This is a genomic window from Leucobacter celer subsp. astrifaciens (assembly GCF_001273835.1).
Lineage (GTDB): Bacteria > Actinomycetota > Actinomycetes > Actinomycetales > Microbacteriaceae > Leucobacter > Leucobacter celer.
Genome location: NZ_JHEI01000136.1, coordinates 454,580 through 509,734, shown reverse-complemented (window position 1 = coordinate 509,734; position 55,155 = coordinate 454,580). Strand labels below are relative to the sequence as shown.

The window sequence follows — 55,155 nt, the reverse complement described above, 5'->3', positions numbered from 1 at the left end:
GTCGTTCGGCCGAGCACGGCGAGACCGCGCGCCGTTGCCGGGCGGATGAGGCACGCGAGCGAGAACGCCAGCGTTCCGAGCGCGAGCCCTCCGAACACATCGCTGGGACGGTGCCAACCGTAGGCGAGCAGTTGCCAGCCGGCTGCCGCCAGGAGTGCGGCTCCCCCGAGCGTCACGAAGGAGCGCACGCGCGTGGGCACCGCCCAGATCAGCGCCGCTGTGAGCACCGTGAACACTGTCATATGTCCGCTCGGGAATGTGTTCGGGAGATCGAGCTCGAACAGCTGCGGCCGCGTGAGCAGCTGCTGCTTGAGCAGCTGCGACGCGACGATCGCGAGTGCCGGCACCACGGTCACCACGAGGGCTCGCCGGATCCCGTGCACGAAGAACGCGATGATCCCCACGACCAGCAGTGCGATCGCGACCGACGGGATCGAGACGAGATTGAGTGGCGGCGGCGGGCTGTAGGTGAACTCCGCGGCGTCGAGCACGCTGTTCTCGGCGCGCTGGCCGAGCGCGTTCTGCACGCCGAGCACGTAGGATCCGACCCCTACGACTGCCCAGAAGATCGCGAACCAGAGCGCGCGCAGTCTCCCCGACCGGCCGCTCATGCGTCGCTCCCCCGCGCGCTCCGGCGGTCGGCGGTGCGCACGGCCCACAGCGCCACCGCCGCCGCGGTCGCGACGTTGAGCGAGTCGACGCCGTGCTCCATCGGGATCACCACGGAGCGCGCAGCCGAGGCCAGCGCCTTGCGGCTGAGTCCGGCTCCCTCGGTGCCGAAGAGCAGCGCCAGCCGGTCGGGCAGCTCCTCGACGTACTCGGCGAGATCCTCGGCGTCGTCGCGCAGTGCGAACGCCGTCAGCTCGTAGCCCTCCTCGCGGAAGAGCGGCCCGGCTTCGCGCCAGTCCGGCAGCCGGGCCCAGGGCACCTGCAGCACGGCGCCCATGCTCACGCGCACGGCACGGCGGTACAGCGGATCCGCGCACGCGGGCGACAGCAGCACCGCATCGGCGCCGAGCGCCGCCACCGAGCGGAAGATCGCGCCGACGTTGGTGTGATCCGCGAGATCCTCGAGCACCACCACGCGCTTCGAAGCGCGCAGCAGTTCGACGGGATCGCGGGGCGCCGGCCGGTGCATCGACGCCAGGGCGCCGCGGTGCAGGTGGAACCCCGTGAGCGCCTCGAGCTGCCCCGACTCCCCCACGTACACGGGCACGTCCGGGTGGGCCTCCAGCAGCGGTTCCACCCGTGGCAGCCACTCCTCGAGCAGCAGTACCGAGCGGGGCCGGTGCCCGGCGCGCAGCGCCCGCTCGATCACCTTCGGAGACTCCGCGAGGTACAGCCCCTCCTCCGGTTCGCGCACCCGCCGCAGCGCAACGTCGGTGAGCTGCGTGTAGTCGGCGAGTGCGGGAGCGGAGAGATCATCGATCCTCTCGAGCCTCACGCGGCCGCCTCGTCCACGGTGCGCCGCGCCTCGGCTGTAACGAACTCGCCGATGAACGCCACCGCATCGGGCACGGTCTCGTAGTGCACCAGGTGCCCGGTATCGGGGATGATGCGCAGCCGGGATCCCGGCACCCGATGGTGCAGCTCCAGCTGCCTGGGGAGCGGCGTGATGTCGTCCCGCTCCCCCGCGATCAGCAGCGTCGGCATGGTGAAGGCGCTCGCGAACTCGGGAACGGTGTGCGACACCGAGGCGCGAAACGCCTGCAGCAGCGTCGAGGGGTCGGAGAACGTGCTGAAGTAGGAGGCGTGCTGGCCGTGGATCCACGAGCGCAGCTCGGGATCGCCGGTCTTCGCCATGACCTCGCTCATCACGCGCACGATCGCGGGATTGCCGAGAAGACCGCGAGCGGCGCGTTCCGGCAGCAGATCCGCGGCGCGGTAGTAGCCGATGGCGAGCTGTGTGAGCACGGCCTGCGGGCCCTGGAGCGCCGGTGCCGAGATCGGATTGATGAGGATCAGCCGGCTCGGCGCCAGGCCGCCGGCGATCGCGGCGCCGACGACGAGCGACCCGAAGGAGTGGCCGAGGATCGCGAAGCCCTGCGGGGCGGCAGCGGCGGCGAACTCGCGCAGCCACTCGCCGTACAGTTCGATGTCGTGCTCACGGCCGGGGATCGCGGGCGTCTCGCCGAAACCGGGCAGATCCGGCACGATCATCCGCGTGCCGGGCAGCGCCTCCGCGAGGCCTCGGGCCAGGCCCTCGAGGCCGTGGTGATCGCCGCGGAATCCGTGCACGAGGATCATGGCGGTGCCGTCGGGCCCGCCGTACTGCCAGGCCCGGGTATCGATCCCGAGCGTCGGCACGGCGAGCACCGTTGGGGATGCGGTGGGAGGCGCGGCGGCCGGAGCGGAGGTCACCCAGCGATCCTAACCGGGCGTCCTGGGCGGCTGCTGCGACGGCGCGCTTCGCGGTGGATTCCGCGTGGCCGTCGGCACTGGCTGTCGGCACTGGTCGGCGGCTGTCGGCGGCACTCGGTAGCATCGTTGCAGACGAAAGGAACCGCCATGAGCATTGTGAGGAAATCCTGGTGACCGATCAACTCCCCCTCTGGGCCTCCGACCTCGCGGTGTTCGACACCGAGACCACCGGGGTCGACACCTCCAGTGCCCGCATCGTGAGTGCGACGATCGCGCTCCTGGGACCCTCGGGAGAGGTGGCGGAGCGCTATGACTGGCTGTTGGATCCCGGCATCGAGATCCCGCTCGCGGCGGTGCAGGTGCACGGCATCTCCACCGAGATCGCGCGCACCAGCGGCATCGAGGCCGCGGTCGGCGTACAGCAGATCGTGACGCAGCTGCTCGAGATGATCGAGCGGGGCTTCCCCGTCGTCGCCTACAACGCGCCCTTCGACCTCAGCCTGCTCGCGGCCGAGGCGGCCAGGCACGGCATCGCCCTGCCGGCCGAGCTCTCCCCCGTCATCGATCCGCTGATCCTCGACAAGCAGTTCGACCGCTACCGCAAGGGCAAGCGCACGCTCGAGGCCGTCGCCGCGCATCACGGGGTCGAGATCGGCAACGCGCACGACGCTGGTGACGACGCCATCGCCGCGGGGAGGGTGCTGCAGCGCATCGCCCGCAAGTACGCCGATGTCATCCCGCAGGAGCTGGAGGAGCTGCACCGGTCGCAGGTGGAGTGGGCCGCCGCGCAGGCGGCGAGCTTCCAGGAGTACATGCGCCGCGTGCGCGACCCCTCCTTCATCGCCGACGGCCGCTGGCCGGTGCGCGCGGGCTGAGCGTCCCCGCGGACAGCGAAAGGGCGGTCGATCCGATTCGGATCGACCGCCCTTTCGCGCTGTGGCGGCTTCGCTTACGCGCCGAAGCCCTTGAAGCGCTGGTTGAACTTCTCGACGCGACCGGCCGAGTCCATGATGCGCTGCTTGCCCGTGTAGAACGGGTGCGAGGCGCTCGAGATCTCGACATCGATGACGGGGTAGGTCTCGCCGTCGAGCTCGATGGTCTTCTCGCTGGTCAGCGTGGAGCGGGTGAGGAACGTCTCTCCCGACGCGAGGTCGCGGAAAACGATGGCGTTGTACTCCGGGTGGATGTCGGTCTTCATGAGTGTTCCTTCAGATTCGTGCCTGGATCGGGCGTGTAACAGCACGCCCAGAGGTCTTTGGAATGGCGCGGGGCTACCCGCACCAAGGATCTATGCTACCACGAGGAAGCCCCGGAGCCGAGGTGTTCGCAGGGGCGTTTCGCTCTACGGCCTGGCGACCGCCGCGTAGCGCCCATCCGAGACCGTCAGGTCGAACGGCATGCCGAAGGTCCCCTCGAGATTTTCCGCGGTGAGGGTCTCCCCGATCGGTCCTGCGGCCTGCACCCGGCCGTCTCGCAGCATGAGCACGTGGGTGAACCCCGGAGGCACCTCTTCGACGTGGTGCGTCACCATGATCATCGCGGGCGAGTACGGCGACTGCGCGAATCCCGAGAGCATCTGCAGCAGCCGCTCGCGGGCGCCGAGATCCAGGCTCGCGCTGGGCTCGTCGAGCAGCAGCAGCTCGGGATCGGTCATCACCGCTCGGGCGATGAGTGCGCGCTTGCGCTCACCGTCGCTGAGCGTGCCGTAGCTGTGGTCGGCGAAGCCGCCCAGATCCCACTCCGCGAGAATGCGTTCGGCCTGGCGCACGTCGACGTCGTCGTAGTGCTCGTTCCAGCGGCCCTCGACGGAGTAGGCCGCGGTGAGGACGAGGTCGCGCACGAGCTCGCCCGCGGGGATGCGTCGGCCCGTGGCCGAGGAGACGAAGCCGATGCGGTTGCGCAGCTCGAAGATGTCGACGCGCCCCAGGCGCTTGTCGAGCACGTCCACGGTGCCGGCGGTCGGGTAGTCGTTCGCGGTGGCGAGCTTCAGCAGGGTGGTCTTGCCGGCGCCGTTCGGGCCGAGGATCACCCACCGCTCGGAGTCCTCCACCGACCAGTCGATTCCATCGAGGATCGAGCGCCCGTCGCGCACATAGGTGACGTCGGAGAGTCGCAGCACATTGACCATGGAGACCAGCTTAACGACTGGCGATACCCCTTCGGGCACGGCACGCTGGTGAGGCCCGCCGCTTCGCAACTCCTAGACTGGAGCGCATGACCGTCTCCCCCCTTGTTGTGCTCGACTGCGATTCCACCACGATCCAGGACGAGGTGATCGAACTGCTGGCGGAGGCGGCCGGCAGCCGCGAGCAGGTGGCCGAGGTCACCGAGCGGGCGATGCGGGGCGAACTCGATTTCGCCGAGAGCCTGCGCGAGCGCGTGGCCACTCTCGCGGGCACCCCCGAGAGCGTATTCCGCGATGCCTACGAGCGGGTGCGGCCCACGCCCGGGATCCACGAGCTGATCGATGCGGTGCACGGACGCGGCGGCAAGGTGGGTGTCGTCTCGGGCGGCTTCCACGAGGTGCTCGACCCGCTGGCCGGGGACCTTCGCCTCGACCTCTGGCGCGCGAACCGGCTCGAGGTGCTGGACGGGGTGCTCACGGGTCGCACCGTCGGCCCGATCATCGACGCGGCCGCCAAGGCGGCGTCGCTGCGGGAATGGGCCGAGGCCACGGGCACACCGCTGTCGGCGACCGTCGCGATCGGCGACGGCGCGAACGATCTCGAGATGATGGCGGTGGCCGCGATCGGCGTCGCCTTCAACGGCAAGCCGCTCGTGCGAGAGCGTGCCGACGTCTCGATCGAGGGGGATCTCTCGCTCGCGATTCCCCTGCTCGAACGCCTGAGCTGAGCTGAGCGAGTCCGGGGCCGGGCCGGGCGCATCAGGCTCGCCGGACTGGCCCGGCTCACCAGGCTCGCCGGACTGGCCCGGCATGCCGACGCGGATGTCGCGTTAGAAGCAGACCTCGGGGTGGTTGTCGCCCCCGAACCGCACGGATCGTCGTCGGCCGGGCGGCTCCGCCTCGCCGAGGCGCTTCGCGCTCCCCTGCTCCGTACGCGCTCCCCGCGGCCGGTCGAGGTACTGTCGGCCGGTCGGGCTGGTCCAGCGGAGCGTTCCACCCGATTCCTGCGCGACCCGCCACTCGCTGTGATGCTTGAGCACGTGGTGCCCGCGGCACAGATGTGCGAGATTGTCGGTCGATGTCGGGCCGCCATGCGCCGCGTCGACCGTGTGGTCGATGTCGCATCGTGATGCGGGGACGCGACAACCGGGAAAGCGGCAGTGCCGGTCCCGCGCGCCGAGCAGGCGCCGCATCTGCTCGCTCGGACGGTAGCGGTCCACGGCGATCACCTCGCCCGTCCCCTGCCGTACCGTCACCCGATCCCACTGCGCGGTCTCGGCTGCGATGCTCCGCGCGACATCGTCTCCGATCGGACCGGAACCGACGAGCTCGCAGATGCCGCGCGAATCGATCGGCACGATCACCTGCACGCGCGCCTGCACCGCTTCCGCCGTCGACCCGGCGAACAGGGTGCGCTCGTCGGCGGAGAGCAGCAGATCCGCGAACGCATCGGCGCGAAGCTGGTCGCGCGAGCGAGCCGCAGGGGCACCCGTGCGAATCACCCGCTCCCCGCGTTCGGCCGCTCGTGCGATACCGGAGAGCCGGTCATGGACCGCATACGCCTCGACCGCGGGAAGACGCGCGATCAGATCCGCCATGCCGTCTTCAGCCTCGACGACGACGACACGGCGCTCGAGCACCGCCTCGCGATGCCGCTCCTCGAGCGGGCGCTCGGCCCACTGCTCGGCGATGCGCCGAGCGATCGGCCGCAAGCGATTCGGCGTCTCCCGTTTCGCGACCGCGAGCACCTCGCGCTCGTAGTTCGCGCGTCGTCGTGCCGGATCCGGTGCATCGCCGGGGCCGATCACGACACCCGCGTCCGCGATCACACGGGTGTGCGCGTATCCGATCTCTCCGCGTTCGAGCGCGGCGAGCGTCGCCGCATACTGGTGACTGAGACGGTGAGCGAGATCCATCTGCACATCGACCTGATGCTCGCTCAGGGCGAACGCCGTTGCGAGCTCCGCCCGCAGCGAGCGGTACGCAAGATCCTGCTTCGCTCCGCTGCGGTTCCCGGGAACACCGTCAAGCCCCGATGCCGTCGGGATGCTCACGCCGAGCACCTGATCCATCGCCGCGGCGATCAACCGCACCCTCGTCGCATCGAGCCCGCGCTGCTGGGACTCCATTCGCTCCAACCAGCACACCATCTCCTCGAGGGGATGCGGATCGGCGTCCCCCGCGGCGCGCGTTCCGTCGGGTGATGCCGGCATCTCGCCGCCGCCGAGCCGCGAGCGGGGAACCGCCCGGAGCTCGGGTTCTGCGCTGCGCTGATCGGCCATGAGCCCATGAGATCACGGACCACTGACATTGTCGGCCGCTCGCGGCTCGGCGGCAGTCCGGACTCAGAAGTTGTTGAGCTGCTCCGTGTCGTCGGGGATCACGCCGTCGCCCCCGAGCGACTCGCCGAGCCGCTTGAGCGCGGTGAGCGCGACGTTCTGCGGCATCGGTCCGTAGGAGATGCGGGCCACGCCGAGCGCCTCGTACTCGGCAGCAGTGAGGGCTCCGGGAAGCCCGATCACGCTCACCCGGCGCTCCCCGATCCCGTCGACCAGCGCGCGCGTCTCGTCGGCGTCGAGCACACCGGGCACGAAGACGCACTGCGCGCCCACGTCGAGATAGGCCCTGCCGCGCTCGATCGCATCGGCGATCGATGCCTCGCGGGGGCGATCGCCGCCCCTCACGATCGCGTCGGTGCGTGCATTGAGCACGAAGGCCACGCCCTCGCGGCGCCCGGCGTCGACCGCGGCGCGCATCACCTCCACGGACTCCTGCAGCGGGCGCAGCTGATCCTCGATGTTCGCGCCGGAGACGCCGACGCCGATGGCCTTCCGCACCGCCTCGCCGGGGTCGCCGAACCCTCCGTCGAGGTCGGCGGTGACCGGAAGATCCGTCACCGCGGAGATGCGTTCGACCGTCGAGAGCATGAGATCGAGCGGGATCCGCTCGCCATCGGGGTAGCCGTGCGAAGCGGCGATGCCGTGGCCGGCCGTCGCGATCGCCCGGCTGCCGGGCAGTTCCGCCACGACGCGAGCGCTCGCGGCGTCCCACACGTTGACGACGCGCAGGATCTCGGGCGCCCGGTAGAGCTCGGACAGTGTCTGTGCGTCGACCACGACGCGCGTGTGGGATCGGCGGTGCTCGCTGGTGCTCATGCGCCCAGGCTACGCCGGGCCTCCGGCAAGCGGAAGGCTCTCGCAGGGGCTTGACAGCTCCGGGCGGCCCGTGCGACAGCCGGGGTTCCGTGCGGGGTCAGTGCCCCATGCCCAGACCGCCGTCGACGGGGATCACCGCGCCCGAGATGTAGGCCGCGTCGTCGCCCGCGAGGAACGACGCGGCGCCGGCGATCTCGGCGACCTGCCCGAAGCGATTCGCGGGGATGGACGACAGGTACTGCTGCTGCTGCTCCTCGGGCAGGGCGGCGGTCATATCGGTCTCGATGAAGCCGGGGGCGATCACGTTGGCGGTGATGTTGCGAGCGCCGAGCTCGCGGGTGAGCGAGCGGGCGAAACCGACGAGCGCGGCCTTCGACGAGGAGTAGTTGATCTGACCGGGCGAGCCGTACAGGCCTACGACGGAGGAGATCAGGATGACCCGGCCGAAGCGGCCCTTGAGCAGGCCCTTGGCCGCTCGCTTCACGACGCGGAAGGTGCCGGTGAGGTTCGTGTCGATGACGCTGGTGAACTCCTCCTCCGTCATGCGCAGCAGCAGCGTGTCCTTGGTGATGCCGGCGTTGGCGACGACCACCTCGACCGGACCGAGCTGAGCCTCGATCTCGGTGAAGGCCGCGTCGATGGAGGCCGCGTCGGTCATCTCCGCGCGCACGGTCAGCGATCCCTCGGGCCCCTCCCCGGAGCGGGCGGTGACGGCGACGCGATGACCGTCGGCGATCATGCGCTCGGCGATGGCGTAACCGATGCCGCGGTTGCCTCCGGTGACGAGAACGGTACGCGAGGTGGTCATGGGGGTCCTTCCGTCGAAACAGCTGGGATCCACCCTATGCGACGTCGGAGCGCCGAACGGGCTGACGCGCGGTGCGGTTCTGGGCGAGGGCACAGCGAGGCCCGGGCGACACGGCGTAGGCTGGAGCGGTACGAAGAAGGGACGCATGGCGAAGAGTTACAGCGTGACATCGGCTGGCGTGAATCCGGCCGAGGATCGCGCGCACCGTATGCGCATGTACTTCATCGCGATGAGCCTGCGCGTGGCCTGCGTCGCCTCCCTCTTCTGGGTGCGCGGCTGGTGGGTGCTGCTCGCCGCCGCGGGGGCGGTGCTCCTGCCGTGGTTCGCCGTGATGGTGGGCAACGCGGTCGCCCACGGCGGGGGCGACGCGCCCGACGCGCCCGCTCCGCTGCAGCTCGAGGGCGGCGCGGGCGCCGAGACGGACGGACCGGGAGCCGAATCGCTGATCGTGATCGATGTCGATCCCGAGCGCCGGGCACGCCCGGCGGGAGGGCCGCCTCCGGGCAGCCCTCCCGCTGCTCCCGCGGATGCTGTTCGGACGGACCCGGCCGTTCCGGGTGCGGACGAGACGATTCCGGGAGACGCCCCGTGAGCGCCGCCGCGTCCTCGCCGCTGACCCTCGGCGGCACGCCCGAGCACCGTTTCGCGTGCTCCCGGGCCGGGTGCCGGGAGGCCGCCCGCTGGGCGATCCTCTGGCGGAACCCGCGGATCCACGACGCGGACCGGCGCAAGACCTGGCTGGCCTGCCCGGAGCATCTGGAGACGCTGCGCGAGTTCCTCGCAGCACGCGATTTTCCCCTGGAGGTACGGACGGTGGGTGAGCTCGATGACTGAGACGCGCGCACCGGAGACCGCTGAAGTCGCGGAGGATGCGGGCCGGGTCGGGTGGAGCTTCCTGCGTTCCGCCCGCTGGGCCGGATACTTCGCGATGCTGCTCATCTTCGCGATCGCCTGCGTGCTGCTGGGCAACTGGCAGTTCGATCGGCGCGCCGAGGCGCGGGCGGAGATCGCCCGCATCGACGCGAACTACGACGGCGCCCCTGTGGCGCTCTCCGAGGAGCTGCCGCACCGCGAGGCGTTCGACGAGGACGCGCAGAAGTGGCGCACCGTCTCGATCGAGGGCGAGTACTTCGGCGAGGCGTACCTCGCCCGCAACCGGCCCGGACCGCAGGGGGTCGGCTCGAACGTGATCCAGCCGCTCAGAACGGCCGACGGCGGCGTGTTCTTCGTCGATCGCGGCTGGGTGCCGGTCGACGGGGGCGCCTCGGAGCGCGGCGAGGTCGAGGAGGCCGATCTGCCGCAGCCCCCCGCGGGTCCGGTGCACGTCGTGGCCCGGCTGCGCGCCTCCGAGCCCGCGATCCCGGGTCGCACCACCGCCGGTCGCACCGTCGCGAGCATCCAGCTGTCCGAGCTGGCCCGCCTCAGCTCCTCGGAGGACACCGCCTACACCGGCGCCTACGGCATGCTCGTGTCGGAGGATCCCGCGGGCGAGCACGGCGTGCTGCCCGCGAAGCCCGAGCGCGACGAGGGCCCCCATCTCTCGTACGCGCTGCAGTGGTACGTGTTCATCCTGATCGCGGCGATCGGCGTGGCCTACGCGGCGCGACGGGAGTATCGGACGTTCAACGCGGGCAGCGCGGTGGTGCGCGAGCAGGATCGCCGCAGCGCCGAGCGCCGGAGTCGTCGGGGGCCGAGCGACGCGGAGGAAGAGGACGCGCTGCTCGATGCGTAGGCCGCTGCTGCTCGCACTGCTGGTGGGGTTCGCCCTGCTGCTCTCGGCGTGCGCGCCGCCCATCGACGCGACGGCCGCCCGGGAGTCGCTGTCCGAGGTGACCGAGGGTCCGGCGCCGCCCGAGGCGGCCGAGGAGCTCGACGCGGATCGCGAGCCCGAGCCGATCGTCGAGCCGCTCGAGTGCCTCCCCTATCTCGTGATCACCGCGCGCGGCACGGCGGAGCCCTCGCGCGGCCAGCTCCTCTCCCCCGTCTCCCGCGCGATCTCCGAGGCCCGGCCGGGCGAGGTGCTGCAGCTCGACCTCGCTTACCCCGCCGACACCGACGTGAAGGAGGGCGGCACCATCGGTGCTCGCACGCTCGTCGACACGCTCAACGTGCAGACGGAGGCCTGCGAGGATCAGCGCTTCGTGCTGCTCGGCTACTCCCAGGGCGCGCTCGTGATCGGCGACGCGCTCGCGGCACCCGGGGCGAGGCTCATCGGCGAGACCGTCGGCGAGGTGAGCGAGGCTGCGGCCGAGCGCGTGCTCGCGATCGTGTTCTACGGCAATCCCCGCTTCGTGGGCAGCGAGTCGTTCGACTACGGCAGCTACGACCCGCGGATGAACGGCATCCTGCCCCGTCCCCCCGGCAGCCTCGACGCCTATGCGGACCGCCTGCGCGATTACTGCGTCGCCGGCGACTTCGTCTGCCAGAGCAGCCTCGACCTCGACGAGGCGCCGCACGTCGACTACTACAGCAACGGCATGCAGCAGGACGGCGCGGCATTCGCGATCACCCGGCTGGATCCGCCGCGGAATGTCGATGGCCGTGACGACAGCGGCGATGCCACCGACAGCAGCGATGCCGCTGCGGGAGGCGACGCCACCGAGCAGCAGGAGACGGGCGGGCAGCGCACCGCGGACTAGCCGAGCGGTCGGACTACTCGAGGGCGCGCAGCATCCGCTGCAGCGCCTCGCGCAGTTCGCCGCGATGCGGCTCGGCGAGGTCGGTCGTGTACTCGACGCCGGGCGGGATGTAGAGCATCCCGTACATCGCCTCGCGCCAGTCGGCGCCGCCGACCGGCCAGCGGGTGCGGGAGTCGCTCTCGGCGGTGGCCCCCTGCGACCACTGCCCGAAGCGCTGCTGCATCTCGTCGAGCGGCAGATCCATCACGACGTCGGTTTCGACGGTCTGGGGCGCCCACGAGCGCGCGATGAGGATGAACTCCTCGACCTCCTCGGGGGTGAGCGGGCGCGGCGCGAACAGCACGCGAAGGTGCTCGAGCCCGGAGACGCGGTCGACGCGGAAGGTGCGCCAGTCGTCGCGCTCCAGGTCCCAGCAGAGCAGGTACCAGTGCCGTTCGGCCGGGGCGAGCGCGTGCGGCTCCACGCGACGGCGCGTCACGGCTCCCTCCGCGGAGGTGTAGGTGAAGCGCACGCGCTCGTGATCGCGGCACGCGAGGGCGAGCTCGCCGAGCACCTCCGACGACACCGGCGCGCCCGAGGAGATGCCCGCGGGCTGCACGGTCTCCGCGAGGGCGTTCACCCGACGGCGGAGACGCGCCGGCAGCACCTGCTCGAGCTTCGCGAGCGCCGTGATCGTCGTCTCGGCGCCCGACACGAGGCGCTGCGATGCGGCGACCCGCAGCCCGATGGCCATCGCCACGGCCTCTTCGTCGGTGAGCAGCAGCGGCGGAACGGCGCTGCCGGCCTCCAGCCGGTAGCCGCCCGCGGCACCCGGGGTCGATTCGACCCGGTAGCCCAGATCCCGTAACCGCTCGATGTCTCTCCGCACGGTGCGCTCGGTGACACCGAGGCGCTCGGCCAGCTCGGTACCCGGCCAGTGCCGATGCGTCTGCAGCAGGTTGAGGAGTGCCAGCGCGCGGGTGGTGGTGTCGGACATGCCCTCATGCTGTCACATTTTCAGGACAGGATCTGTCCTGGTTGTTCCTTAGCCTCGGATCATGACCTCAGAACCCATCATCCAAGCAGAGGCGCTGACCAAGCGCTTCACCGTCAAGCAGAAGACCGTCGAGGCGGTCACCGACCTGACCTTCCAGGTCGAGCGTGGCGAGCTCGTCGCGTTCCTCGGGCCGAACGGCGCGGGCAAATCCACCAGCCTGCGCATGCTGACCACGCTGGTCCCTCCCACCGAGGGCTCGGCGAGGGTCGCCGGCTGCGACATCCTCCGGGACTCGGCCGGTGTGCGGGCCCGGATCGGCTACGTCGGGCAGCTCACCAGCGGCAGCTTCGCGCAGCGCGTGCGCGACGAACTGCTCAGTCAGGGCGCGTTCTACGGGCTTTCCGCAGCGGCCACGCGCGCCCGCGCCGATGAGCTCATCGAGTCGCTGGACCTCGGATCCTTCGCCACCCGCACCGTGCAGCAGCTCAGCGGCGGGCAGAAGCGACGACTCGACATCGCACTCGGGCTGATGCACACCCCTCCCCTGCTCTTCCTCGACGAGCCCTCCACGGGGCTCGACCCGCAGAGCCGCGCGAATCTGTGGCAGCACATCCTCGATCTGCGCGAGCAGCACGGCACCACCGTCTTCCTCACCACGCACTATCTCGAGGAGGCGGATCGCTACGCCGAGCGCGTGATGGTCATGGATCGGGGCCGGATCGTCGCCGACGACACCGCCGACCGGATGAAGGCGGAACTCGCCGGAGACCTGGTCACGCTCGGGTTCAGCACCGGCGAGGAGACCGGTCGTGCCGCGGATGTGCTGCGGGGGCTGACCGAGCGCGAGGTGCGGATCGCGGACCGCGAGGTGTCGGTCACGGCACCGAACGGGGACGAGCTCCTCCCCGCCGCAGTGCGGGCGCTCGACGCGGCGGGAATCGCGGTGCGATCCGCCACCGGAGTGCCGCCGACGCTGGACGACGTGTTCCTCGCGCTCACCGGCCGCACGCTGCGCGAGGCGGAGCAGGGCGTTCAGGATGACGAACCGGACCAGGCCGAGCAGGCCGATGACGCTGCCGAGCGCGAGCTCGCGACGAAGGGAACGAAACGATGACCACCACGACCCCGGTAGACGATGGGACGGCGCGGACCGTCCGCCCGAACGCGGCGCGCGACACCTGGAACGTGCTCGTCCGCGAACTGCGCCCGGTGATCCGCGATCCGTTCTCCCTCATCTTCAGCCTGCTGCAGCCCCTGATCTTCCTGGGACTGTTCGCGCCGCTGCTCATCGGGGCGTCCGGCCGGCCCGCCGCCGAGACGCTGCAGTGGTTCGTGCCCGGTGTGCTCGTCATGATCGTGCTCTTCGGAACGGGTATGACCGGTTCCAACCTCCAGTACGAGATGATGACGGGCTCCCACGAGCGCACCCTCGTCGCCCCGCTGTCGAGGTCCTCGCTGCTGGTCGGGCGGGCGCTCAAGGAGGTCGCGCCGATCGTGGTGCAGGCCCTCCTGATCGTCGCGATCGCCTGGCCGTTCGGGTTCCGGGCGCACCCGGCCGGACTCATCGGCGGACTCCTGCTGCTCGCGGTGTTCGGCGTGGGGCTGGGCTCGCTCTCCTACGCCCTGGCGCTGGTCACCAAGGACCGCGAGTGGCTGTTCTGGGGCCTGCAGCAGGGGCTGATGTTCCCGCTGCTCATCCTCTCGGGGATGCTGCTGCCGCTCGACGAGGGCCCTGGCTGGATGCGCGCCATCGCCGCGGTCAACCCGGTGAACTGGGTCGTGCAGGCCGAGCGCGCGCTGCTGTCGGGTGCCTTCGCCGAACCCGCGGTGCTCTGGGGAGGCGCGTCCGCGCTCGCGGTCGCGACCGTGGGGCTCGTCGTGGGCATCCGGGCGATGCGCCGCAGCAGCTGAGCGGCTCGGGCGGAGCGGCCCGGAGCACTGTTGCCGGTGCCGCCCGCTCCGCCCGCGCCTCTACCGGCTACGCGAGCTCGATGAGCTCCAGGTACTCCTTCGACCAGTGGTCCTCGGTGGCCTCGGGCATGATCAGCACGCGCTCGGGGTTGAGCGCCTCGACGGCCCCCTGGTCGTGCGACACGAGCACCACGGCGCCCTTGAAGTGCGCGAGCGCGTCGAGGATCTCCTCGCGGCTGGCCGGGTCGAGGTTGTTGGTGGGCTCGTCGAGCAGCAGCACGTTGGCGCTCGAGACCACGAGCATCGCGAGTGCGAGGCGCGTCTTCTCCCCGCCGGAGAGCACTCCGGCCGGTTTGTGCACGTCGTCGCCGGTGAACAGGAACGAGCCGAGCACCTTGCGAGCCTCGGTCTCGGTGAGGTGCTGCGACACCGACACCATGTTCTGCAGCACGCTCGCCTTGACGTCGAGCGTCTCGTGCTCCTGCGCGTAGTACCCGACCTTCAGCCCGTGACCGGCGATGATCTCGCCGGTGTCGGCCTCGTCGACCTGCGCGAGCAGGCGCAGCAGCGTCGTCTTGCCGGCGCCGTTGAGTCCCAGGATCACGACCTTCGAGCCGCGATCGATCGCCAGATCGACACCGGCGAAGATCTCGAGCGATCCGTACGATTTCGAGAGCCCGGAGGCCATCAGCGGCGTCTTGCCGCAGGGCGAGGGATCGGGGAACCGCAGTTTGGCCACACGATCCACCTGGCGCACCTCGTCGAGGCCCGACAGCATCTTCTCGGCGCGCGCCACCATCTGGTGGGCCGCGGCCGCCTTGGAGGCCTTCGCGCCGAACTTCGCAGCCTGGTCCTTGAGGGCCGAGGCCTTCTTCTCGACGTTCGCCCGCTCTTTGCGCCGGCGCTCCTCGTCGGCGGCCCGCTGCCGCAGATAGAGCTTCCAGTTCATGTTGTAGATGTCGATGACCTGGCGGTTCGCGTCGAGGTAGAAGACGCGGTTCACGGTCTCCCCCACGAGGTCGATGTCGTGACTGATGATGATCACGCCGCCCTTGTAGCTCTTCAGGAACTCCCGCAGCCACACGATGGAGTCGGCATCGAGGTGGTTCGTCGGCTCGTCGAGGATCATGGTGTCCGCGTCCGAGAAGAGGATCCTCGCGAGCTCGATTCGGCGGCGCTGACCGCCGGACAGCGTCTTCAGCGGCTGATCGAGGATCCGGTCGGGCAGCCCGAGATTGTTCGAGATCGAAGCGGCCTCGGACTCCGCCGCGTACCCGCCGAGCGCCTGGAAGCGGTCGGTGAGATTGCCGAAGCGCCTCATCGCCTTCTCCGCCACCGCCGGGTCGTCGGACGCCATGTCCTCGGTCGCCTTCGCGATGTTCTGCGTGAGCGTGCCGAGCCCGCGGGCGTCGAGGATCCGGTGTCGCGCGATCTGCTCGGGATCCCCCGTGCGCGGGTCCTGCGGCAGGAAGCCGAGCTCCCCGGCGACGTTGATCGTGCCCTCCGCGGGCTGCAGCTCGCCCGAGAGGGTGCGCGTGAGGGTCGTCTTGCCCGCGCCGTTGCGCCCGACGAGACCGATCTTGTCGCCCGGGTTCACACGGAAGGTGACGCCCTCCATCAGGCGTCGGGCTCCGACGTCGATCGCGAGGTCTTCGACGGTGATCATGCTGCGGGGCTCCTCGGAGATGCCGGGTCTACGACCCGATCGGTGGACAACCTCGCTAGTCTACCGGCCGCTCGCGTCGACGATGCTGAGCGCGGCGTCGTCGGCCCAGATCACCGTCTCGACGGTGCCGCTGAGGCGCGCGGCCGGCAGCACCGGCTCGTCGCGCGCCACGATCCGCCCCACGGCCTCCGCCTTGGCCGCACCGGCCGCGATCAACCACGTGTGCTCCGCGCGGTTCAGCGCCGGGAGGGTCAGCGAGATGCGCTCGGGCGGCGGCTTCGGCGAGTCGCGCACCGGGATCGCGTCCACGACATCCGGGCCGACGAGCAGCAGGTCCTCGCGGCCGGGGAAGAGCGATGCGACGTGCCCGTCGGGGCCGACGCCGCTGAGGGCGAAGTCGATGCGGTCGATCCCCGCGACGAGGTCGGCGTAGGCGGCTGCTGCGGCATCGAGCGGCAGCCCCGAGTCAGCGGCGGGAATGCGGTGCACGAGCGCGGGATCCGTCTCCACCGCCGCGAACAGCGTGTCGTCGGCGAGCTTGTCGTTGCGATCCTCGTGCCCCTGCGGCACCCAGCGCTCATCGCCCCAGAGGAAGCGCACCCGCCGCCAGTCGACGGAGCCGAGCTCGGCGTGCGCGGCGAGATCCCGCAGCACCCGCTCTCCCCCGCTGCCCCCGGTGAGCACGATGCAGGGCACCTCGCCCTGCGCCTGCCGGGCTCGGCACCCCGCGACCAGTGCGTCGGCGACCGCCGCGCCGAGCGCTGCGAGGTCGGTGACGCGCGCGATGCGCAGCGGAGAGGGCATCGGCTAGGCCTCGATCTCCGAGCGGTCGCCCGACCACAGCGTGTGGAAGCTGCCGGGCCGGTCGATGCGCCGGTAGGTGTGCGCCCCGAAGAAGTCGCGCTGCCCCTGCACGAGCGCGGCGGGCAGCCGCTCGGCGCGCAGGCCGTCGTAGTAGGCGAGCGACGACGAGAACGCGGGGGCAGGGATGCCCGCGCGGGTGGCGTGCGTCACGACGCGGCGCCACGCCTCCTGCCCGCGGCCGAGCGCCTCGGCGAAGTAGGGCGCGGCCATGAGCAGAGGCAGCTCCGGCTGCTCCGCGTAGGCGTCGGCGATCCGGTTGAGGAACTGGGCGCGGATGATGCAGCCGGCGCGCCAGATGCGCGCGACGGAGCCGAGGTCGATGCTCCAGTCGTACTCGGCGGCTCCCGCGCGGATCTCGTCGAAGCCCTGCGAGTAGGCGACGATCTTCGAGGCGTAGAGCGCCTGGCGCACGTCCTCGATGAACTCGGCCTGATCGGACGGAGCCGGGATCTCGGCCGGGCCCGGCAGTCCCGCTGCGGCGTCGCGCTGCTCGGGGTGGGAGGAGAGGGAGCGCGCGAAGGTCGCCTCCGCGATGCCCGAGACCGGCACGCCGAGCGACAGCGCGGTCTGCACGGTCCAGGCGCCGGTGCCCTTCGCACCCGCCTGATCGAGGATCACGTCGACGAGCGGCTCGCCCGTCGCCGCGTCGACCTGCCTGAGCACCTCGGCCGTGATCTCGATGAGGTACGACTCGAGTTCGCCCCCGTTCCACTCCGCGAAGACCTCCGCGATCTCCGCGGGACTCTTCCCCGTGCCGCGACGGATCAGATCGTAGGCCTCCGCGATCAGCTGCATGTCGGCGTACTCGATGCCGTTGTGCACCATCTTCACGAAGTGCCCGGCGCCGTCGTGACCCATGTGCGCCACGCACGGCTCGCCCTCGGCGACCGCTGCGATGGACCGCAGGATCGGGCCGAGCGTCTCCCAGGCCTCGTCCGAACCGCCCGGCATGATGCTGGGGCCGTTCAGCGCGCCCTCCTCGCCGCCGGAGATGCCCGCGCCCACGAAGTTGATGCCCGTCTCGCGCACCGCCCGCTCGCGGCGGATCGTGTCCGGGAAGTAGGCGTTGCCCCCGTCGACGATGATGTCGCCCGGCTCGAAGACGCGCACGAGCTCTTCGATGGTGGCGTCGGTCGCGGCTCCGGCCTGGACCATGATGATCGCGGTGCGCGGGCGCGAGAGGCTCGCGGCGAACTCCTCGTAGGAGTACGCGGGCACGAATCCCGCCTCGGGGTGCTCGGCCACCAGCGCCTCGGTGCGCCCGCGGCTGCGGTTGAGCACCGCCACGGTGTTCCCCTCGCGGCTGGCCAGGTTGCGCGCGAGATTCGCGCCCATGACCGCCAGGCCGACCACGCCGATGTTCGCGGTGCGCTCGCGCGTTCCGGGCTCAGTCATCTTCCGTGCTCCATTCACTCGTTCGGTTGTCCTTCGCCGCCTGCGCCGACCGGATGCGGCCCAGCCGCTCGAGCACGCGCCGGTACATGACGTCCTCGTCGAGTCGGCGCAGCTCTTCCGCGAGGCACTCGCTCAGCGTGCGGCGCGGCAGCACGATCTCGTGGGTCGGGTGGCCCGGCTGCCGCAGGAGGGTCTGCGATCCGGAGACCCGCTCCAGCACCGCGTCGCCGGTGGCCCGTGACAGCGTGACCGAGCGCACCCCCTCCGCCGGGTGGTTGCCGTCTGGCAGCCGGCAGGTGGTGGGCACGTCCAGGGCGAGCTGGAGCCAGGCCGCGAGCAGCTGGGTCGACATCGACCCCGCGGCTCCGACGACCTCCACCGACGTCACCGGGTCGAAGGGCGGCTGGTCGAGCACTGCGGCGAGGTACTCGCGCCACCGTGTGACGCGCGTCCAGGCGAGGTCGGTGTCCCCCGCCGAGTAGGCGGCGATGCGCCGCACCTGCTCCGCGGCGTCGGTGATCGAGGCGCTGTCGGTGATCCTGCGCTGCGCGATGCGGCCGAGCGGATCCGAGCCGGGGCGCTCCGGGGCGGCGGCCGGCCACCACACGACGACCGGCGCATCGGGCAGCAGCAGGCCCGTGACGAGGCTCTCGATCCCGGTGCTCGCCTCGCCGTAGGCCCGCAGCACCACGACCTCGCTCGCGCCGGCGTCGGCGCCGACTCGGATCTCGGCGTCGAGGCGCGCCGGGCCCTCCGGCCGGGTGAGCAGCACGATCACGCGCATGGGATGCTCGTTCGACGCGTGATTCGCGGCCTCGACCACCGCCTCGTCGAGGGGCCCGGTGGCGGCGATCACGAGCGTCAGCACCCGTCCCAGCGCGGCGACGCCGCTCTCCTGCCGCATCGACACGAGACGACGTGCGACCGCGCTGACGCTCGTTCCGGGAAGCTCTTCGATCACGGTCGCCTCCAGCTGCGTCCATCCCGCGCGAGCAGCTCCCGCGCGGCGTCGGGTCCCCACGAGCCGGGTGCGTACTGCTCGAGCGGCTCGTCCAGCCCGGCCCAGTACTCCTCGACCGGGTCGAGGATCCGCCACGACAGCTCCACCTCCCGCTGCCGGGGGAAGAGCGGGGCGTCGCCCAGCAGCACGTCCAGGATCAGTCGCTCGTAGGCCTCGGGGCTCGCCTCCGTGAAGGCGTGCCCGTATCCGAAGTCCATCGTCACGTCGCGCACCCGGGCGGCGGTGCCGGGCACCTTCGCGCCGAAGCGGATCGTGATCCCCTCGTCCGGCTGCACCCGGATGACGAGCGCGTTCGAGCCCTGCTCGGTCGTCTCGGCCTTGCCGAAGAGCTCGCCGGCCTCCTTGCGGAACACGACGGCGATCTCGGTGACACGACGCCCGAGGCGCTTACCGGTGCGCAGGTAGAAGGGCACGCCGGCCCAGCGGCGGGTGTTGACGTGGAGCTTCATCGCCGCGTAGGTCTCGGTGCGGGATCCCGGATCCATGCCGTCCTCGTCGAGGAAGCCGGTGACCTCCTCGCCGCCCTGCCATCCTCCGGCGTACTGCCCCCTGGCGACCGCCGCGGCGAGGTCCTCCGGCAGCTTGACGGCCTCGAGCACCTTCTCCTTCTCGGCGCGCAGGTGCTCGGCGCTCAGGCTGATCGGCTCCTCCATCGCGGTGAGCGCGAGCAGCTGCAGCAGGTGGTTCTGGATCACGTCCCTGGCCGCTCCGACCCCGTCGTAGTAGCCCGCCCGGCCGCCGACCCCGATGTCCTCGGCCATGGTGATCTGCACGTGATCGACGTAGTTGCGGTTCCAGATCGGCTCGTACATCGTGTTCGCGAAGCGGAGCGAGAGGATGTTCTGCACCGTCTCCTTGCCGAGATAGTGGTCGATGCGGAAGATCGAGTCGGCGGGGAACGCCGACTCCAGGGCATCGTTCAGAGCCCGGGCCGAGGCGAGATCGTGCCCGAACGGCTTCTCGATGATCACCCGTCGCCAGCGCTGATCCTCGCTCGTGCGATCCACGAGTCCCGTGCTGCTCAGCTGCTGGGCGACCTCCGGGAACATCCGCGGAGGGATCGACAGATAGAAGGCGTGGTTGCCCATCGTGCCGCGCTCGCGATCGAGCGCGTCCACCGTGTCGCGCAGCCGGCGGTAGGCCGCGGGGTCGTCGAACTGCCCCTGCACGAAGCGGATGCCCTGGGCGAGCTGCCGCCAGGTCTCCTCGCGGAACGGCGTTCTCGCGTGCTTCCGCACCGCGTCGTGCACGATCTCGGCGAAGTCGCGGTCCGCCCAGTCGCGTCGCGCGAAGCCGACGAGGGCGAACCCCGGAGGGAGCAGCCCGCGATTCGCGAGGTCGTACACGGCCGGCATCAGCTTCTTGCGCGAGAGGTCGCCCGTGACGCCGAAGATCACGAGCGCACTCGGCCCGGCGATCCTGCTCAGGCGAGGATCGTCGGGCGAGCGCAGCGGGTTGGTAGGGCCCATCTAGATGGCGAACCCGAGAGCTCGCATCATGTCCCGACCGTCGTCGGTGATCCGCTCCGGGGTCCACGGCGGCATCCACACCCAGTTGATGCGGAACGCCGTCACGAGCCCGTCGAGGGCCTCCGCGATGTCGTTCTCGATGACGTCGGTGAGCGGGCATCCCGCGCTCGTGAGCGTCATGCTGATGACCAGCGCGTCGTGCTCCTCGTCGAAGGCCAGATCGTAGATCAGGCCCAGGTCGACGATGTTCACGCCCAGCTCGGGATCGGAGACGTTCTTCAGCGCCTCGATCGCCTGTTCGCGGAACTCCGGATCGATCGACAGCGGAACGGTCGTTGCTTCGTCGCTCATGAGAACCAGCCTAGACCAGGCCGGCGTCAGGCCGAAGCACCGGTGAGGAAGCGATCGTAACCCTCTTCCTCGAGGCGCTCGGCGAGCTCCGGGCCGCCCTCCTCCGCGACGCGGCCGTTCACGAACACGTGCACGAAGTCCGGCTTGATGTAGCGCAGGATGCGGGTGTAGTGGGTGATGAGGAGCACGCCGAGGCCCGTGTTGTCCTTGGCGCGGTTGACGCCCTCCGACACGACCTTGAGCGCGTCGACGTCGAGGCCGGAGTCGGTCTCGTCGAGCACCGCGAACTTCGGCTTGAGCAGTTCCATCTGCAGGATCTCGTTGCGCTTCTTCTCGCCGCCCGAGAAGCCCTCGTTGACGTTGCGCGACGCGAACGACTCGTCCATGCGGAGGTTCTGCATGGCCTCCTTGACGTCCTTCATCCAGGTGCGGATCGCCGGCGCCTCGCCGTCGATCGCGGTCTTGGCGGTGCGCAGGAAGTTGGCGTTGGTCACGCCGGGGATCTCGACCGGGTACTGCATGGCGAGGAAGAGGCCGGCCTGCGCGCGCTCGTCCACCTCCATCTCGAGCACCTCTTCGCCGTCGAGCAGGATCGATCCGCTGGTGACCTCGTAGCGGGGGTGGCCTGCGATCGCGTACGCGAGGGTCGACTTGCCCGAACCGTTGGGGCCCATGATCGCGTGGGTCTCGCCCTGCTTGATGGTGAGGTCGACCCCCTTCAGGATCTGCTTGGCACCCTGCTCGGTCTCGACGCTGACATGCAGGTCCTTGATTTCAAGAACGGAGCTCATTGTTCAATCTCTTTCGTAACGTTGGGGTCGATGTACACGTCGCCGTCTTCGATCTCGACAACGTAGACGGGAACCGGCTCGTACGCCGGGAGGTTCTGCGGGACGCCTGTGCGCAGCGAGAACGCGGACCCGTGGGCCCAGCACTCGAGCGTGTCGTCCTCGACGAATCCCTCGGACAGGCTGATCTGTCCGTGGGTGCAGGTGTCGCCGATGGCGTGGACCTCGCCCTGCGAGTCCAGCACCACGGCGATCGGCACATCGTCGACGACGACGCGCGTCGCCTGATCCTGCACCAGATCGCTCACCGCGAGCACCCTGTGACGAGCCATTACTTGACGGACTCCGCCAGTTCGGCCTCGACGGCGGCTTGCAGCCGCTCCTCGGTCGCCTCGTCGCCGATCTGGGCGATGACCTCGAGCAGGAAGCCGCGCACCACGAGCTTGCGCGCCTCCTCCTCGGAGATGCCGCGGCTCTGCAGGTAGAAGATGTGCTCGTCGTCGAAGCGGCCCGTCGCCGAGGCGTGCCCCGCCCCCTCGATGTCGCCGGTCTCGATCTCCAGGTTGGGGATCGAGTCGGCGCGAGTACCTTCGCTGAGCACGAGGTTGCGGTTCTGCTCGTAGCTGTCGGTGCCGGTGGCGTTGTTGCGGATCAGCACGTCGCCGATCCACACGGTGTGCGCCCCCTCGCCCTGCAGCGCCCCCTTGTAGGTGACGCGGCTGCGGGTGTGCGGCGCGTCGTGATCCAGGTAGACCTGGTGCTCCAGGTGCTGGCCGGCATCGGCGAAGTAGGCGCCCAGCGCCTCGCCGTTCGCGCCCTCGTGATCGAGGTGGATCGACGGGTTGAGGCGCACGACCTCGCCGCCGAGCGAGACCACGATGTGGGTCAGCGACGCGTCGCGCCCCACCGTGGCGTAGTGGCTCGCGAGGTGGATCGCGTCGTCGGCCCACTGCTGGACGCTCACGACGGTCAGCTTCGCGCCGTCGCCGACCACGATCTCCACGTTCTCGGAGAGCTGGGCGGCGCCCGTGTTCTCGAGGATCACGAGGCTCTCGCTCTGCGGCGCGGCCTCGATGATCGTGTGCCCCGCCCGGGGGGCGGAGTCGAGCGCGTCGCGGGTGACGATCGCCGTGACCTTCTCCTCGGCGCCGTTCGAGGGCGCGGACAGGGTCACGAGGTGAGCCTCGCCGAACGCCCCCCAGGCCGCGGCCGCGCCGCGCTCCTCGGGGATGCCCGCGCGGCCGATGCGGGCATCGTCGCGGGCGATCCACTCCGATGCGACGCCGGCGACCTCGCTCACGGCGCCTGCGGCAGTATGCACAGAAACGGAGACCGGGAGGCGGGAGCCGTCCAGTTCACCGTTCAGCAGGGCGTCGAGCTTCGCGATCGGCGTGAACTTCCAGACCGCCTCGCGACCCGTCACCCGTTCGAAGGCGGCGACGTCGGTCGACTTGGGGCGATCCGAACGGGTCTGCACCGGAATCCGGTTCGCCCAGTCGCCGTCCGAGTGGGCGGTCAGGCCATGCTGAGCAGTCTCTGTGGTTGCAACAGCTTCGGTCATTATCCGACGGATCCTTCCATGCCCATCTCGATGAGCTTGTTCAGTTCGAGGGCGTATTCCATGGGCAGCTCGCGCGCGATCGGCTCGATGAAGCCGCGCACGATCATCGCCATGCCCTCTTCCTCTGCCATGCCGCGGCTCATGAGATAGAACAGCTGTTCCTCGCTGACGCGGGAGACCGTGGCCTCGTGGCCGAGCTCCGCGTCGTCGGTGCGGATGTCGATCGCCGGGTAGGTGTCGCTACGCGAGATCGTATCGACGAGCAGCGCGTCGCAGACCACCGAGTTCGCGGAGTGATGAGCGGTCGCCTCGACGCGCACCTCGCCCCGGTAGCCGGTGCGTCCACCGCCGCGGGCGATCGACTTCGCGAGGATCGAGGACTTCGTGTTGGGCGCGAGGTGGATCATCTTCGCGCCGGTGTCCTGGTGCTGGCCGGGGCCCGCGAAGGCCACCGACAGGGTCTCGCCCTTGGCGTGCTCGCCCGTCAGGTAGATCGACGGGTACTTCATCGTGACCTTCGAGCCGATGTTGCCGTCGACCCACTCCATGGTGGCGCCCTCTTCGGCCACGGCGCGCTTGGTGACGAGGTTGTAGACGTTGTTCGACCAGTTCTGGATGGTCGTGTACCGCACGCGGGCGTTCTTCTTCACGATGATCTCGACGACGGCCGAGTGCAGCGAGTCCGACTTGTAGATCGGGGCCGTGCAACCCTCGATGTAGTGCACGTAGCTGCCCTCGTCGGCGATGATGAGCGTGCGCTCGAACTGGCCCATGTTCTCCGTGTTGATGCGGAAGTAGGCCTGCAGCGGGATCTCGACGTGCACGCCCTTCGGCACGTACACGAAGGAACCGCCCGACCACACGGCCGTGTTCAGCGCGGCGAACTTGTTGTCGCCCGACGGGATGACGGTGCCGAAGTACTCCTCGAAGATCTCCGGGTGCTCGCGCAGCGCGGTGTCGGTGTCGAGGAAGAGCACGCCCTGCTCCTCGAGATCCTCGCGGATCTGGTGGTACACCACCTCCGATTCGTACTGGGCCGCGACGCCGGCGACGAGGCGCTGGCGCTCGGCCTCGGGGATCCCGAGACGCTCGTAGGTCTCCTTGATCTCCTCGGGAAGCTCTTCCCAGCTCGTCGCCTGCTTCTCGGTCGAGCGCACGAAGTACTTGATGTTGTCGAAGTCGATCTCGGAGAGATCCGCGCCCCACGACGGCATCGGCTTGCGCCCGAAGATCTGCAGCGCCTTCAGGCGTCGCTGCAGCATCCACTCCGGTTCGTTCTTCAGAGCCGAGATTTCACGCACGACCTGCTCGCTGAGACCGCGCTTGGCAATCGCGCCCGCCTCATCGCTGTCGTGCCAGCCGAACTCGTACTGGCCCAAGCCTTCAAGCTCGGGTCGGTCGATCAGTACCTCTGGCATGATCCCTCCCTCATTCTTCGTCTCGCCGGGCCGGCCCCGCGTGCGCGCCAAAATATCGATCGGGCACACAGTCCTGGCCCTGCAGCGGTGCAGTAGTCTGGGCTTCGGACGGAACCGGCCGATCCGGTGCTTCGCACCCGATGGCGGTTCGCCGCACGCAACCACAGCTTCCCATTCTACAGCCTCCCGGAGAATAACGGGAGGGGCGCGCCAGGGGCGCACAGATGAGAGGCCGTCGAGAGGAGTTCTGTTGTCCGCCGCGACCACACCCGCCGGGTCCGCACCCGTTACCGGAAGGCCCCGCGACCCGGGTGCCGTCGCTCCCTCCCGGCTCCTGCGGGTCTCGGCGTGGATCTCCTTCGTGCTGAACGTGGCGATCATCGCCACCGGCGGCACCGTGCGCCTCACGGGATCGGGACTCGGCTGCACGGACTGGCCCGTCTGCACCCCCGGCTCGCTCGTCCCCACCCCCGAACTCGGCATCCACGGCATCATCGAGTTCACCAATCGCACGATCTCGGGGCCGCTGCTCATCATCGGCATCCTCGTGCTGGTGCTGAGCTGGCGCATCCGCGCCCAGCGCCGCGACCTCTTCGTCATCTCGACGGTGGTGCTGGGACTCGTCGCGCTGCAGGCCCTCGTGGGCGCCTTCGTGGTGTGGCTGCACCTCAACGCGAACCTGGTGGGCTTCCACTACACGGTCTCGCTCGTGATCGTGTGCATCACCGCCGCCTATCTGGTGCGCGTGTACGAGTCGCCCCTGCCTCGCGAGCGCGCCGTGCCGAAGGGCTTCGCGATCCTGACCCACGTCACCACGCTCTTCATGGCGATCACGGTGCTCTTCGGCGTGCTCACGACCGGTGCCGGCCCCCATTCGGGCGACGAGAGCATCGTGCGCGACGGCTTCGACGCGACGCTGCTCAGCCACATCCACGCGTGGCCCGGCTACATCTCCCTCGCACTCGTGCTCGCGCTCGTGGGCTGGTCGGCGGCGAAGCGCCTGCGCCCGCTGCGCTGGTCGATCGCGCTGCTCGCCGTGCTGATCGTGCAGATCGGGGTCGGCGTCTTCCAGGCCCGCAGCGGGCTGCCGCCCTTCGCCGTCGGCGTGCACATGGTGCTCGCATCTCTCACGGCCGCGGCGATGACCGTCGTGGTGCTGCGGCTGAAGCGCCCCGCCGCTCCCGCGGCGGAGCCTGCTGACTGACCCGGGCTGCCGAGTGCGCGCAGGTGGTTCCGAATCACCGCGATTCTGAACCATCTGCGCTCACGCTCCGAATGGGTATCGCGGATTCGGTATCGCTTCCCGAGCGCTCTTCGAGCAGCCGAGCCAGCACCGGCCGCACGGCGCGTGCGGTCCTCCCGCTGCATCGGAGCATGCTCCGGCCGGCCTCGACGGGGTCGTCGAGCACATCCTCGGAGGAGAAGACCAGGACGCGCCACCCGGCGTCGCGCGCGGCCTGGTGAGGGTGCCCCGCACTCCCCTGCCCCGCCTGCTGCGCTCACTCGTGTCGCCGGGAACTGCGGGCTGAACCCCTACCCCGCGAACGTCTCGAGCGCCCGCTCGAGATCGGCCCACAGGTCCTCCACGTGCTCGATCCCGACGCTCAGGCGCACGAGCGCCTCGGGCACCTCCACGGGCTCGGCGGCGTGCCTGCGGCGGCGCTCGACGAGGGATTCGACGCCGCCCAGACTGGTGGCCGGCGTGAACAGCCGCAGCGCGTCGACGAAGGCCTCGGCGGCCTCGGCCCCGCCGGCGAGCTCGATCGACACGACGGCGCCGAAGCCGTCGAGCTGCGCCCGCGCCCGCTCGTGGTTCGGGTCCTGCGGCAGACCGGGATAGCGCACGCGCGCGACGGCGGGGTGATCGAGCAGGCGCCGCGCGAGCTCGCCCGTCGTCTCCTCGGAGCGGTCCAGACGCAGCGCCATCGTGCGCAGGCCTCGCAGGGCGAGCCAGGCCTCGAAGGGACCCGGGATCCCTCCCTGCAGCGTGCGCCGCTTCGCGAGCCGCGCGCGCAGCTCGGGATCTCCCATCACGGCGAGGCCCAGCAGCACGTCCGAATGCCCGGCGATGAACTTCGTCGCGGAGTGGACCACCACGTCGGCGCCGACCTCGAGCGGCCGCTGCCGAAGCGGGGTGCTGAAGGTGTTGTCGACGACGACCGTCACACCGCGCTCGCGCGCAGCCCGGGCCAGCGCGGGCACCTCCACCACGTCGAGCATCGGGTTCGTGGGCGACTCGAGCCAGAGCAGGTCCGCGCCGTCGAGCGCCGCCACCGTGGCGTCGACGTCGAGCGGATCGACCTCGCGCAGCCGGAGAGCGCCCTCGGCCTCGAGTTCACGGGCCAGGCCGATCGTGCCGTTGTACGAGGCGCTCGGCACCACTGCGACGCCCCCGATCGGGGTGAGCGACAGCGCCGCGGACACCGCCGCCATTCCCGAGGCGTAGGCGAGACCTGGGGTCTCGCTCCCCTCGAGCGCGGCGATCGCCGACTCGAGCGGTTCCCAGCTCGGGTTCGAGTAGCGGGCGTACACCCGCTCCCCCGGCTCCGGCGTCCGGGAGCCCCGGAAGGTCGAGCTGAGCACGATCGGCGGGTTGAGGGGTCCGTCGGGCTCGGGATCCGGCCGGCCGAGGGCGACGACGGCGGTGCTGGGGTGGAACTCGTGCGCGTGGCTGGTCATCCCATCAGCGTAGCGCCGGCGCAGGACGCGAGTTCACCCGGCGCGCGCGACGATCTCGGCGTGCGGCATGAGCAGCCAGCCGTCGGGATCCTCCGCCCAGCGCTGCCAGCCCGCCGAGATGCGCTCCAGCCGATCGCGATCGGCGAGTCCGAGACGGATCGCGTTCTCGGCGAAGGCGGACGCGACCGCGCGCTCGGCCCACATGCCGCCCCACCACGCCCGATCCTCATCGGATTCGAACAGCCAGAGCGAGGCCGAGCAGGTCACCTCCGCGAAGCCCGCCTCGCGCGCCCATGCCTTGAGGCGTCTCCCGGCAGCGGGTTCCCCGCTGACCCCGCGGTGCACCTCGAGGTAGAGTTCGAGCCACTCGGTGAGCTCGGGATGGTCCGGCGACCAGATGACGCCCTCGTAGTCGACGTCGCGGGCCGCGACGACCCCGCCCGGCGCGGTGACGCGTCGCATCTCGCGGAGCATGGCGACCGGGTCTCCCACGTGCTGCAGCACCTGGTGCGCGTGCGCGATGTCGAAGCTGTCGTCGGCCATGTCGAGCGCGTAGGCGTCCGCCGTCTCGAAGCGGAGGTTCGCGAGACCGAGCGATGCCGTATCGGCCGCGGCCTTCTCCACGACGTCGCTCGACGCGTCGATGCCCACGACCTGCCCGGGAGCGACGAGGCGCGCGAAATCGGCGGTGATGGTCCCGGGTCCCGAGCCCACGTCGAGCACCCGTGTGCCGGGGCGCAGCAGCGGGAGCAGGTACGCGGCCGAGTTCTCGGCCGTGCGCCAGGTATGGGAGCGGAGCACGCTCGCGTGGTGTCCGTGTGCGTATGCATCAGCCATGCGCACACCCTATCGCTCCGTCGCAGCGGGAGCTGCGCCCGACGCCCGGGGAGCTCCGGGTCAGAACGGCAGCAGCGGATCGATCGCGATGGCGAGCGAGATCACGGAGAGGTAGGTGATCGAGCCGTGGAAGACCTGCATCGGCTTGCCCTCCCTGCCGCGGATCGCGCTGCCGTAGAGGCGGTGCGCCTGCAGGATGAAGTAACCTCCGGAGAGCACGGCGACCACCGTGTAGAGCCACCCGATCCCGGGCGCCGGGATCAGCAGCAGGCTCGAGGCGACCGTCGCCCAGGCGTAGAGGATCACCTGCAGTCCGACGGTGACGCGACCCCGCACGACGCCGAGCATCGGCACGCCGGCCGCCGCGTAGTCCTCGCGGTAGCGCATCGAGAGCGGCCAGTAGTGCGCCGGCGTCCAGAGGAAGATGATGAGGAAGAAGATCCACGCGGGCCAGCCGAGGTCGCCGGTGACCGCGGCCCAGCCGATGAGCACGGGGAAGCAGCCCGCGATCCCGCCCCAGATGATGTTCTGCTCGCTGTGGCGCTTGAGCAGCAGCGTGTAGACGACGACGTAGAAGAAGATCGCGGCCGCCGAGAGCGCTGCGGCCAGCCAGTTCGTGGTGAGCAGCAGCCACACGACGGAGAGCACGCCGAGCACCCACGAGAAGACGAGCGCGTTGCGGTCGGAGATCTCGCCCGTGACGAGCGGCCGGTTCTCGGTGCGCTTCATCTTGCGATCCATGTCGCGGTCGATGTAGCAGTTGAACGACCCCGCGGATCCGGCGCTCATCGCGCCGCCGATGAGCGTCGCGAGCACCAGCCAGAGATTCGGCAGTCCGCCCTGGGCCAGGATCATGGCCGGCACGGTGACCACAAGCAGCAGTTCCATGACGCGAGGCTTGGTCAGCGACACGTAGTTCTTGACGATGCGACCGAAGCTGCGGCGCGGAGGGGTCGCCGCGACTCTGGACTGGGTGGGGATCTGCGTGGACATCATCTCCCATGTTACCCGCCCTTGTCGCAGGAGCAGCCATTAGGATTGATCCGGTGAGCGCGAACGCGCTCGTTCCTGCCCTTGGAAAGGTGAGTCTTGGGAAACGAACTGCAGTGGGATGAGCTCGATGACCTCGCGGTGGACACCGCGCGCGTGCTGGCCGCGGACGCGGTCGAGAAGGTCGGCAACGGACACCCGGGGACGGCGATCAGCCTCGCCCCGGTCTCCTATCTGCTGCACCAGCGGGTCATGCGGCACGACCCCGCCGACCCGAAGTGGATCGGCCGGGACCGGTTCATCCTCTCGGTCGGTCATTCATCGCTCACCCAGTACGTGCAGCTGTACCTCGGCGGCTACGGGCTCGAACTCGACGACCTGAAGTCGCTGCGCACCTGGGGATCGAAGACCCCGGGCCACCCCGAGTACGGGCACACCGACGGTGTCGAGATCACCACGGGCCCGCTCGGCCAGGGCCTCGCCTCGGCCGTCGGCTTCGCGTACGCCGCCCGCTACGAGCGCGGCCTGTTCGACCCCGAGGCCGCGCCGGGCACGAGCCCCTTTGACCACTTCATCTACGTGGTCGCGGGCGACGGAGACCTGCAGGAGGGCGTGACCTCCGAGGCGTCGAGCCTCGCCGGGCACCAGGAGCTCGGCAACCTGATCGCGATCTACGACTCCAACCAGATCTCCATCGAGGACGACACCGACATCTCCTTCTCCGAGGACGTGGCGAAGCGCTACGAGTCGTACGGCTGGCAGGTGCTCGAGGTCGACTGGAAGAAGACCGGCGCGTACGTCGAGGACCTCGTCGAACTGCATCGTGCGATCGAGGAGGCGAAGGCCGAGACCTCGAAGCCCAGCCTCATCATCCTCAAGACCATCATCGGCTGGCCCTCCCCTGGCAAGCAGAACACGGGCGGTATCCACGGCGCCAAGCTCGGCGCGGATGAGCTCGCCAGCCTGAAGACCGCGCTCGGCTTCGATCCCGAGCAGCACTTCGCCGTGGCGCCCGAGGTGATCGAGCACTCCCGCAAGGCCGTGCAGCGCGGCGCCGAGAAGCGCGCCGAGTGGCAGCGGTCGTTCGACGCGTGGGCCGAGGCCAACCCCGAGCGGAAGGCGCTCTTCGACCGCGTCGAGGCGCAGCAGCTGCCCGAGGGCGCGCTCGAGGCGCTCCCCGCGTTCGAGCCCGGTGCGAGCATCGCGACCCGCGCGGCCAGCGGCAAGGTGCTGGCTGCGCTCGGCCCGATCATGCCCGAGCTGTGGGGCGGCTCGGCCGACCTCGCCGGCTCGAACAACACCACGATCCCCGGCGTCCCATCCTTCGTCCCGGCGAATCACTCCACCTCGAGCTGGAGTGGCGATCCCTACGGCCGCGTGCTGCACTTCGGCATCCGCGAGCACGCCATGGGCGCGATCCTCAACGGCATCCAGCTGCACGGGAAGACCCGCTCGTACGGCGGCACCTTCCTCATCTTCAGCGACTACATGCGCCCGGCCGTCCGCCTCGCCGCACTCATGAACGTGCCCAGCATCTTCGTGTGGACGCACGATTCCGTCGCACTCGGAGAGGACGGCCCGACGCACCAGCCCATCGAGCAGCTCGCCACGCTGCGCGCGATCCCGAACCTCGCGATCGTGCGCCCGGCCGACGCGAACGAGGTCTCGGCCGCGTGGCACGAGGTGCTGTCGCGCCACGCCGGGCCCGCCGGCATCGCCCTCACCCGCCAGAACGTGCCGGTGCTCGAGGGCACCTCGGCCGAGGGCGTGCGCAGGGGCGCCTACGTGCTCGCGGACTCCCCCACCGAGAACATCGACGTGCTGCTCATCGCGACCGGTTCGGAGGTGCAGCTGGCGGTCGCGGCGCGCGAGCGTCTCGCGGCCGAGGGCATCGGCGCGCGCGTTGTCTCGGCCCCGTGCCTGGAGTGGTTCGCCGAGCAGAGCGAGGAGTACCGCGAGAGCGTGCTGCCCGCCGCCGTCACCGCCCGCGTGAGCGCGGAGGCCGGGCTCGCGCTCGGCTGGGAGCGCTATGTGGGAGACCGCGGCCGCTCGGTCTCGATCGAGCACTTCGGCGCATCGGCCGACTACGAGACCCTGTTCCGGGAGTTCGGGATCACCACCGACGCCGTGGTCGCCGCGGCGCACGAGAGCATTGCAGCAGTGGAGGCAGCAGGATGAGCGCATCGACCCAGCACCTGAGCCGCGCGGGAGTGAGCATCTGGCTCGACGACCTCTCGCGGAGCCGCATCGAGAGCGGAGAGCTGCGCGAGCTGATCGGCAGCCACGACGTGGTCGGCGTCACCACCAATCCCACCATCTTCGCGGGTGCGATCGCGGGCGGCGTGGGCTACGGGGAGCGGATCGCCGCGTGCGCGGCGCGCGGGCTCGGCGTCTCCGATACCATCATCGAGCTCACGACCGCCGACGTCGCCGACGCGTGCGACGTGTTCGCCGAGGTGTACGCCGACTCGGCCGGCCGCGACGGCCGCGTGTCCATCGAGGTCGAGCCGGGCCTCGCCCGCGACACCGCCGGCACGGTCGTGCAGGCGCGCGAGCTGTGGGCCAAGGTGGACCGGCCCAACGCGATGATCAAGATCCCCGCGACGGTCGAGGGCCTCGAGGCCATCACCGAGACCATCGCGGCCGGGATCAGCGTGAACGTGACGCTCATCTTCAGCCTCGAGCGCTACCGCCAGGTGATCAACGCCTACCTGACCGGGCTCGAGCGCGCCCGCGAGGCCGGTATCGATCTGTCGGGCATCCACTCGGTGGCGTCGTTCTTCGTGTCGCGTGTGGACAGCGAGATCGACGGCCGCCTGAACGCGATCGGCACCGATGAGGCGCTCGCGCTGAAGGGGCAGTCGGGAGTGGCCAACGCGCGCCTCGCCTACGAGGTCTACGAGCAGTCGTTCGCCACCGAGCGCGCGCGCCTGCTGCGCGACCTCGGCGCCAACGCGCAGCGCCCGCTCTGGGCCTCGACCGGCGTCAAGGACCCCGCGCTCCCCGACACCCTCTACGTCGCCGAACTCATCGCGCCCGGCGTGGTGAACACGATGCCGGAGGCGACGCTGCGGGCGTTCGCCGACCACGGCGAGGTGCGCGGCGACACGGTCACCTCCGAGTACCTCGAGTCGAATCAGCTGCTCAACGCGGTCGCCGGGCAGGGCATCGACTACGTCGAGGTGACTGAGAAGCTCGAGCTCGAGGGGCTGCAGAAGTTCGACGCCTCGTGGGACGAGCTCTGCGAGACGGTGGAGCAGGAGCTGCGGAAGGCGGGCTAGGCATGAGTGTTCAGCTGAGCATCGGATCGGATATCGCCGACTTCGAGGAGCCGCTGCGGCGGCTGGTGTCGGATCGGGTGGCGAGTCGCATCTTCGGGCGGGATGCCTCGCTGTGGGGTCGCGCGGCTGAGCCCGAGGCTGCGATCCGGCTCGGCTGGACCGATTTCATGCGGACCGCGGAGCAGCTGATCCCGCGGATCGAAGCGCTGCGCGCCGAGTTCCTGGCGCAGGGCGTCGATCGCTTCGTGCTGTGCGGCATGGGCGGTTCGAGCCTCGCACCCGCCGTGATCACCCGCTGGGCCGGTGTCGAGTTGACCATGATCGACTCCACGCACCCCGATGCGGTGCGGCGCGTGCTCGACGCGCAGGAGCTGCCGCGCACCGCGGTCGTCGTGAGCTCGAAGTCCGGCAGCACCATCGAGACGCGCAGCCATCTGGCCGCCTTCTCCCACGCGTTCCGCGCGGTCGGCATCGACCCCGCCGAGCGCATCGTGATCGTCACCGATCCGGGCTCGCCTCTCGACGGCGAGTCCCGCGCGGCGAATCGGCGGGTGTTCAACGCGGATCCGCACGTGGGGGGCCGTTTCTCCGCCCTCACCGCGTTCGGGCTCGTGCCCTCCGGCCTCGCCGGAGCCGATCTGCACGCACTGGTCTCGGACGCGCAGAACGTGCGCGAGGCCCTCGCGAGCGACTCCCCCGAGAATCCCGCCGCGCGTCTCGCCGCGGCGATCGCGGCCGGTCTGCCCGAGCGGTTCGTGCTCGCCGTCTCCGAGGCCGCAGGCTCCGAGTGGGGCTTCGGCGCCTGGATCGAGCAGCTCGTCGCGGAGTCGACCGGCAAGGACGGCCGGGGCGTGCTGCCGATCGCGCTGCCCGCTACGGCCGCTGAGATCGCCGCGCCGCCCGCGAACACCGTGCGGGTCCGTGCGGGGGCTGTTCTCCCGGATCCGGACCACACGGGTTCCGAAGCCGGCTGGGACCTGGCGACTGCCGGAGCGCTGGGTTCCCAGATCCTGCTGTGGGAGGTCGCGACGGCCGCCCTCGGCCGCCTCATGGGCATCGATCCGTTCAACCAGCCCGACGTCGAGGCGGCGAAGGTGGCCGCGCGTGCGGCACTCGGAACCGCGGCGGCACGCGGCTCCGACGCACCCGAGGCGCCCGACGCCGATCGGCTCGCCGCCGAGCTCCGGGCCATCGCACCGGCGGGCGGCTATCTCGCGATCCAGGCCTACGTCGACCCCGCGGGTCGCTACGCCGCGGCGCTGCGAGAGCTGCGGCAGCGGCTCGCCACGGAGCTGGGCGTTCCGGTGGCGCTCGGATTCGGACCCTCCTACCTGCACTCCGTGGGGCAGCTGCACAAGGGCGGGCCGGCCCTCGGCGCGTTCCTGCAGGTGACCGAGGTCGTCGACCGGGACCTCATGATCCCCGGTGCGGAGAGCAGCTTCGGCGCTCTCATCGCAGCCCAGGTCCGCGGCGACCGGGAGGTGCTCGAGGAGCGCGGCCGGCCGGTGCTCGTACTCCCCCTCTCGGGCAGCGGCGATCCATCGCTCGGCGAGCTCCTCGCGGCGCTGTAGCCGAGCGCGCCGAGCAACGCCAGGCTCGGCCGGTCAGCCGTCCGTCGCTCAACCGGCCGGCACACGCCGAAGGGCCGGGACCCCCACGGGGATCCCGGCCCTTCGGCGTCTCTGCGACCGCTACGCCGACTTGCGGGCGGTACCGCGGCGCTCGCGCAGCTTCTGCAGCGCGGCCTCCAGGAGCTCGTCGGCCTCCTCGGGCGTGCGGCGCTCCTTCACGTACGCGAGGTGCGTCTTGTACGGCTCGTTCTTCGGGAGCAGCGGCGGGTTCGCCTGGTCGCGGCCCGCGGGCAGGCCGGTCGTCGGGGAATCGATCTGCTCGGGGATCTCCTCTGCGGCGACATCGGCCGCGAAGTAGCGGACCGTCTCGTTGCCCAGGGCGTCCCAGTACGAAATCTGGATGCGATCGGCGCGAGCTCCGTGATCCTGCTCCCCCATGGGGCCGGATCCGACGCGCGCACCACGGATGGCGTTACTGCCGGCCATGGATACCTTTCTGAAGAGAGTGCGATGCTCGCGGGGGTCCCCCCGCGAGCATGTTGCTGGACTGGTCGGTGCGGGTCAGACGACCGAGAAGCGGGCGAGGAGCCCGAGACCGACGATCGAGGCCACCCACACCAGCGAGACCACCACGGTGATGCGGTTGAGGTTGCGCTCCGCCACGCCCGACGAACCCAGGCTCGAGGTGACGCCGCCGCCGAACATATCGGAGAGGCCGCCGCCCCGGCCCTTGTGCAGCAGGATGAAGAGGGTGAGCAGCAGGCTCGTGATCACGAGGATGACGATCAGTGCGATCTTGAGGATGAGCACGCGGTTCACCTTTCAGGGGTCGAGGGCGTGGAAAACCAACGTTCAGTATATCGGGAGGATCTGTGCGTGTGCTCCGGTTCCTCGCGCGAGCCGCGAGGAGCGCGGTGCTACGCGGCGGTGACGTGCTTCTTGAACTGGACGATGCGGGAGAACTCGTCCGCTTTGAGGCTGGCGCCGCCGACGAGGGCGCCGTCGACGTTCGGCTGGCGCAGGAAGCTCGCGACGTTCTGGCTCGCGACCGAGCCGCCGTACAGGATGCGCGTCGCTGCCGCGCGGGTGTCGTCCCGCAGCTCGCGCAGCGCCTCGCGCAGTGCGCGAGCCACCTCCTCCGCCTGTTCCGGCGTCGCGGCCTGACCGCTGCCGATCGCCCAGACGGGCTCGTAGGCGACGACGAACTCGGCGTCCGCGGGAAGCTCCGCAAGAGCTGCGGTGAGCTGCGCGAGCGGGATCGCGGCCGCACCGTGCTCCTCGAGATCCTCGGCCGTCTCACCGACGCAGATCATCGGCACCATGCCGGCGCGGTGCGCGGCGAGGGCCTTGAGGCCGACGGTCCGGTCGCTCTCGCCGTGCCCCTGGCGGCGCTCGGAGTGCCCCACGAGCACGTAGGCCACGTCGAGCTTCGCGAGCATCGCGGCCGAGACATCGCCGGTGTAGGCACCGGATTCGTGCGGGGAGACGTCCTGCGCGCCGAGGGCGAGCGACAGCTTGTCGGCCGCGAGCAGCGTCTGCACGGAGCGCAGATCGGTGAACGGCGGAAAGACCGCGACCTCGGCCTGCTGGTAGTCGTGCCGCACGTCCTTCAGACTCCAGGAGAGCTTCTGCACGAGCGCGATCGCCTGCAGATGATCCAGGTTCATCTTCCAGTTGCCGGCGATGAGCGGGGTGCGATCCGCCTGCGGCAGGGGTTCGCGGACGGCCGGTGGTGCGGCCCCCTCGGGGTTCTGCTGAGTCTGGTCGTTCACGCGACTACCTCCAGTCCGGGAAGCTGCTTGCCCTCGAGGAACTCGAGGCTCGCGCCGCCACCCGTCGAAATGTGTCCGAACTGATCGTCATCGAAACCGAGCGCGCGCACGGCCGCGGCGGAATCGCCTCCGCCGACCACGGTGAAGCCGTCGGTGTCGGTGAGCGCCTGCGCGACGGTGCGAGTGCCGCTTGCGAACGCCTCCATCTCGAACACGCCCATCGGGCCGTTCCAGAACACGGTGGCCGACTCCGCGATCACGGCCGCGAAGGTCCGCGCTGAATCGGGCCCGATGTCGAGCCCGATCCCCGCCGCCCCGAAGCGGGAGGACTCGATCGCGCCCGCCGGCACCACCTCGTGGGCGGCGTCGGCCGAGAAGGCCTCGGCCACGACCACGTCGCTCGGCAGGACGATGCGCACGCCGCGCCGCTCGGCGTCGGCGAGATAGCCGCGCACGGTCTCGAGCTGGTCCGCCTCCAGCAGGCTGGCGGCGACGCCGTGGCCCTGGGCCGCGAGGAACGTGAAGAGCATGCCGCCCCCGATGAGGAGCGTGTCCACGCGCTCGAGCAGGTGCGAGATCACCCCGAGCTTGTCGGAGACCTTCGAACCGCCGAGCACCACCGTATAGGGACGCTCCGGGCGGTCGGTGAGCCGCTGCAGCACCTCGAGCTCGGCCGCGACCAGGCGTCCGGCCGCGCTCGGCAGCAGCTGGGCGAGCTCGTACACGCTCGCCTGGCGCCGGTGCACCACCCCGAAGCCGTCGGAGACGAACGCGTCGCCGAGATCGGCGAGCCGCTGCGCGAAGGCGCGGCGCTCCGCCTCGTCCTTGCTCGTCTCGCCCGGGTTGAAGCGGAGGTTTTCGAGCAGCACGACATCACCCTCGCCGAGGGCGCCGACCGCCGCAGAGGCTTCCGCCCCGACGGTCTCGGCGACGAACTCGACGGGGGCGCCGAGCAGCTCCCCCATGCGCTCCGCCACGGGTCGCAGCGAGTACCGCTCCTCCGGAGCGCCCTTCGGGCGTCCCAGGTGACTGATCAGCACCACCCGTGCGCCGGCTTCGCGCAGCTCGCGGACGGTGGTGAGCGAAGCCCGGATACGACCGTCATCGGTGATGACGCCGTCGGCGAGCGGGACGTTGAGATCGCAGCGGACGATGACCGTCCGAGAGCGCAGCGATCCCAGGGATTCGATGGTGCGCATGGGTGTGGCGGACTCCTCGGAGGCTCGGGCTCTACAGGCGGATCAGATCAGGCCGGGCGTCTGCGCGCGGGCCGTCTCGAGGCGCTTCGCCACGTCCTGCCAGTTCGCGATGTTCCAGAACGCCTTGACGTAGTCGGCCTTCACATTGAGGTAGTCGAGGTAGAAGGCGTGCTCCCACATGTCGAGCATGAGCAGCGGCGTCTGGCCGAGCGGCACGTTGGCCTGCTGATCGAACAGCTGGAAGATCGAGAGGCGCTGGCCGATCGTGTCCCATGCGAGCACCGACCAGCCCGATCCCTGGATGCCGTTCGCGACCGCCGCGAACTGCGCCTGGAACTTGGCGAACGAGCCGAACTGATCCTTGATCGCCTCGGCGAGTTCGCCCTCAGGCTCCCCGCCGCCCTCGGGCGACAGGTTGTTCCAGAAGATCGTGTGGTTCGTGTGACCGCCGAGGTGGAAGGCCAGATCCTTCTCGAGCTTGTTGATGTTCGCGAAGTTCTCGGTCTCGCGGGCCTCGGCGAGCTGCTCGAGCGCCGTGTTGGCACCGGTCACATAGGCCTGGTGGTGCTTGTCGTGGTGCAACTGCATGATCTTGCCGCTGATGTGCGGCTCGAGAGCAGCGTAATCATAGGGAAGCTCGGGAAGTGAGTAGGCAGCCATGCGGCGCTCCAATCTCTGGGTCATCAGTTGTCGGGTCCAGTCTATGACTCCGCGCCCCGGAGCGTCGGAGAATGACGGGCCTTGACGGCGAGTGTCGACTCGGCTACAGCGAGTCGAGCTCCTCCGGCAGGCTCGCCTCGGTGCCGGGGATGTCCCGCGCCTCGGCCTCCTTGTCGGCCATGGCGAGCAGCCGGCGGATCCGCCCGGCGATCGCGTCCTTCGTGAGCGGCGGATCGGCGCGCGCGCCGAGATCGTCGAGGCTGGCCTCGCGATGCTGGAGGCGCAGCTGCCCCGCGTACTGCAGGTGCTCGGGCACATCGTCGCCGAGGATCTCGAGTGCACGCTCGACGCGCGCGCAGGCGGCGACCGAGGCCTGCGCCGAACGCCTCAGGTTGGCGTCGTCGAAGTTGACGAGACGGTTCGCGGTGGCGCGGGTCTCGCGGGCCCGGCGCAGCTCCTCCCAGCTGGTGCGCGCCTCCTCGGCGCCCATGGCGCCGAGCATCTCGCCGATCGCCTCGCTGTCGCGGATCATGACCTTGTTCTGACCGCGGATCTCGCGGCTCTTGGCCTCGATGCCGAGGCGGTTCGCCGCGCCGACGAGGGCCATGGCGACCTCGCTCGTGGGGCAGACGAGCTCGAGACCGGCGGAACGACCGGGGGCGGTGATCCCGCCGCGCGCGAGGAAGGCACCCCGCCAGATAGCGGCGAGTTCGGCCTGAGCACCCGTCGTGAGCCGGTTCGGCAGGCCCCTGATCTGGCGGCGGCGCTGATCGAGCAGGCCGAGCTGGCGGGCGAGAGTCTCGCCGTCCAGCACGCGGACGAGGAACTGCGGGGCGCCGGGACGAGTGCTCGACGGAGGCAGCTGCTTGGCCTCCGAGCGCACGCCGTAGAGCTCGGCGAGGTCCTTGCGGACGCGCTGCACGATCTGCGGGGTGTGCAGCTCCGCCTCGAGGGCGATCCGGCCCGATATGGTGTGCAGTCCGCCGGCGAGACGCAGGATCGTCGCGACCTCCGCGATCCGTTCGCCGGTGCGCTGCACCGGGAAACGGACGAGTTCACTCTTCACCTCGGGGGTCGACAGCACGAATTGGGGTCCTTTCGGAGTCTGGCGTGAAAGCGCGAAAATGTAACGATCGACGGCGCGCGGGTCACTCGCGACCGAGGTCGCGGTGACGCAGGCTGACGCTGACGCCGGGCAGCCCGGCGAGACGGTCTGCGAGCTCGCGGGCGGTCGCGACCGAGCGGTGTTTGCCGCCGGTGCATCCTACCGCGAGCGAGGCGTGCCGTTTGTTCTCCCGCTGGAAGCCGGCGAGCACCGGGGTGAGCGCGGCCACGTAGTGATCGAGGAAGTCCGCCGCTCCGTCGCGGCTCAGCACGTAGTCCTTCACCTCGGGATCGACCCCGGTCAGGGGGCGCAACTCGGGGATCCAGAACGGATTCGGCAGGAAGCGCATGTCGACCATGAGATCGACGTCGGTCGGGGTGCCGTACTTGAAGCCGAAGCTGACCACCGACAGCTGCAGCCCGGGCGTGTTGTCGTCCGAGAACAGATCGCGGGTGGCGGTCGACAGATCGTGCACGTTGTAGCGCGAGGTGTCGATGACGACGTCGCTGGACGCGCGCAGCTCCTGCAGCCGCTCCCGCTCCAGCCGGATGCCCTCGAGGAGGCTGCCCGCCTCGCCCTGCAGCGGATGCGGCCGGCGCACGGACTCGTAGCGACGCACGAGGATCTCATCGGTCGCGTCGAGGAAGACGATGCGCACCGTCGCGTTCCCGCGCAGTTCGACCACCGTCTCCTGGATCTCGCCGAACAGATCCCGGCCGCGCACATCGACGACGGCCACGATCCGGGGCAGCGCTCCCCCGGACCGGTCCGCCATGTCGGCCAGCGTCTTCAGCATCGACAGCGGCAGATTGTCGACCACGTACCAGCCGAGGTCTTCGAGCGTGTTCGCCACGGTGCTGCGACCGGCACCGGACATGCCGGTGACGATGAGGATCTCCTGTCCGGATACCTGCTCGTTCATTCGCGATCCTCCCCGTCCGGCATCGATTCAGCTGCTGCCTCAAGCTTAGCCGCAGCCTCGGGGTCGTGGCCGAGGTGCGCGAGCACCTGCTCGGCGAGCTTGGGCCCCAGGCCGGGCGCGGCCGACAGCTCCTCGTGCGATGCCGCGCGCAACCGCGCGACCGAGCCGAAGTGCTTGAGCAGGCCCTGCACCCGCTTGGGCCCCAGGCCCGGGACCTCCGACAGCCGGCTCGCGATCGATGTGCTGCGGCGCTGGCGCTGGAATGCGATGGCGAAGCGGTGCGCCTCGTCGCGCACGCGCTGCACGAGGAACAGCGCCTCGCTCGTGCGCGGCAGGATCACCGGGAAGGGGTCCCCGGGCAGCCAGATCTCCTCGAGCCGCTTTGCGATCCCGCACAGCGCGACGTCGGTGATCCCGGCCTCCTCGAGTGCGCGCGCGGCCGCCCGCACCTGCGGTTCTCCGCCGTCGACGATGATGAGCTGAGGCCGGTCGCGGTAGATCCCGCTCGGAGCCTCGCCGCTCGCCCGGGCATGGTTGAGCTGCGCGGCTCGGCGCGACACCACCTGGTGGATCGAATCGGTGTCGTCGCGCGTCTGCTCGATCCGGTACTTGCGGTAGGCCCCCTTCGCGGGAAGGCCGTCCTCGAAGACGACGAGCGACGCGACGACGCCCGTGCCCTGCAGGTGGGACACGTCGATGCACTCGATGCGCAGCGGGGGTTCTGCCATGCCGAGCGCGCGCTGCAGCTCGGCGAGGGCGTCGGTGCGGGCGGTCAGATCGGCTGCGCGCTTGAGCTTGTGCCGGATCAGCTGCTCGCCGGCGTTGAGCACCGCCCGCTCCATGAGCTGCACCTTGTCGCCCCGTTCGGGCACGCGCAGGCGGACCCGTCCGCGTCGGGGGCGATGCGCGCTCAGGGCTTCTTCGAGCTCCGGGGTGTTGTCGGGGAGCTGCGGTACGAGGATCTCCGGCGGGGGTTCCCGATCCCCATCATAGGCCGACTGGATCACCTGCTCCAGCAGCGTGCCGGGCGAGTCGTCGAGTTCCACGTCGACGATCCAGCTGCGCTCGCCCCGGATCCGGCCCCCGCGGATGATGAACTGGTGCGCGGCGGCGGCCAGTTCGTCGGCGCGCAGCCCGAACACGTCGAGGTTGACGTCGAGACCGAGCACGACGGCGTTCTTCTCCATCACGTGCTCGACGGCCTGCGCCTGATCGCGCAGCCTGGCCGCCTCCTCGTAGCGCTGCTCGGCCGCGGCGTCGCGCATGGCGCGCTGCAGCCGCTTCAGATGGGAGCGGTCGCCGCCGCCGAGGAACGACACCAGCTCCTCGACGCGGGCGCGATGCTCCTCGATGGTCAGCTTCTGCGAGCACGGGCCGCTGCAGCGTCCGATCTGGCCCGCGAGGCAGGGCCGTCCGCTCTGCACGGCGCGCTTGTAATCGGCGTCGTTGCAGGTGCGGATGGGGAACGCCTGCTGCAGCAGTGCCGTGGTCTCCCGCAGCGCCCAGACCTTCGGATAGGGCCCGAAGTACCTCGCGCCGCGGATCCTCTCGTTACGGGTGATGATGAGGCGCGGCGCCTCCTCCCGCAGGGTCACGGCGAGATAGGGGTAGGTCTTGTCGTCCTTGAACTGCACGTTGAAGGGCGGCTTGAACTCGGTGATCCACGTGTGCTCGAGCACGAGCGACTCGGTGTCGGTCGCCACCACCGTCCAGTCGAGCTTGGCCGCGAGCGACAGCATGGTGCGGGTGCGCGGCATGAGCGAGTGCATCGGCTGGAAGTAGTTGGCCAGCCTGGCCCGCAGGTTCTTGGCCTTGCCGATGTACAGCACCCGCCCGTGCCGGTCGCTGAAGCGGTAGACCCCCGGGCTCGTCGGGATCTCGCCCTGCGCGGGGCGGAACGAGAGCCGGTGGTCGTCTGGGCTCAAGCCGACTCCCGCTGCACGTGCTCGCGCTGGGCCGCTCGCGCCGACTTCGCGGCCCAGCCGCCGAGCACCTCTCCGAGGAAGCGCCCGGTGTGGCTCTCGGGGTGCTTGGCCAGCTGCTCCGGCGTGCCCTCCGCGAGGATCGTGCCGCCGCCCGATCCGCCCTCCGGGCCGAGGTCAATGATCCAGTCGGCGCTGCGGATCACGTCGAGGTTGTGCTCGATCGTGATGACGGTGTTGCCCTTCTCGACCAGGCCGTTCAGCACGAGCAGCAGTTTGCGCACGTCCTCGAAGTGCAGGCCCGTGGTCGGCTCGTCGAGCACGTAGATGCTGCGGCCGTTCGAGCGCTTCTGCAGCTCGGTCGCGAGCTTGACGCGCTGCGCCTCGCCGCCCGAGAGGGTGGTGGCGCTCTGGCCCAGACGCACATAGCCGAGACCGACGTCGACGAGCGTCTTCATATAGCGGTGGATCGAGGAGATCGGGCGGAAGAACTCCTCCGCCTCGGCGATCGGCATCTCGAGCACCTCGGAGATGTTCTTGCCCTTGTAGCGCACCTGCAGGGTCTCGCGGTTGTACCGCTTGCCGCCGCACGCCTCGCAGGCCACGTAGACGTCGGGCAGGAAGTTCATCTCGATCTTCAGCGTGCCGTCGCCCGAGCAGGCCTCGCACCGGCCGCCCTTGACGTTGAAGCTGAAGCGGCCGGGCAGATACCCGCGGGTCTTCGCCTCGGGGGTCTCGGCGAAGAGGGTGCGGATCTTGTCGAAGACGCCCGTGTAGGTGGCGGGATTCGATCTCGGTGTACGACCGATCGGCGCCTGATCGACGTGCACCACCTTGTCGAGGTGCTCGAGACCGGTGACGCGCGTGTGCTTGCCGGGAACGAGGCGGGCACCGTTGAGCTGGTTGGCGAGCACGCGGTAGAGGATGTCGTTGACGAGGGTCGACTTGCCCGATCCGGAGACGCCGGTGACCGCGGTCATCACCCCGAGCGGGAAGACCGCGTCGACGTTCTTGAGGTTGTTGGAGCGTGCGCCCACGACCTTGAGCTCGCGCTTGCGGTCGCGCTTGCGGCGCTTCTTCGGCGTGTCGATGCTGCGCCTTCCGGCGAGGTAGTCGCCCGTGATCGAGTGCGTGTTCTCGAGCAGGCCGCCGTACTCCCCCGAGTGCACGACGGTTCCGCCCTCGACGCCGGCGCCCGGGCCGATATCGACGATCCAATCGGCCGCCTCGATGGTCTCCTCGTCGTGCTCCACGACGATCAGGGTGTTGCCGAGGTCCCGCAGCTTCAGCAGGGTCTCGATCAGACGGCGGTTGTCCCGCTGGTGCAGGCCGATGCTCGGTTCGTCGAGCACGTAGAGCACCCCCGTGAGCCCGGATCCGATCTGGGTGGCGAGTCGGATCCGCTGCGCCTCGCCGCCGCTCAGCGTGCCCGCCGCCCGGGCCAGCGTGAGGTAGCCGAGGCCGACCTCGATGAGGAAGTCGAAGCGCAGACGGATCTCGCGCAGCACCTGGGCCGCGATCCTCGCCTCGCGCTCCGTGAGCTCGACCTCGTCGAAGAAGCGCTTGGCGTCGGTGAGGCTGAACGCGGTGACGCCCGCGATGGACTGCCCGTTCACCGTGACCGCGAGCACCTCGGGCTTGAGGCGCTGCCCGTGGCAGGTGTGGCAGGGCACCTCGCGCAGGAACTCCTGCCAGCGGTCGCGCTTGGCGTCGCTCTCGGCCTCGGCGTACTGGCGCTCGATGAACGGGATCACGCCCTCGAAACCGCTCGAGTACTTGACCTCGCGGCCGAAGCGGTTCTTCCAGCGCACGTTGACCTTGAAGTCGTTGCCGTACAGCACGGCCTGCTGCACGTCCTCGCTCAGCCGCTCCCAGGGAGTGTCGAGCGAGAAATCGAGGTCGTGCGAGAGGCCGGTGAGCAGCTTCTCGTAGTACTGGTAGAGGCTCTTGCCCTGGCTGGTCCAGGGGACGATGACCCCCTCGGTGATCGAGAGCTCGGGATCGCCGAGCACCAGGTCCTCGTCGACCGACATGCTCGTGCCGAGGCCGGAGCAGGTCGGGCAGGCGCCGAAGGGAGCGTTGAACGAGAAGGTGCGCGGTTCGATCTCCGTCAGCTGGACGGGGTGCTGATTCGGGCAGCTCAGCTTCTCCGAGAACAGCCGTGTGCGATCGTCGGTCTTCGGGTCGAGATCCACGAAGTCGACCCCCACGGTGCCGCCCGCGAGACGCAGTGCGGTCTCGAGCGAGTCGGTCAGCCGCCCGAGTACGTCGGGGCCGGCGACGAGGCGATCCACGACCACCGAGATGTCGTGCTTGATCTGCTTCTTGAGCTTCGGCGGATCCGAGAGCTGCACCATCTCGCCGTCCACGAGGGCGCGCGAGTAGCCGCTCGCCGCGAGATCCTGGAAGAGATCGACGAACTCCCCCTTCTTCTTGCTCACCACCGGCGCGAGCACCTGGTAGCGCGTGCGCTCCGGCAGCTCCATGAGGCGGTCCGCGATCTGCTGCACCGTCTGCGACTCGATGCGCTCGCCGCACACCGCGCAGTGCGGGATGCCGACGCGCGCCCACAGCAGTCGCATGTAGTCGTAGATCTCGGTGATCGTGCCGACCGTGCTTCGGGGGTTGCGGTTGGTCGATTTCTGATCGATCGAGACCGCGGGGCTGAGCCCCTCGATGAAGTCGACATCGGGGCGGTCGACCTGGCCGAGGAACTGCCTGGCGTAGGCGCTCAGGCTCTCGACGTACCGGCGCTGCCCCTCGGCGAAGATCGTGTCGAAGGCGAGGCTCGACTTGCCGCTGCCGGAGAGGCCGGTGAACACCACCATCGAGTCGCGCGGGATACTCAGATCGACGTCTCGGAGGTTGTGGACGCGAGCGCCGCGGACGCTGATGTGAGCGTGCGACGCTGAGGAGCGGATGGGGGTGGGGCTGTGGTGAGCGGGCGTGGAAGTCACCACCCCATCCTACGTCGGGATGGGCCGGTATTCGAACATATATACGATGAATTTCGCGGTGGGCGCACTTCTCAGGGCGCTCGCTTTCGGGTACTATTGACGCAAGCGAACGAAAGGATTCGAGATGTCGATCGCACAGCTGCCCGAGGGCGGGACGCGCATCCCGCGGCTCTCCCGCGAACGGGCGACGCGGGATCGTCTGCTCGCACTCGTCACCCAGATCGAGGAGGACGATCTCGACATCGCCGAGGAGATGCTGGCCGGCATCGTGGCTCACCAGCGCGTCGGCACTCGGGGTCTCACGGACGCCGAGGTGTCGGCTCTGGCGCGACTGGGGGTGGGCGAAACGGCTCTGCAGGCCACCACGGCCCTGCCTGCGACGACACGGGGCCGGCTGTGGGAACGGCAGATGGAGCAGCAGTCCTGCTCCGTGTCGGAGGCGGCGGAGATGCTCGGCGTGACGAGCGCCCGGGTGCGGCAGCGCTGCGCCGCGGGCACCCTGCTCGCCCAGCGCCGCAGCGACGGCTGGCATCTTCCGCGGTTCCAGTTCCCCGATGGGCGCGAGCCTCACGGATGGTCCGCGGTCGCCCGGGCCGTCCCGCCGGGAACTCCCCTGCTACTCACGGAACGGGTGCTCACCTCGCCGGCGCCGCGGCTCCGGGTCGACGGCGAAGCGCTCGCGCCGTTCGAGTGGCTGGCGCAGGGCGGAGATCCCGCCGCCGCCGCCGCCGCGGTCGACGACGCGCTCAATCGGCTGCCGTGAGCGAGTATCTGCCCGCGCCGGACCCGGCACGCTTCCCCGCGCTCGATGCCGACCCCCGCTGGGTGCGGGAGACGGCCGACGGGAGTGTGCTCGCCCGGATCTTCCGCGCGGGCGGAGCGCACCCCGCCGAGTGGTTCGAGTTCCGCGAGTTCGGTCCCCTCGACGCGCGCTTCGACCCGCACCCGGAACCGACGGGAGCGCACCCCGGAAGCGGAGTGATGTACACGGTGCTCGAGGAGCACGGGCCCGGTGCCGAGAGCGGATCGGACCTCGAGTCCGCGCTCGCCGCATGCCTGCTCGAGGTGTTCCAGCAGCACCGCATCATCCGGCGAGGAGCCGGCTCGCCGACCCTCGCCGTATTCGAGACCGTTCGGCCCCTCCGCCTGCTCGACCTGAGCGACAGCGACTGGATCGCGGTGGCGGGCGGCAACGCCGCGATCGCCTCGGGCGAGCGCGAGCGCTCCCGCGAGTGGGCCCGCGCGATCCGTGCGAGCTATCCGGATCTCGACGGTGTGCTGGCGTCGTCGTCGATCGTGCCCTCGGCCAGAGTCGCCGCGCTCTGGGAGCCCGCTGCGGACGCTCTCCCCCGGCATCCGCTCGCCCTGCTCGAACTCGATCGCGAGGAGCTCACCGGGGTGATCGATACGATCGCCGAACGGTACGGGTACCTGCTGCTGTGACGCGGGCGGGACGGTTCAGCCGGACCGCAGAGCGTCTGGGCGAGGTCGGTGCGGTCGATGTCGGTGCGGACGATGTCACCGCCCGCGGAACCCCCGGGGCGCATACACTGGCCGCGTGACCTCCTCCGCAGCCCCGAAGATCGACTTCAAGAAAGAGCTCGATGCGTACCGCGCCAAGCGCGGTGAGTTCCGCACCATCGAGATGCCGCCGACGCGGTATCTGATGATCGACGGCCACGGCGACCCCAACGGTTCTCCGGAGTTCTCGGAAGCGATCGAGTCGCTCTACCCCCTGGCCTACGCGATGAAGTTCGCCAGCAAGCGGGAACTCGGCCGGGACTACGTCGTGCCGCCGCTCGAGGGACTCTGGTGGGCCGACGACATGGCGGCGTTCACCACGGCCCGGGACAAGGCCGAGTGGGATTGGACCCTCATGCTCATGGCGCCCGACTGGCTCGAGCACGAGGCCTTCGTCTCCGCGGTGGAGCGGGTGCGCAGGAAGGGCGGCGCGCCCAGGCTCGACGAGGTGCGGTTCGACGTGCTCTCGGAGGGGCGCTGCGTGCAGACGCTGCACGTCGGGTCCTTCGACGACGAGGGCGCCGTGCTGCACCGCATGCACCACGAGATCATTCCCGATCAGGGCATGCGCATGGCGGGCACGCACCACGAGATCTACCTCAGCGACTTCCGGCGGGTCGCGCCGGAGAAGCAGCGCACGATCCTGCGACAGCCGGTGGCCGGCTAGCGACTCCGGGCGCGCGCGGTGCGATCACGGCACCGGCGCCCGCTCCGACAGGTCCGTTTCGTTCTATCGGCCTTCTGCGCCGACGCGTACGCTGGCATTCATGGCACTTCAATTCGACTTCATCGGCATCGTCACAGCCGACCTCGGGGCCTCGCTCGCGTTCTACCGCGCACTGGGGGTGGACGTTCCACCGGTCCAGGAGGACGCGCCGCACGCCGAGGCGAAGCTGCCGAGCGGCATGACACTCGCCTGGGATCCCGTCTCGACCGTTCAGGGGTTCATGCCCGGCTTCGAACTCCCCACCGGCGAGAACCGGATCGGTTTCGCGTTCAGCGCGGAGAGCCCGGACGAGGTCGACCGCGTCTACGCGGAGATCGTGGATCGGTATCCCGGGGCTGCCCACACCGCACCCTGGGACGCTCCGTGGGGTCAGCGCTACTCGACCGTGCTCGACCCTGACGGCAATTCGATCGACCTGTACGCACCGCTCGCCTCGTCGACGGACACGGCCAGCTGAGCGGGAGTGGCCCCGATCACACGCTTGAACTCGCGCGTCATATGGGGTTGATCCGCGTAGCCCGCGAGTTGCGCGACCTCGGCCAGCATCGTCTCGGTCCTGATCAGCTCACCGGCGCGTGCCGCCCGCAGCACCCGCCGCAGCGCCGCATAGCCGTAGCCGAACGACCGCAGCACGCGCCTCCGCAGGTGACGCTCGGAGTATCCCAGTCGATCCGCGAGCTGCGCGAACGGCTCCCCGCGCCGTGCGGCCCCTCGGATCTCCGAGGCCCAACGGAGATCCGCCGCATCGGGGTCCAGATCGAGTTCGCGCGGGATCGTGCGCGCCGCCCGGCGGAACGCTCCGGGGTCGTCGGCGCAGGCGGCCTCTCCGGACCCTCCGGCGGCCAGCAGCGAGCGCAGCGCCAGCTCCCCTCGCCTGCGGAGCGAGACGGGCAGCAGATCCTGCGCGAGAACGATCCGATCCTGGACCGCACTGGGATCGACGGCGAACACCGTCCCCGCCAGGCCGGGTGCGAACCTCAGCCCGACGGTGGGAAGGTGCGCGCCTCCCCTGGCGAGCAGCCAACGGGTGGAGGGACCGGCGACGATCAGCTCGTCGTCGCGCAGGATGATATCCGCGCAACCGTCGGCCGGAATCCTCGCGGCGGCGCCGCTCGGATCCGAAACCCACAGGGTCCCGAGTCCGGGGATCGCCGTTTCGCGGTACATGGCGCGTCCGATGCGGTCCTGGGCCCTCGGCCTACAGGTGGCCCGCCGCGTCCATGCTGCGCAGCTCTCGCTTGAGCTCGGCCACCTCGTCGCGCAGCCGCGCCGCGAGCTCGAACTTGAGCTCCTCGGCGGCCACGAGCATCTGCTCGGTGAGGTCCGCGATGAGCTCCTCGAGCTTGGCGGCGCCCTCGCTCGCGATCGCTCCGGCGCGCGCCGCGGCCTTGCCCTTCGCGCGCTGCGGTGAGCCGCCCTTGCGCTGCGCATGGGCGCCGGTGCGCGAGAGCACGTCCTCCGTGTCGGCGGCCTCGCGCGCGAGCATCTCGGTGATGTCGCCGATCTTCTTGCGCAGGGGCTGCGGATCGATACCGCGCTCGGTGTTGTACGCGACCTGGATCTCACGACGGCGGTTGGTCTCGTCGATCGCCTCTCTCATGGAGCGTGTGATCGTGTCCGCGTACATGTGGACCTGACCCGAGACATTGCGGGCGGCGCGTCCGATCGTCTGGATGAGCGAGGTGGACGACCGCAGGAAGCCCTCTTTGTCGGCGTCGAGGATCGCCACCAGCGAGACCTCGGGCAGGTCGAGGCCCTCGCGCAGCAGGTTGATGCCGACGAGCACGTCGTACACACCGGCACGCAGCTCGGTGAGCAGTTCGACGCGGCGCAGCGTGTCGACGTCGGAGTGCAGATAGCGCACCCGGATCCCTGCCTCCTCCATGAAGGTGGTCAGCTGCTCGGCCATCTTCTTGGTGAGTGTGGTCACGAGCACCCGCTCGTCGCGCTCGGCCCGCAGACGCACCTCCTCGAGCAGATCGTCGATCTGCCCCTGCGACGGCTTCACCACGATCTCGGGGTCGACGAGGCCCGTGGGACGGATGATCTGCTCCACGACGCCGTCGGCCAGCTCCATCTCGTACTTGCCCGGCGTGGCCGAGAGGTAGACGGTCTGGCCGACCCGCTCCTTGAACTCGCCGAACTTGAGCGGCCGGTTGTCGAGCGCGCTCGGCAACCGGAAACCGTGATCGACCAGGGTGCGCTTGCGCGAGGCATCGCCCTCGTACATCGCGCCGATCTGCGGCACGGTCACGTGCGACTCGTCGATCACCACGAGGAAGTCGTCCGGGAAGTAGTCGAGCAGGCAGTGCGGCGCCTCCCCCGGCTGCCGCCCGTCGATGTGGCGCGAGTAGTTCTCGATGCCCGAGCAGAACCCGATCTGCTCCATCATCTCGAGATCGAACGTGGTGCGCATGCGCAGCCGCTGCTCCTCGACGAGCTTGTTCTGCTGCTTCAGCTCGGTGATGCGCCGGTCGAGCTCCTCTGCGATCGTGCCCATCGCGCGGTTCATCACCGTACGACTGGCGACGTAGTGGGATCCGGGGAACACCGACACCGTCTCCACCTGCTTGATCACGTCTCCCGTCACCGGGTGCAGGTAGTACAGGGCCTCGATCTCGTCGCCGAAGAACTCGATCCGGATCGCCAGTTCCTCGTACATCGGGATGATCTCGACGGTGTCGCCGCGCACGCGGAAGTTGCCGCGCACGAACTCGATGTCGTTGCGCTGGTACTGCATGTCGACGAACCGGCGCAGCAGCACGTCGCGATCCAGCCGGTCGCCCACGATGAGCGGCACCATCGCCTCGTAGTACTCCTCGGGCTTGCCCAGGCCGTAGATGCACGAGACGGTGGAGACGACCACCACGTCGCGGCGGCTGAGCAGCGCGTTCGTCGTCGAGTGCCGCAGCCGCTCGACCTCGGCGTTCACCGACGAGTCCTTCTCGATGAAGGTGTCGGTCTGCGGCACGTAGGCCTCGGGCTGGTAGTAGTCGTAGTAGCTGACGAAGTACTCGACCGCGTTGTTCGGCATGAGCTCTCGGAACTCGGTGGCGAGCTGCGCCGCGAGGGTCTTGTTGTGCGCCAGGATGAGGGTCGGACGCTGCACCTGCTCGATGAGCCAGGCCGTGGTCGCCGACTTGCCGGTGCCGGTCGCGCCGAGCAGCACGATGTCGGTCTCGCCGGCGTTGATCCGCTGGGCGAGCTCCTCGATCGCGGCGGGCTGATCGCCGCTCGGCTCGTACTCGCTGACCACTTCGAACGGGCGGACGCTGCGCGTGGGTTCCATGCGTTCGAGACTACTCGGGGCCTCCGACATTCGTGCGGCGGGTTCGCCTTCGGCGCACCGGCGACCGCACCCTCATCTATTACATATAGTAACTAAGTAGTAGTGTAACGACTATGGAACCGACGATCCTCGATCGCCTCCTGGCGATCAGCTCCCTCTTCCAGCGCGATATGCACCGCGCGTTCGCCGGCACCTCCCTCACGGAGTCCCGCATCCACGCGCTCTGGGTCCTGCAGCACACCGGTCCCTCGACCCAGCAGACGCTCGCGCAGGCGCTCGGGGTCACGCCCCGGAGCATCTCGGCCCTGGTCGACGGCCTGGAGACGGCCGGGCACGTCGAGCGCCGTCCGCACCCGGATGACCGTCGCGCCGTGCTCGTCACGCTGACCCCGTCCTCCGAACGGCTGATGGCCCGGATGCAGGAGGACCATCGCGAATTGGCGCAGGATCTGCTCGGCGCGGTCGAGGAGGGCGACCGGGATGCCTTCGTGCGGGGCGTCGACGCCGTGTTCTGGCGGCTGACGGCTCTCGTGCGCGGTGAGTCCGTGCACTACGCCGACGTGGAGACCGCGGCCGCCGCAGAGGCGCGGCCGTGACCGCGTCGGGCAGCGTCACCGCGAACTCCCCGTCCCGAGGTGCGCGTCTGCGCAGCCTCCTGAGCCGCGCCGTGCGGGTCGAGCTGCGCATCTACGAGAGCCTGTGGCGGGTCGTGGTGCGTCGCCCGAAGATCTCACCCGGAGCACTGGGATTCCGCTACCACCGGCCCGTGCTCACGGTCGTCATCATCTTCATCGTGCTCTCGGCGGTCGAGATCCCGATCCTCGATCTGATCGTGCACCGCTGGACGCCGGTGCGCATCGGCGTCCTGATCATCGGGATCTGGGGGTTGACCTGGATGGTCGGGATGCTCTGCGCATTCCTGAGCCGTCCCCACACGGTCGGCCCGGACGGTAGCCGCGTGCGCGAGGGACTCGAGCTCGACATCCCGGTGCCGTGGAGCGACTTCGCGTCGATCCGCGTACGGACGGTGGCCGCCGAGAGCATCGAGCCGACGAGCACCGAGAAGCCGGGGCGCGTGTTCGTGCACGAGGGCAGGCGGGTCTGCGCCGTCTGGGTGGGCGGCGAGACCAACCTCGAGATCGAGCTGGAGCGCCCCACCGAGGTGCGGCTGCCCGGGCTGCCGCCGAAGGACGGGGCCCACGAGGTCGAACTGCTGCGGTTCTGGGCGGACGATCCCGAGGCGGTGCTCGACGCGGTGCGCCGGCAGCTCGGATGACACCCGGGTGCGACCCGCACCCTCACGGCATGGGTCGAGGAGCCCGAGAGGTTCAGGCCGCGTCGAAGCGCTCCGGCAGCGCGAGATTGCCGGCGCCGCTCACCCGCACCTCCTGCAGCCCCTGCCAGGCGGCCGCACGGCCGAGCAGCTGCACGGCGGCCTCGGCGGTGCGCGCGGGCGCTCGCTCCTCCCGCCAGGCGGCCTGCACGAGCAGCGCCCGATCGGCGCGATCCGCCTTCAGGTCGATGCGCCCCGCGAGCCGGCCCCCGACCATGAGCGGGAGGCAGTAGTAGCCGTACTGCCGCTGCTCCTTCGGCGTGTAGATCTCGATGCGGTAGTGGAAGTCGAACAGGCGCTCGGCTCGGGGACGGAACCAGACCACCGGGTCGAACGGGGTGAGCAGCGCATCGGGCACGAGCCGCGAGGGCAGCCTGCTGTCGCGGTGCATCCAGGCCGACTCCGGCGCCCCAGACTTGGTCACCCACCCGGCGACCCGTGTCGGGATCAGGGCCCCCTCATCCTCCAGCTCCCGCACGGCGGCGCGCGCATCGGCGGTCTTCAAGCGGTGATAATCGGCCAGGTCGGCGAGGGTGCCCACGCCCAGGGACCGCGCGGCCTGCTCCACGAGCACCCGCTGCGCCGCCGCGCGAGGCACGGGATCCAGCGCCGCAGCCGGGAGCGCGTGCTCGGCGAGCGCGTAGCGGCGCTGGAAGTTCTCCCGTCCCGCCGCCACGACCTCGCCCTGGGCGAAGAGCACCTCCACGGCCCGCTTCGTGTCGCTCCAGTCCCACCAGGGACCGCGCTTCTCACGGGGCCCGTCCTCCAGCTCGCGCACCAGTCGCGGCTCGCCGTCGCCGAGCATCTCGCGCACCCGCTGCACCGTCGCCGCGAGCGCGTCGGCACGGCCGTCGGCGGCATAGCGCCGGCGGTACTCCTCCATGCGCCATCCGAACAGGGCGCGATCGCGCACGGGCACGAACGCGGCCTCGTGCGCCCAGTACTCCGTGTACTCGCCGCTCTGCCACAGGTGCCGGTCGAGCGCGATCGGGTCGTACTCGCCGTGACGCGAGAAGAGCGGCAGGTAGTGGCTGCGCGCGAACACGTTGACCGAGTCGATCTGCAGCACGTGCAGCCGCTCGAGCGCCGGGTCGAAGGGACGGCGCCTGCGGAGCCGCGGGCTGTTGGTGAAGCCCTGCGCCGCCAGGGCGATGCGGCGCGCCTCGGCCGCCCCCAGCGAGTTCATCCCGGGCTACGCGAACCAGAGCCCGAGCTCGCGCTCGGCCGACTCCGTCGAGTCGGAGCCGTGCACGAGGTTCTGCTGCACCTTGAGCCCCCAGTCCCGGCCCAGGTCGCCGCGGATCGTGCCGGGCGCAGCCGTCGTGGGATCGGTCGTTCCCGCGAGCGAGCGGAACCCCTCGATCACGCGCTCGCCCTCGGCGCGGATGGCGACGATCGGGCCGGAGCTCATGAACTCGATGAGCGGCTCGTAGAAGGGCTTGCCCTCGTGCTCTGCGTAGTGCGCGGCGAGCAGCTCGCGATCGGCGTGCACGAACCTGATGCCGGCGAGCCGGTACCCCTTCGCCTCGATGCGGCGCAGGATCTCACCGGTCAGACCGCGCATCACGCCATCCGGCTTCACCAGGATCAGGGTTGCTTCTACGGACATGCACGCTCCTTACGTCACACGGAAAATCAACGGGCGCTGTGGCACCCCGATCTCCCAGCTTAGCCGCCCTGCGCGGCCAGCCACTGCGCTCGGTTCCGATCGATCTGCGCGCCCTTGACCATGCAGTAGATCCAGAGCGCGGTGAAGAGCAGCCCGACGATCAGCGCCTGCGGCAGCAGGATGGCGGTGGCCAGCATGAGCGCGTGGACGATCCACCCGATCACGATGCCGACACGGCCGATGCGCACCGTGGCGAGCCCCCCGATGATCAGGACCGCGAGTCCGCCGCCGATGTAGAGGCCGAGTTCGCGCGGCTCGAGCACGCTCAGTCCGAACAGCGTCAGGCCGATCAGTACGACGATGATGAGTTCGAACCCCAGGACCACCGATGCGAGGGCCTTCTGGGTCGACTGCACCCCGCGGCGGGCGCCGGAGATCCGCATCGCCGAGTTGTGCGCCATCGTCTCCGACGGCGACAGCTGCAGCTCGGGCTCGTCATCGCGCTGCGGCGCGGGCGAATCCGGGGTCATGCGATCCCCCATCCCTCGGCGCGGGAGTGGGCGACGGCCTCGCCCGCCAGCAGCACCGATCCCATCACGAGCACGGCGCGCCCCTCGGCGCGCTCGGCCCAGGCCCGCGCCTCGTCGAGGGCCTCGGGCAGCGACTCGGCCACCTCGATCGGAGTGTCGGGTATCGCCTCCTCGGCGATCTCCCGCAGCTCTCCCGCGTCAGTGCTGCGCGTCGAGTCGACAGGCGTCAGCGTGACGCGGTGCGCGATCGGGGCGAGGGCTTCGAGCACCCCGAACGCGTCCTTCTCGGCGAGCACGCCGACGACGAGCGCCAGTTCCTCGAAGCTGAACGAGTCGGTGACGGCGCGCACCAGCGCCTGAGCGCCGTGCGGGTTGTGGGCCGCATCGACGTAGACGACCGGATCGGTGCCGATGAGCTGCAGGCGCCCCGGCGAGGTGAGCTGGGCGAGCCCCACGTCGAGCACCTCCTCGGGAATGGACCGCTCGGAGCCGAAGAACGCCTCGACCGCGGCGATGGCGAGCACGGTGTTCTCCGCCTGATGCCGACCGAAGAGGGGCACGAAGGCGGGGTCGTAGCGCCATCCGCCCAGACCGATCACGTCGACCTGGCGGCCGCCGACGGCGAGGCGGTCCTCCACCAGGCGGAAGTCTCTCCCCTGCACGACGAACCGCGATCCGTTGCGCTCCGCGGCATCCTCGAGCTCCGCGAGCGCGGCCGGATCCTGCTCGGCGGTGACCACCGCGCTGCCCGGCTTGACGATGCCCGCCTTCGTGCGTGCGATCGTCTCGATGTCGGGGCCGAGGATCGCGATGTGGTCGAGGTCGATCGGGGTGAACACCGCGACCCGCGCGTCCACGATGTTCGTGGCGTCCCACTCCCCGCCCATGCCGACCTCGATGACCGCGGCCTCGACGGGTGCGTCGGCGAACGCCGTGAACGCGAGTACGGCGAGGGCCTCGAAGAACGTGATGGGACCCTGCTGCGAGGCCAGCAGCTCGGCGTCGACGACCTCGAGCGGCAACCGCAGTTCGTCCCACGCCGCCGCGAGCACGTCGCCTTCGATGGGGGCGCCGTCGATCTGGAAGCGCTCGGTGAAGTCGACGAGGTGCGGGCTGGTGAACAGTCCGGTGCGCAGCCCGTGCGCGCGCAGGAGCGACTCGATGGCGCGGCTCGTCGAGGTCTTGCCGTTCGTGCCTGCGACCTGGATCACCGGGTAGGACAGCTGCGGCGAACCGGAGAGTTCGGCGAGACGCCGCACGGGTTCGATGCGCGGGCGCGGGTTCGCCTCGCCGACCCGCTCCAGCAGTTCGGCGTAGACCCGCTCGGCTGCAGTGCTCACTTGTCGGCCTCCGTGTTCCAGTGATCGGTGGCATCGATCGTGACGACCATCGGGTCCTTGGCGGATCCGAGTGCCTGTGCGCTCGATATGAAGACGCCGGGACCCGTCTCGGGCAGCTGCTGCAGCATGCCGGCGAACTCGTCGGCCGGCAGCGCCTGCGCCGCGAAGCCGACCGCGAGCGTCTCCGCGGCGATGAGCTCGCGGTGCGTCTCGAGCGCTTCCGCGTGCTCCGGCGCGGCGTTCAGCGCGAGCACGATCCGGTCGCTCACATCGAGACCCGCGTTCTTGCGCGCCTCCTGCACCGCGCGGATCGCGTCGCGCGCGATGCCCTCCGCCTCGAGTTCGGGGGTCGTGTCCGTCGCGAGCAGCACGAAGCCGCCGCCCGGGATCAGTGCGAGCGCGG

At 70.1% G+C, this 55,155-nt stretch carries 56 protein-coding genes (2 of these 56 only partly in view); 18 read left to right on the top strand and 38 right to left on the bottom strand.

Annotated elements, in window-relative coordinates:
* The 3 genes in view from AMS65_RS10535 to AMS65_RS10525 are tightly spaced (each overlapping or abutting the next) and all read right to left on the bottom strand, a layout consistent with a single transcriptional unit that may run on beyond the window.
* On the bottom strand, positions 1-611 hold the 5' portion of the coding sequence (locus tag AMS65_RS10535) for a phosphatase PAP2 family protein (protein ID WP_053384081.1). The gene continues 178 nt to the left of window position 1, outside the view; 611 of the gene's 789 nt are visible here — the first part of the coding sequence; the start codon lies at positions 609-611; its stop codon lies beyond the left edge, outside the window.
* The gene (locus tag AMS65_RS10530; RefSeq protein WP_053384080.1) at positions 608-1,444 is read right to left on the bottom strand and encodes a TrmH family RNA methyltransferase; all 837 of its coding nucleotides are present in this window, start codon (positions 1,442-1,444) and stop codon (positions 608-610) included. Before AMS65_RS10530 ends, AMS65_RS10535 begins: the two co-directional genes overlap by 4 nt.
* Positions 1,441-2,361: an alpha/beta fold hydrolase gene (locus AMS65_RS10525; protein ID WP_241489412.1), complete on the bottom strand. Its 921-nt coding sequence runs from the start codon at positions 2,359-2,361 to the stop codon at positions 1,441-1,443. The genes AMS65_RS10530 and AMS65_RS10525 overlap by 4 nt, the downstream gene beginning before the upstream one ends.
* Before the next feature lie 170 nt (positions 2,362-2,531).
* Here AMS65_RS10525 and AMS65_RS10520 point away from each other — a divergent pair, with 170 nt between their 5' ends.
* Positions 2,532-3,236 (top strand): exonuclease domain-containing protein, encoded by a 705-nt coding sequence (locus AMS65_RS10520; protein ID WP_053384079.1) that lies wholly within the window; start codon positions 2,532-2,534, stop codon positions 3,234-3,236.
* A 74-nt stretch (positions 3,237-3,310) separates the two neighbouring features.
* Here AMS65_RS10520 and AMS65_RS10515 read toward each other — a convergent pair whose 3' ends face one another.
* A complete protein-coding gene (locus AMS65_RS10515; RefSeq protein WP_053384078.1) occupies positions 3,311-3,559 on the bottom strand; it encodes a type B 50S ribosomal protein L31 in 249 nt (82 codons plus the stop codon).
* A gap of 144 nt (positions 3,560-3,703) precedes the next feature.
* Positions 3,704-4,489 carry an ABC transporter ATP-binding protein gene (locus AMS65_RS10510; RefSeq protein WP_053384077.1) on the bottom strand — a complete coding sequence of 262 codons (786 nt, stop codon included), beginning with the start codon at positions 4,487-4,489 and terminating at the stop codon, positions 3,704-3,706.
* Between the two features lie 86 nt (positions 4,490-4,575).
* Here AMS65_RS10510 and serB point away from each other — a divergent pair, with 86 nt between their 5' ends.
* Positions 4,576-5,214: a phosphoserine phosphatase SerB gene (gene serB, locus AMS65_RS10505; RefSeq protein ID WP_053384076.1), complete on the top strand. Its 639-nt coding sequence runs from the start codon at positions 4,576-4,578 to the stop codon at positions 5,212-5,214.
* A 102-nt stretch (positions 5,215-5,316) separates the two neighbouring features.
* Here the strand turns inward: serB and AMS65_RS10500 are convergent, their stop codons facing one another.
* The 3 genes from AMS65_RS10500 to fabG all read right to left on the bottom strand — a co-directional run bounded on the left by AMS65_RS10500 (position 5,317) and on the right by fabG (position 8,449).
* Positions 5,317-6,768, bottom strand: a complete 1,452-nt coding sequence (locus tag AMS65_RS10500; protein ID WP_053384075.1) for an HNH endonuclease signature motif containing protein — start codon at positions 6,766-6,768, stop codon at positions 5,317-5,319.
* Positions 6,769-6,831: 63 nt separating this feature from the next.
* The gene (locus AMS65_RS10495; protein ID WP_053384074.1) at positions 6,832-7,641 is read right to left on the bottom strand and encodes an isocitrate lyase/PEP mutase family protein; all 810 of its coding nucleotides are present in this window, start codon (positions 7,639-7,641) and stop codon (positions 6,832-6,834) included.
* A 97-nt stretch (positions 7,642-7,738) separates the two neighbouring features.
* Entirely contained in the window at positions 7,739-8,449 is a 711-nt protein-coding gene (gene fabG, locus AMS65_RS10490) for a 3-oxoacyl-ACP reductase FabG (RefSeq protein WP_053384073.1), read from the bottom strand.
* A 145-nt stretch (positions 8,450-8,594) separates the two neighbouring features.
* Here fabG and AMS65_RS10485 point away from each other — a divergent pair, with 145 nt between their 5' ends.
* The 4 genes from AMS65_RS10485 to AMS65_RS10470 are packed head-to-tail and all read left to right on the top strand — an operon-like array spanning position 8,595 to position 11,088.
* A complete protein-coding gene (locus tag AMS65_RS10485) occupies positions 8,595-9,041 on the top strand; it encodes a DUF3099 domain-containing protein (RefSeq protein WP_083451596.1) in 447 nt (148 codons plus the stop codon).
* Positions 9,038-9,283: a hypothetical protein gene (locus AMS65_RS10480; protein WP_083451595.1), complete on the top strand. Its 246-nt coding sequence runs from the start codon at positions 9,038-9,040 to the stop codon at positions 9,281-9,283. The genes AMS65_RS10485 and AMS65_RS10480 overlap by 4 nt, the downstream gene beginning before the upstream one ends.
* Complete coding sequence (locus tag AMS65_RS10475) at positions 9,276-10,181, top strand: SURF1 family cytochrome oxidase biogenesis protein (RefSeq protein ID WP_053384072.1); 906 nt, start codon at positions 9,276-9,278, stop codon at positions 10,179-10,181. The genes AMS65_RS10480 and AMS65_RS10475 overlap by 8 nt, the downstream gene beginning before the upstream one ends.
* On the top strand, positions 10,174-11,088 hold the full coding sequence (locus AMS65_RS10470; RefSeq protein ID WP_075200942.1) for a cutinase family protein: 915 nt from the start codon (positions 10,174-10,176) through the stop codon (positions 11,086-11,088). Before AMS65_RS10475 ends, AMS65_RS10470 begins: the two co-directional genes overlap by 8 nt.
* A gap of 13 nt (positions 11,089-11,101) precedes the next feature.
* Here the strand turns inward: AMS65_RS10470 and AMS65_RS10465 are convergent, their stop codons facing one another.
* Entirely contained in the window at positions 11,102-12,064 is a 963-nt protein-coding gene (locus AMS65_RS10465) for a helix-turn-helix transcriptional regulator (protein WP_053384071.1), read from the bottom strand.
* A gap of 61 nt (positions 12,065-12,125) precedes the next feature.
* On the opposite strand from AMS65_RS10465, the gene AMS65_RS10460 reads away from it, so the two are divergent.
* Both AMS65_RS10460 and AMS65_RS10455 read left to right on the top strand, forming a co-directional pair.
* Entirely contained in the window at positions 12,126-13,178 is a 1,053-nt protein-coding gene (locus AMS65_RS10460) for an ATP-binding cassette domain-containing protein (protein WP_053384070.1), read from the top strand.
* Positions 13,175-13,975 carry an ABC transporter permease gene (locus AMS65_RS10455; protein WP_053384069.1) on the top strand — a complete coding sequence of 267 codons (801 nt, stop codon included), beginning with the start codon at positions 13,175-13,177 and terminating at the stop codon, positions 13,973-13,975. The genes AMS65_RS10460 and AMS65_RS10455 overlap by 4 nt, the downstream gene beginning before the upstream one ends.
* Positions 13,976-14,042: 67 nt before the next feature.
* On the opposite strand, the gene abc-f is transcribed toward AMS65_RS10455, so the two are convergent.
* The 10 genes from abc-f to sufB are packed head-to-tail and all read right to left on the bottom strand — an operon-like array spanning position 14,043 to position 24,508.
* Positions 14,043-15,641, bottom strand: coding sequence for a ribosomal protection-like ABC-F family protein (gene abc-f / locus AMS65_RS10450; RefSeq protein ID WP_053384068.1), 1,599 nt, complete (start codon positions 15,639-15,641; stop codon positions 14,043-14,045).
* A gap of 60 nt (positions 15,642-15,701) precedes the next feature.
* On the bottom strand, positions 15,702-16,445 hold the full coding sequence (gene pgl, locus AMS65_RS10445) for a 6-phosphogluconolactonase (RefSeq protein WP_075200941.1): 744 nt from the start codon (positions 16,443-16,445) through the stop codon (positions 15,702-15,704).
* Positions 16,446-16,448: 3 nt separating this feature from the next.
* Positions 16,449-17,900: an NADP-dependent phosphogluconate dehydrogenase gene (gene gndA, locus AMS65_RS10440; RefSeq protein WP_053384067.1), complete on the bottom strand. Its 1,452-nt coding sequence runs from the start codon at positions 17,898-17,900 to the stop codon at positions 16,449-16,451.
* Positions 17,893-18,861 (bottom strand): glucose-6-phosphate dehydrogenase assembly protein OpcA, encoded by a 969-nt coding sequence (locus tag AMS65_RS10435; protein WP_053384159.1) that lies wholly within the window; start codon positions 18,859-18,861, stop codon positions 17,893-17,895. The genes gndA and AMS65_RS10435 overlap by 8 nt, the downstream gene beginning before the upstream one ends.
* The gene (zwf, locus tag AMS65_RS10430; protein WP_053384066.1) at positions 18,858-20,390 is read right to left on the bottom strand and encodes a glucose-6-phosphate dehydrogenase; all 1,533 of its coding nucleotides are present in this window, start codon (positions 20,388-20,390) and stop codon (positions 18,858-18,860) included. The genes AMS65_RS10435 and zwf overlap by 4 nt, the downstream gene beginning before the upstream one ends.
* On the bottom strand, positions 20,391-20,741 hold the full coding sequence (locus AMS65_RS10425) for a metal-sulfur cluster assembly factor (RefSeq protein WP_053384065.1): 351 nt from the start codon (positions 20,739-20,741) through the stop codon (positions 20,391-20,393).
* A 26-nt stretch (positions 20,742-20,767) separates the two neighbouring features.
* A complete protein-coding gene (gene sufC, locus AMS65_RS10420) occupies positions 20,768-21,532 on the bottom strand; it encodes a Fe-S cluster assembly ATPase SufC (RefSeq protein WP_053384064.1) in 765 nt (254 codons plus the stop codon).
* Positions 21,529-21,861 (bottom strand): non-heme iron oxygenase ferredoxin subunit, encoded by a 333-nt coding sequence (locus AMS65_RS10415; RefSeq protein WP_053384063.1) that lies wholly within the window; start codon positions 21,859-21,861, stop codon positions 21,529-21,531. The genes sufC and AMS65_RS10415 overlap by 4 nt, the downstream gene beginning before the upstream one ends.
* Positions 21,861-23,090, bottom strand: a complete 1,230-nt coding sequence (sufD, locus tag AMS65_RS10410) for a Fe-S cluster assembly protein SufD (protein WP_053384062.1) — start codon at positions 23,088-23,090, stop codon at positions 21,861-21,863. The genes AMS65_RS10415 and sufD overlap by 1 nt, the downstream gene beginning before the upstream one ends.
* Positions 23,090-24,508 carry a Fe-S cluster assembly protein SufB gene (sufB, locus tag AMS65_RS10405; RefSeq protein WP_053384061.1) on the bottom strand — a complete coding sequence of 473 codons (1,419 nt, stop codon included), beginning with the start codon at positions 24,506-24,508 and terminating at the stop codon, positions 23,090-23,092. The genes sufD and sufB overlap by 1 nt, the downstream gene beginning before the upstream one ends.
* Positions 24,509-24,755: 247 nt before the next feature.
* Between sufB and AMS65_RS10400 the strand changes: the two genes are divergently transcribed.
* Positions 24,756-25,712, top strand: coding sequence for a COX15/CtaA family protein (locus AMS65_RS10400; RefSeq protein ID WP_053384158.1), 957 nt, complete (start codon positions 24,756-24,758; stop codon positions 25,710-25,712).
* Positions 25,713-26,041: 329 nt separating this feature from the next.
* On the opposite strand, the gene AMS65_RS10395 is transcribed toward AMS65_RS10400, so the two are convergent.
* The 3 genes from AMS65_RS10395 to AMS65_RS10385 are packed head-to-tail and all read right to left on the bottom strand — an operon-like array spanning position 26,042 to position 29,017.
* Positions 26,042-27,187: a trans-sulfuration enzyme family protein gene (locus AMS65_RS10395; protein ID WP_053384060.1), complete on the bottom strand. Its 1,146-nt coding sequence runs from the start codon at positions 27,185-27,187 to the stop codon at positions 26,042-26,044.
* 33 nt (positions 27,188-27,220) lie between these two features.
* The gene (locus AMS65_RS10390; protein WP_053384059.1) at positions 27,221-28,024 is read right to left on the bottom strand and encodes a methyltransferase domain-containing protein; all 804 of its coding nucleotides are present in this window, start codon (positions 28,022-28,024) and stop codon (positions 27,221-27,223) included.
* Between the two features lie 60 nt (positions 28,025-28,084).
* On the bottom strand, positions 28,085-29,017 hold the full coding sequence (locus AMS65_RS10385; protein WP_157502203.1) for a heme o synthase: 933 nt from the start codon (positions 29,015-29,017) through the stop codon (positions 28,085-28,087).
* A 96-nt stretch (positions 29,018-29,113) separates the two neighbouring features.
* Between AMS65_RS10385 and tkt the strand changes: the two genes are divergently transcribed.
* From tkt to AMS65_RS10370, 3 genes are read left to right on the top strand one after another with little or no spacing between them, the layout of a single operon-like run.
* Entirely contained in the window at positions 29,114-31,192 is a 2,079-nt protein-coding gene (gene tkt, locus AMS65_RS10380; RefSeq protein WP_053384057.1) for a transketolase, read from the top strand.
* Positions 31,189-32,295: a transaldolase gene (gene tal, locus AMS65_RS10375; protein ID WP_053384056.1), complete on the top strand. Its 1,107-nt coding sequence runs from the start codon at positions 31,189-31,191 to the stop codon at positions 32,293-32,295. The genes tkt and tal overlap by 4 nt, the downstream gene beginning before the upstream one ends.
* Positions 32,296-32,297: 2 nt before the next feature.
* Positions 32,298-33,866 carry a glucose-6-phosphate isomerase gene (locus tag AMS65_RS10370; protein ID WP_053384055.1) on the top strand — a complete coding sequence of 523 codons (1,569 nt, stop codon included), beginning with the start codon at positions 32,298-32,300 and terminating at the stop codon, positions 33,864-33,866.
* A 120-nt stretch (positions 33,867-33,986) separates the two neighbouring features.
* Here AMS65_RS10370 and AMS65_RS10365 read toward each other — a convergent pair whose 3' ends face one another.
* The 9 genes from AMS65_RS10365 to uvrA form a co-directional block, all read right to left on the bottom strand.
* On the bottom strand, positions 33,987-34,352 hold the full coding sequence (locus AMS65_RS10365; protein WP_053384054.1) for an RNA polymerase-binding protein RbpA: 366 nt from the start codon (positions 34,350-34,352) through the stop codon (positions 33,987-33,989).
* Between the two features lie 75 nt (positions 34,353-34,427).
* The gene (secG, locus tag AMS65_RS10360; protein WP_024355871.1) at positions 34,428-34,676 is read right to left on the bottom strand and encodes a preprotein translocase subunit SecG; all 249 of its coding nucleotides are present in this window, start codon (positions 34,674-34,676) and stop codon (positions 34,428-34,430) included.
* A gap of 107 nt (positions 34,677-34,783) precedes the next feature.
* Positions 34,784-35,578, bottom strand: a complete 795-nt coding sequence (gene tpiA / locus AMS65_RS10355; protein ID WP_075200954.1) for a triose-phosphate isomerase — start codon at positions 35,576-35,578, stop codon at positions 34,784-34,786.
* Positions 35,579-35,634: 56 nt separating this feature from the next.
* Entirely contained in the window at positions 35,635-36,837 is a 1,203-nt protein-coding gene (locus tag AMS65_RS10350; protein ID WP_053384053.1) for a phosphoglycerate kinase, read from the bottom strand.
* A 42-nt stretch (positions 36,838-36,879) separates the two neighbouring features.
* Positions 36,880-37,497, bottom strand: coding sequence for a superoxide dismutase (locus tag AMS65_RS10345; RefSeq protein WP_053384052.1), 618 nt, complete (start codon positions 37,495-37,497; stop codon positions 36,880-36,882).
* Between the two features lie 103 nt (positions 37,498-37,600).
* Complete coding sequence (gene whiA, locus AMS65_RS10340) at positions 37,601-38,581, bottom strand: DNA-binding protein WhiA (protein WP_053384051.1); 981 nt, start codon at positions 38,579-38,581, stop codon at positions 37,601-37,603.
* A gap of 64 nt (positions 38,582-38,645) precedes the next feature.
* Positions 38,646-39,524, bottom strand: a complete 879-nt coding sequence (rapZ, locus tag AMS65_RS10335; RefSeq protein ID WP_053384050.1) for an RNase adapter RapZ — start codon at positions 39,522-39,524, stop codon at positions 38,646-38,648.
* Positions 39,521-41,449, bottom strand: a complete 1,929-nt coding sequence (gene uvrC, locus AMS65_RS10330; protein WP_053384049.1) for an excinuclease ABC subunit UvrC — start codon at positions 41,447-41,449, stop codon at positions 39,521-39,523. The genes rapZ and uvrC overlap by 4 nt, the downstream gene beginning before the upstream one ends.
* Entirely contained in the window at positions 41,446-44,367 is a 2,922-nt protein-coding gene (gene uvrA / locus AMS65_RS10325) for an excinuclease ABC subunit UvrA (RefSeq protein ID WP_157502222.1), read from the bottom strand. The genes uvrC and uvrA overlap by 4 nt, the downstream gene beginning before the upstream one ends.
* 160 nt (positions 44,368-44,527) lie before the next feature.
* Here uvrA and AMS65_RS10320 point away from each other — a divergent pair, with 160 nt between their 5' ends.
* The 4 genes from AMS65_RS10320 to AMS65_RS10305 all read left to right on the top strand — a co-directional run bounded on the left by AMS65_RS10320 (position 44,528) and on the right by AMS65_RS10305 (position 47,108).
* Positions 44,528-45,166 carry a hypothetical protein gene (locus tag AMS65_RS10320; protein ID WP_053384047.1) on the top strand — a complete coding sequence of 213 codons (639 nt, stop codon included), beginning with the start codon at positions 44,528-44,530 and terminating at the stop codon, positions 45,164-45,166.
* Positions 45,163-45,846, top strand: coding sequence for an RES family NAD+ phosphorylase (locus AMS65_RS10315; protein WP_053384046.1), 684 nt, complete (start codon positions 45,163-45,165; stop codon positions 45,844-45,846). The genes AMS65_RS10320 and AMS65_RS10315 overlap by 4 nt, the downstream gene beginning before the upstream one ends.
* Before the next feature lie 115 nt (positions 45,847-45,961).
* A complete protein-coding gene (locus AMS65_RS10310; protein ID WP_053384045.1) occupies positions 45,962-46,591 on the top strand; it encodes a GyrI-like domain-containing protein in 630 nt (209 codons plus the stop codon).
* 100 nt (positions 46,592-46,691) lie between these two features.
* Positions 46,692-47,108: a VOC family protein gene (locus tag AMS65_RS10305; protein WP_053384044.1), complete on the top strand. Its 417-nt coding sequence runs from the start codon at positions 46,692-46,694 to the stop codon at positions 47,106-47,108.
* Here AMS65_RS10305 and AMS65_RS10300 read toward each other — a convergent pair.
* Positions 47,027-47,818 carry a helix-turn-helix transcriptional regulator gene (locus AMS65_RS10300; protein ID WP_053384043.1) on the bottom strand — a complete coding sequence of 264 codons (792 nt, stop codon included), beginning with the start codon at positions 47,816-47,818 and terminating at the stop codon, positions 47,027-47,029. The genes AMS65_RS10305 and AMS65_RS10300 overlap by 82 nt on opposite strands.
* Before the next feature lie 31 nt (positions 47,819-47,849).
* Entirely contained in the window at positions 47,850-49,940 is a 2,091-nt protein-coding gene (uvrB, locus tag AMS65_RS10295) for an excinuclease ABC subunit UvrB (RefSeq protein ID WP_053384042.1), read from the bottom strand.
* A gap of 113 nt (positions 49,941-50,053) precedes the next feature.
* Here uvrB and AMS65_RS10290 point away from each other — a divergent pair, with 113 nt between their 5' ends.
* Both AMS65_RS10290 and AMS65_RS10285 read left to right on the top strand, forming a co-directional pair.
* Complete coding sequence (locus tag AMS65_RS10290) at positions 50,054-50,536, top strand: MarR family winged helix-turn-helix transcriptional regulator (RefSeq protein WP_053384041.1); 483 nt, start codon at positions 50,054-50,056, stop codon at positions 50,534-50,536.
* The gene (locus AMS65_RS10285) at positions 50,533-51,216 is read left to right on the top strand and encodes a hypothetical protein (protein WP_053384040.1); all 684 of its coding nucleotides are present in this window, start codon (positions 50,533-50,535) and stop codon (positions 51,214-51,216) included. The genes AMS65_RS10290 and AMS65_RS10285 overlap by 4 nt, the downstream gene beginning before the upstream one ends.
* A 52-nt stretch (positions 51,217-51,268) precedes the next feature.
* On the opposite strand, the gene AMS65_RS10280 is transcribed toward AMS65_RS10285, so the two are convergent.
* The 5 genes in view from AMS65_RS10280 to ileS are tightly spaced (at most 59 nt apart) and all read right to left on the bottom strand, a layout consistent with a single transcriptional unit that may run on beyond the window.
* A complete protein-coding gene (locus tag AMS65_RS10280; RefSeq protein WP_053384039.1) occupies positions 51,269-52,459 on the bottom strand; it encodes a winged helix-turn-helix domain-containing protein in 1,191 nt (396 codons plus the stop codon).
* A gap of 6 nt (positions 52,460-52,465) precedes the next feature.
* Positions 52,466-52,882: a nucleoside-diphosphate kinase gene (gene ndk, locus AMS65_RS10275; RefSeq protein WP_053384038.1), complete on the bottom strand. Its 417-nt coding sequence runs from the start codon at positions 52,880-52,882 to the stop codon at positions 52,466-52,468.
* A 59-nt stretch (positions 52,883-52,941) separates the two neighbouring features.
* Positions 52,942-53,412 carry a DUF4233 domain-containing protein gene (locus AMS65_RS10270; RefSeq protein WP_241489410.1) on the bottom strand — a complete coding sequence of 157 codons (471 nt, stop codon included), beginning with the start codon at positions 53,410-53,412 and terminating at the stop codon, positions 52,942-52,944.
* Positions 53,409-54,752 (bottom strand): bifunctional folylpolyglutamate synthase/dihydrofolate synthase, encoded by a 1,344-nt coding sequence (locus AMS65_RS10265; RefSeq protein ID WP_053384036.1) that lies wholly within the window; start codon positions 54,750-54,752, stop codon positions 53,409-53,411. Before AMS65_RS10265 ends, AMS65_RS10270 begins: the two co-directional genes overlap by 4 nt.
* Positions 54,749-55,155 carry the end of an isoleucine--tRNA ligase gene (gene ileS / locus AMS65_RS10260; RefSeq protein ID WP_053384035.1) on the bottom strand. Its footprint extends 2,998 nt past the window's final position, so only the last 407 of its 3,405 coding nucleotides appear in the window; the start codon falls outside the window, past its right edge; it ends in the stop codon at positions 54,749-54,751. The genes AMS65_RS10265 and ileS overlap by 4 nt, the downstream gene beginning before the upstream one ends.

Bases quoted from the DNA above. Each gene is read 5' to 3' on its own strand.
- fabG (WP_053384073.1), bottom strand. From the start codon at position 8,449: ATGACCACCTCGCGTACCGTTCTCGTCACCGGAGGCAACCGCGGCATC.
- AMS65_RS10385 (WP_157502203.1), bottom strand. From the start codon at position 29,017: ATGTCCACGCAGATCCCCACCCAGTCCAGAGTCGCGGCGACCCCTCCG.
- rapZ (WP_053384050.1), bottom strand. From the start codon at position 39,524: ATGAACGAGCAGGTATCCGGACAGGAGATCCTCATCGTCACCGGCATG.
- AMS65_RS10500 (WP_053384075.1), bottom strand. From the start codon at position 6,768: ATGGCCGATCAGCGCAGCGCAGAACCCGAGCTCCGGGCGGTTCCCCGC.
- sufC (WP_053384064.1), bottom strand. From the start codon at position 21,532: ATGAGCTCCGTTCTTGAAATCAAGGACCTGCATGTCAGCGTCGAGACC.
- AMS65_RS10320 (WP_053384047.1), top strand. From the start codon at position 44,528: ATGTCGATCGCACAGCTGCCCGAGGGCGGGACGCGCATCCCGCGGCTC.
- AMS65_RS10280 (WP_053384039.1), bottom strand. From the start codon at position 52,459: ATGAACTCGCTGGGGGCGGCCGAGGCGCGCCGCATCGCCCTGGCGGCG.
- AMS65_RS10415 (WP_053384063.1), bottom strand. From the start codon at position 21,861: ATGGCTCGTCACAGGGTGCTCGCGGTGAGCGATCTGGTGCAGGATCAG.
- AMS65_RS10495 (WP_053384074.1), bottom strand. From the start codon at position 7,641: ATGAGCACCAGCGAGCACCGCCGATCCCACACGCGCGTCGTGGTCGAC.
- AMS65_RS10270 (WP_241489410.1), bottom strand. From the start codon at position 53,412: ATGACCCCGGATTCGCCCGCGCCGCAGCGCGATGACGAGCCCGAGCTG.
- sufD (WP_053384062.1), bottom strand. From the start codon at position 23,090: ATGACCGAAGCTGTTGCAACCACAGAGACTGCTCAGCATGGCCTGACC.
- AMS65_RS10290 (WP_053384041.1), top strand. From the start codon at position 50,054: ATGGAACCGACGATCCTCGATCGCCTCCTGGCGATCAGCTCCCTCTTC.
- gndA (WP_053384067.1), bottom strand. From the start codon at position 17,900: ATGACTGAGCCCGGAACGCGCGAGCGCACCGCGAACATCGGCGTGGTC.
- AMS65_RS10390 (WP_053384059.1), bottom strand. From the start codon at position 28,024: ATGGCTGATGCATACGCACACGGACACCACGCGAGCGTGCTCCGCTCC.
- AMS65_RS10485 (WP_083451596.1), top strand. From the start codon at position 8,595: ATGGCGAAGAGTTACAGCGTGACATCGGCTGGCGTGAATCCGGCCGAG.
- AMS65_RS10395 (WP_053384060.1), bottom strand. From the start codon at position 27,187: ATGACCAGCCACGCGCACGAGTTCCACCCCAGCACCGCCGTCGTCGCC.
- AMS65_RS10350 (WP_053384053.1), bottom strand. From the start codon at position 36,837: ATGCGCACCATCGAATCCCTGGGATCGCTGCGCTCTCGGACGGTCATC.
- AMS65_RS10465 (WP_053384071.1), bottom strand. From the start codon at position 12,064: ATGTCCGACACCACCACCCGCGCGCTGGCACTCCTCAACCTGCTGCAG.
- AMS65_RS10510 (WP_053384077.1), bottom strand. From the start codon at position 4,489: ATGGTCAATGTGCTGCGACTCTCCGACGTCACCTATGTGCGCGACGGG.
- AMS65_RS10370 (WP_053384055.1), top strand. From the start codon at position 32,298: ATGAGTGTTCAGCTGAGCATCGGATCGGATATCGCCGACTTCGAGGAG.
- AMS65_RS10455 (WP_053384069.1), top strand. From the start codon at position 13,175: ATGACCACCACGACCCCGGTAGACGATGGGACGGCGCGGACCGTCCGC.
- AMS65_RS10460 (WP_053384070.1), top strand. From the start codon at position 12,126: ATGACCTCAGAACCCATCATCCAAGCAGAGGCGCTGACCAAGCGCTTC.
- AMS65_RS10300 (WP_053384043.1), bottom strand. From the start codon at position 47,818: ATGTACCGCGAAACGGCGATCCCCGGACTCGGGACCCTGTGGGTTTCG.
- abc-f (WP_053384068.1), bottom strand. From the start codon at position 15,641: ATGATCACCGTCGAAGACCTCGCGATCGACGTCGGAGCCCGACGCCTG.
- AMS65_RS10470 (WP_075200942.1), top strand. From the start codon at position 10,174: ATGCGTAGGCCGCTGCTGCTCGCACTGCTGGTGGGGTTCGCCCTGCTG.
- uvrB (WP_053384042.1), bottom strand. From the start codon at position 49,940: ATGGAACCCACGCGCAGCGTCCGCCCGTTCGAAGTGGTCAGCGAGTAC.
- sufB (WP_053384061.1), bottom strand. From the start codon at position 24,508: ATGCCAGAGGTACTGATCGACCGACCCGAGCTTGAAGGCTTGGGCCAG.
- serB (WP_053384076.1), top strand. From the start codon at position 4,576: ATGACCGTCTCCCCCCTTGTTGTGCTCGACTGCGATTCCACCACGATC.
- AMS65_RS10475 (WP_053384072.1), top strand. From the start codon at position 9,276: ATGACTGAGACGCGCGCACCGGAGACCGCTGAAGTCGCGGAGGATGCG.
- AMS65_RS10345 (WP_053384052.1), bottom strand. From the start codon at position 37,497: ATGGCTGCCTACTCACTTCCCGAGCTTCCCTATGATTACGCTGCTCTC.
- AMS65_RS10515 (WP_053384078.1), bottom strand. From the start codon at position 3,559: ATGAAGACCGACATCCACCCGGAGTACAACGCCATCGTTTTCCGCGAC.
- pgl (WP_075200941.1), bottom strand. From the start codon at position 16,445: ATGCCCTCTCCGCTGCGCATCGCGCGCGTCACCGACCTCGCAGCGCTC.
- AMS65_RS10365 (WP_053384054.1), bottom strand. From the start codon at position 34,352: ATGGCCGGCAGTAACGCCATCCGTGGTGCGCGCGTCGGATCCGGCCCC.
- AMS65_RS10305 (WP_053384044.1), top strand. From the start codon at position 46,692: ATGGCACTTCAATTCGACTTCATCGGCATCGTCACAGCCGACCTCGGG.
- AMS65_RS10425 (WP_053384065.1), bottom strand. From the start codon at position 20,741: ATGAGCGACGAAGCAACGACCGTTCCGCTGTCGATCGATCCGGAGTTC.
- zwf (WP_053384066.1), bottom strand. From the start codon at position 20,390: ATGGGCCCTACCAACCCGCTGCGCTCGCCCGACGATCCTCGCCTGAGC.
- ndk (WP_053384038.1), bottom strand. From the start codon at position 52,882: ATGTCCGTAGAAGCAACCCTGATCCTGGTGAAGCCGGATGGCGTGATG.
- tal (WP_053384056.1), top strand. From the start codon at position 31,189: ATGAGCGCATCGACCCAGCACCTGAGCCGCGCGGGAGTGAGCATCTGG.